The sequence below is a fragment of the Methanolobus sp. genome (assembly GCF_030682845.1).
Classification (GTDB): domain Archaea; phylum Halobacteriota; class Methanosarcinia; order Methanosarcinales; family Methanosarcinaceae; genus Methanolobus.
On the sequence record NZ_JAUXNK010000066.1, the window covers coordinates 1 to 51912 of the forward strand.

Annotated in this window: 83 protein-coding genes; 64 read left to right on the forward strand and 19 right to left on the reverse strand. The window is 42.9% G+C overall.

Translation table 11 applies throughout. From position 1 onward, the window contains the following. The 21 genes from Q8J68_RS07695 to Q8J68_RS07795 all read left to right on the forward strand — a co-directional run. Positions 1-451: hypothetical protein (locus Q8J68_RS07695; protein WP_305310939.1), on the forward strand; the 451-nt coding region annotated here is incomplete at its 5' end. A 379-nt stretch (positions 452-830) separates the two neighbouring features. After that, positions 831-1001, forward strand: a complete 171-nt coding sequence (locus tag Q8J68_RS07700; protein WP_305310940.1) for a hypothetical protein — start codon at positions 831-833, stop codon at positions 999-1001. Positions 1002-1028: 27 nt separating this feature from the next. After that, positions 1029-1442, forward strand: a complete 414-nt coding sequence (locus tag Q8J68_RS07705) for a hypothetical protein (protein ID WP_305310941.1) — start codon at positions 1029-1031, stop codon at positions 1440-1442. 200 nt (positions 1443-1642) lie between these two features. Then, entirely contained in the window at positions 1643-2065 is a 423-nt protein-coding gene (locus Q8J68_RS07710; protein ID WP_305310942.1) for a DUF1249 domain-containing protein, read from the forward strand. Then, the gene (locus tag Q8J68_RS07715; RefSeq protein WP_305310943.1) at positions 2062-2376 is read left to right on the forward strand and encodes a hypothetical protein; all 315 of its coding nucleotides are present in this window, start codon (positions 2062-2064) and stop codon (positions 2374-2376) included. Before Q8J68_RS07710 ends, Q8J68_RS07715 begins: the two co-directional genes overlap by 4 nt. A gap of 1 nt (position 2377) precedes the next feature. Next, the gene (locus Q8J68_RS07720; RefSeq protein WP_305310944.1) at positions 2378-2587 is read left to right on the forward strand and encodes a hypothetical protein; all 210 of its coding nucleotides are present in this window, start codon (positions 2378-2380) and stop codon (positions 2585-2587) included. Next, positions 2584-3270 carry an AAA family ATPase gene (locus tag Q8J68_RS07725; RefSeq protein WP_305310945.1) on the forward strand — a complete coding sequence of 229 codons (687 nt, stop codon included), beginning with the start codon at positions 2584-2586 and terminating at the stop codon, positions 3268-3270. Before Q8J68_RS07720 ends, Q8J68_RS07725 begins: the two co-directional genes overlap by 4 nt. Further along, positions 3267-3398, forward strand: a complete 132-nt coding sequence (locus tag Q8J68_RS07730) for a hypothetical protein (protein WP_305310946.1) — start codon at positions 3267-3269, stop codon at positions 3396-3398. The genes Q8J68_RS07725 and Q8J68_RS07730 overlap by 4 nt, the downstream gene beginning before the upstream one ends. 1 nt (position 3399) lies before the next feature. Next, positions 3400-3537 (forward strand): hypothetical protein, encoded by a 138-nt coding sequence (locus Q8J68_RS07735; RefSeq protein WP_305310947.1) that lies wholly within the window; start codon positions 3400-3402, stop codon positions 3535-3537. Positions 3538-3542: 5 nt separating this feature from the next. After that, positions 3543-3989 carry a hypothetical protein gene (locus Q8J68_RS07740; RefSeq protein ID WP_305310948.1) on the forward strand — a complete coding sequence of 149 codons (447 nt, stop codon included), beginning with the start codon at positions 3543-3545 and terminating at the stop codon, positions 3987-3989. A 3-nt stretch (positions 3990-3992) separates the two neighbouring features. Continuing rightward, complete coding sequence (locus Q8J68_RS07745) at positions 3993-4166, forward strand: hypothetical protein (RefSeq protein ID WP_305310949.1); 174 nt, start codon at positions 3993-3995, stop codon at positions 4164-4166. Continuing rightward, the gene (locus tag Q8J68_RS07750) at positions 4163-4324 is read left to right on the forward strand and encodes a hypothetical protein (RefSeq protein WP_305310950.1); all 162 of its coding nucleotides are present in this window, start codon (positions 4163-4165) and stop codon (positions 4322-4324) included. Before Q8J68_RS07745 ends, Q8J68_RS07750 begins: the two co-directional genes overlap by 4 nt. Further along, a complete protein-coding gene (locus tag Q8J68_RS07755; RefSeq protein ID WP_305310951.1) occupies positions 4325-4474 on the forward strand; it encodes a hypothetical protein in 150 nt (49 codons plus the stop codon). 7 nt (positions 4475-4481) lie between these two features. Continuing rightward, positions 4482-4766 carry a hypothetical protein gene (locus Q8J68_RS07760; RefSeq protein ID WP_305310952.1) on the forward strand — a complete coding sequence of 95 codons (285 nt, stop codon included), beginning with the start codon at positions 4482-4484 and terminating at the stop codon, positions 4764-4766. 29 nt (positions 4767-4795) lie between these two features. After that, entirely contained in the window at positions 4796-4948 is a 153-nt protein-coding gene (locus tag Q8J68_RS07765) for a hypothetical protein (RefSeq protein WP_305310953.1), read from the forward strand. Next, complete coding sequence (locus Q8J68_RS07770; RefSeq protein ID WP_305310954.1) at positions 4945-5112, forward strand: hypothetical protein; 168 nt, start codon at positions 4945-4947, stop codon at positions 5110-5112. The genes Q8J68_RS07765 and Q8J68_RS07770 overlap by 4 nt, the downstream gene beginning before the upstream one ends. A 1-nt stretch (position 5113) precedes the next feature. Beyond that, complete coding sequence (locus Q8J68_RS07775; RefSeq protein ID WP_305310955.1) at positions 5114-5293, forward strand: hypothetical protein; 180 nt, start codon at positions 5114-5116, stop codon at positions 5291-5293. A 2-nt stretch (positions 5294-5295) separates the two neighbouring features. After that, on the forward strand, positions 5296-5529 hold the full coding sequence (locus Q8J68_RS07780; protein WP_305310956.1) for a hypothetical protein: 234 nt from the start codon (positions 5296-5298) through the stop codon (positions 5527-5529). A 4-nt stretch (positions 5530-5533) separates the two neighbouring features. Next, a complete protein-coding gene (locus tag Q8J68_RS07785) occupies positions 5534-5710 on the forward strand; it encodes a hypothetical protein (RefSeq protein ID WP_305310957.1) in 177 nt (58 codons plus the stop codon). Next, complete coding sequence (locus Q8J68_RS07790; RefSeq protein ID WP_305310958.1) at positions 5680-6927, forward strand: AAA family ATPase; 1248 nt, start codon at positions 5680-5682, stop codon at positions 6925-6927. Before Q8J68_RS07785 ends, Q8J68_RS07790 begins: the two co-directional genes overlap by 31 nt. A gap of 5 nt (positions 6928-6932) precedes the next feature. Then, on the forward strand, positions 6933-7445 hold the full coding sequence (locus Q8J68_RS07795) for a hypothetical protein (protein WP_305310959.1): 513 nt from the start codon (positions 6933-6935) through the stop codon (positions 7443-7445). A gap of 90 nt (positions 7446-7535) precedes the next feature. On the opposite strand, the gene Q8J68_RS07800 is transcribed toward Q8J68_RS07795, so the two are convergent. From Q8J68_RS07800 to Q8J68_RS07825, 7 genes are all read right to left on the reverse strand, one after another. Beyond that, a complete protein-coding gene (locus tag Q8J68_RS07800) occupies positions 7536-7826 on the reverse strand; it encodes a hypothetical protein (protein ID WP_305310960.1) in 291 nt (96 codons plus the stop codon). 253 nt (positions 7827-8079) lie between these two features. Further along, a complete protein-coding gene (locus Q8J68_RS07805; RefSeq protein WP_305310961.1) occupies positions 8080-8568 on the reverse strand; it encodes a hypothetical protein in 489 nt (162 codons plus the stop codon). 20 nt (positions 8569-8588) lie between these two features. Continuing rightward, the gene (locus tag Q8J68_RS07810) at positions 8589-8837 is read right to left on the reverse strand and encodes a hypothetical protein (RefSeq protein ID WP_305310962.1); all 249 of its coding nucleotides are present in this window, start codon (positions 8835-8837) and stop codon (positions 8589-8591) included. Further along, positions 8834-8971, reverse strand: coding sequence for a DUF5371 family protein (locus Q8J68_RS14975; RefSeq protein ID WP_370867618.1), 138 nt, complete (start codon positions 8969-8971; stop codon positions 8834-8836). The genes Q8J68_RS07810 and Q8J68_RS14975 overlap by 4 nt, the downstream gene beginning before the upstream one ends. 153 nt (positions 8972-9124) lie before the next feature. After that, complete coding sequence (locus Q8J68_RS07815) at positions 9125-10342, reverse strand: hypothetical protein (protein WP_305310963.1); 1218 nt, start codon at positions 10340-10342, stop codon at positions 9125-9127. 80 nt (positions 10343-10422) lie between these two features. Next, a complete protein-coding gene (locus Q8J68_RS07820) occupies positions 10423-11886 on the reverse strand; it encodes a hypothetical protein (protein ID WP_305310964.1) in 1464 nt (487 codons plus the stop codon). A 197-nt stretch (positions 11887-12083) separates the two neighbouring features. After that, positions 12084-12275, reverse strand: coding sequence for a hypothetical protein (locus tag Q8J68_RS07825; RefSeq protein ID WP_305310965.1), 192 nt, complete (start codon positions 12273-12275; stop codon positions 12084-12086). An 84-nt stretch (positions 12276-12359) separates the two neighbouring features. On the opposite strand from Q8J68_RS07825, the gene Q8J68_RS07830 reads away from it, so the two are divergent. After that, complete coding sequence (locus Q8J68_RS07830; RefSeq protein WP_305310966.1) at positions 12360-12731, forward strand: hypothetical protein; 372 nt, start codon at positions 12360-12362, stop codon at positions 12729-12731. 40 nt (positions 12732-12771) lie between these two features. Here the strand turns inward: Q8J68_RS07830 and Q8J68_RS07835 are convergent, their stop codons facing one another. The 9 genes from Q8J68_RS07835 to Q8J68_RS07870 are packed head-to-tail and all read right to left on the reverse strand — an operon-like array spanning position 12772 to position 20570. Then, positions 12772-13737, reverse strand: a complete 966-nt coding sequence (locus tag Q8J68_RS07835; RefSeq protein ID WP_305310967.1) for a JAB domain-containing protein — start codon at positions 13735-13737, stop codon at positions 12772-12774. 8 nt (positions 13738-13745) lie between these two features. Further along, complete coding sequence (locus Q8J68_RS07840) at positions 13746-14018, reverse strand: hypothetical protein (RefSeq protein WP_305310968.1); 273 nt, start codon at positions 14016-14018, stop codon at positions 13746-13748. A 2-nt stretch (positions 14019-14020) separates the two neighbouring features. Then, the gene (locus Q8J68_RS07845) at positions 14021-14380 is read right to left on the reverse strand and encodes a hypothetical protein (protein ID WP_305310969.1); all 360 of its coding nucleotides are present in this window, start codon (positions 14378-14380) and stop codon (positions 14021-14023) included. 49 nt (positions 14381-14429) lie between these two features. Further along, positions 14430-15383, reverse strand: a complete 954-nt coding sequence (locus tag Q8J68_RS07850; RefSeq protein ID WP_305310970.1) for a UbiA family prenyltransferase — start codon at positions 15381-15383, stop codon at positions 14430-14432. After that, positions 15374-16291: a UbiA family prenyltransferase gene (locus Q8J68_RS07855; RefSeq protein ID WP_305310971.1), complete on the reverse strand. Its 918-nt coding sequence runs from the start codon at positions 16289-16291 to the stop codon at positions 15374-15376. The genes Q8J68_RS07850 and Q8J68_RS07855 overlap by 10 nt, the downstream gene beginning before the upstream one ends. A gap of 1 nt (position 16292) precedes the next feature. Beyond that, positions 16293-16478 carry a hypothetical protein gene (locus Q8J68_RS07860; protein WP_305310972.1) on the reverse strand — a complete coding sequence of 62 codons (186 nt, stop codon included), beginning with the start codon at positions 16476-16478 and terminating at the stop codon, positions 16293-16295. Position 16479: 1 nt separating this feature from the next. Next, positions 16480-19029: a S8 family serine peptidase gene (locus tag Q8J68_RS07865; protein WP_305310973.1), complete on the reverse strand. Its 2550-nt coding sequence runs from the start codon at positions 19027-19029 to the stop codon at positions 16480-16482. Positions 19030-19083: 54 nt separating this feature from the next. Beyond that, positions 19084-19383, reverse strand: coding sequence for a DUF2061 domain-containing protein (locus Q8J68_RS14980; protein ID WP_370867619.1), 300 nt, complete (start codon positions 19381-19383; stop codon positions 19084-19086). Between the two features lie 8 nt (positions 19384-19391). After that, positions 19392-20570, reverse strand: a complete 1179-nt coding sequence (locus Q8J68_RS07870; protein ID WP_305310974.1) for a Cdc6/Cdc18 family protein — start codon at positions 20568-20570, stop codon at positions 19392-19394. Positions 20571-21183: 613 nt separating this feature from the next. Between Q8J68_RS07870 and Q8J68_RS07875 the strand changes: the two genes are divergently transcribed. The 32 genes from Q8J68_RS07875 to Q8J68_RS08030 all read left to right on the forward strand — a co-directional run bounded on the left by Q8J68_RS07875 (position 21184) and on the right by Q8J68_RS08030 (position 45772). After that, on the forward strand, positions 21184-22425 hold the full coding sequence (locus Q8J68_RS07875) for a hypothetical protein (RefSeq protein ID WP_305310975.1): 1242 nt from the start codon (positions 21184-21186) through the stop codon (positions 22423-22425). A 10-nt stretch (positions 22426-22435) separates the two neighbouring features. Further along, a complete protein-coding gene (locus Q8J68_RS07880) occupies positions 22436-22699 on the forward strand; it encodes a hypothetical protein (RefSeq protein WP_305310976.1) in 264 nt (87 codons plus the stop codon). 271 nt (positions 22700-22970) lie between these two features. Beyond that, complete coding sequence (locus Q8J68_RS07885) at positions 22971-23705, forward strand: P-loop NTPase (protein ID WP_305310977.1); 735 nt, start codon at positions 22971-22973, stop codon at positions 23703-23705. Further along, positions 23705-24145: a hypothetical protein gene (locus tag Q8J68_RS07890; protein ID WP_305310978.1), complete on the forward strand. Its 441-nt coding sequence runs from the start codon at positions 23705-23707 to the stop codon at positions 24143-24145. Before Q8J68_RS07885 ends, Q8J68_RS07890 begins: the two co-directional genes overlap by 1 nt. A 267-nt stretch (positions 24146-24412) precedes the next feature. Then, a complete protein-coding gene (locus tag Q8J68_RS07895; protein WP_305310979.1) occupies positions 24413-24700 on the forward strand; it encodes a hypothetical protein in 288 nt (95 codons plus the stop codon). A 3-nt stretch (positions 24701-24703) separates the two neighbouring features. After that, positions 24704-24940 carry a hypothetical protein gene (locus tag Q8J68_RS07900; protein WP_305310980.1) on the forward strand — a complete coding sequence of 79 codons (237 nt, stop codon included), beginning with the start codon at positions 24704-24706 and terminating at the stop codon, positions 24938-24940. Positions 24941-24950: 10 nt separating this feature from the next. After that, the gene (locus tag Q8J68_RS07905) at positions 24951-25616 is read left to right on the forward strand and encodes a hypothetical protein (RefSeq protein WP_305310981.1); all 666 of its coding nucleotides are present in this window, start codon (positions 24951-24953) and stop codon (positions 25614-25616) included. Between the two features lie 57 nt (positions 25617-25673). Further along, a complete protein-coding gene (locus Q8J68_RS07910; protein ID WP_305310982.1) occupies positions 25674-26357 on the forward strand; it encodes a hypothetical protein in 684 nt (227 codons plus the stop codon). Between the two features lie 11 nt (positions 26358-26368). Beyond that, positions 26369-26773 carry a hypothetical protein gene (locus tag Q8J68_RS07915; RefSeq protein WP_305310983.1) on the forward strand — a complete coding sequence of 135 codons (405 nt, stop codon included), beginning with the start codon at positions 26369-26371 and terminating at the stop codon, positions 26771-26773. 9 nt (positions 26774-26782) lie between these two features. Then, positions 26783-27190 (forward strand): hypothetical protein, encoded by a 408-nt coding sequence (locus Q8J68_RS07920; RefSeq protein WP_305310984.1) that lies wholly within the window; start codon positions 26783-26785, stop codon positions 27188-27190. A 9-nt stretch (positions 27191-27199) separates the two neighbouring features. Continuing rightward, positions 27200-27613: a hypothetical protein gene (locus Q8J68_RS07925; protein ID WP_305310985.1), complete on the forward strand. Its 414-nt coding sequence runs from the start codon at positions 27200-27202 to the stop codon at positions 27611-27613. 5 nt (positions 27614-27618) lie between these two features. Continuing rightward, positions 27619-27999 (forward strand): hypothetical protein, encoded by a 381-nt coding sequence (locus Q8J68_RS07930; RefSeq protein WP_305310986.1) that lies wholly within the window; start codon positions 27619-27621, stop codon positions 27997-27999. Positions 28000-28155: 156 nt separating this feature from the next. Further along, positions 28156-28509 carry a hypothetical protein gene (locus Q8J68_RS07935; protein ID WP_305310987.1) on the forward strand — a complete coding sequence of 118 codons (354 nt, stop codon included), beginning with the start codon at positions 28156-28158 and terminating at the stop codon, positions 28507-28509. Positions 28510-28520: 11 nt separating this feature from the next. Then, positions 28521-29159 carry a hypothetical protein gene (locus Q8J68_RS07940; RefSeq protein ID WP_305310988.1) on the forward strand — a complete coding sequence of 213 codons (639 nt, stop codon included), beginning with the start codon at positions 28521-28523 and terminating at the stop codon, positions 29157-29159. Between the two features lie 38 nt (positions 29160-29197). Continuing rightward, positions 29198-30055: a 6-hydroxymethylpterin diphosphokinase MptE-like protein gene (locus tag Q8J68_RS07945; RefSeq protein WP_305310989.1), complete on the forward strand. Its 858-nt coding sequence runs from the start codon at positions 29198-29200 to the stop codon at positions 30053-30055. 27 nt (positions 30056-30082) lie between these two features. Next, complete coding sequence (locus tag Q8J68_RS07950) at positions 30083-31210, forward strand: 6-hydroxymethylpterin diphosphokinase MptE-like protein (RefSeq protein ID WP_305310990.1); 1128 nt, start codon at positions 30083-30085, stop codon at positions 31208-31210. Further along, a complete protein-coding gene (locus Q8J68_RS07955) occupies positions 31191-32318 on the forward strand; it encodes a DegT/DnrJ/EryC1/StrS aminotransferase family protein (protein ID WP_305310991.1) in 1128 nt (375 codons plus the stop codon). Before Q8J68_RS07950 ends, Q8J68_RS07955 begins: the two co-directional genes overlap by 20 nt. Further along, the gene (locus Q8J68_RS07960) at positions 32318-33031 is read left to right on the forward strand and encodes an N-acetylneuraminate synthase family protein (protein WP_305310992.1); all 714 of its coding nucleotides are present in this window, start codon (positions 32318-32320) and stop codon (positions 33029-33031) included. The genes Q8J68_RS07955 and Q8J68_RS07960 overlap by 1 nt, the downstream gene beginning before the upstream one ends. Before the next feature lie 4 nt (positions 33032-33035). Then, on the forward strand, positions 33036-33299 hold the full coding sequence (locus Q8J68_RS07965; protein ID WP_305310993.1) for a hypothetical protein: 264 nt from the start codon (positions 33036-33038) through the stop codon (positions 33297-33299). Between the two features lie 4 nt (positions 33300-33303). Next, positions 33304-34113, forward strand: a complete 810-nt coding sequence (locus Q8J68_RS07970) for an SDR family NAD(P)-dependent oxidoreductase (protein ID WP_305310994.1) — start codon at positions 33304-33306, stop codon at positions 34111-34113. A gap of 42 nt (positions 34114-34155) precedes the next feature. Beyond that, a complete protein-coding gene (locus Q8J68_RS07975; RefSeq protein ID WP_305310995.1) occupies positions 34156-35043 on the forward strand; it encodes an NUMOD3 domain-containing DNA-binding protein in 888 nt (295 codons plus the stop codon). Then, the gene (locus tag Q8J68_RS07980) at positions 35043-35660 is read left to right on the forward strand and encodes a cytidylyltransferase domain-containing protein (RefSeq protein WP_305310996.1); all 618 of its coding nucleotides are present in this window, start codon (positions 35043-35045) and stop codon (positions 35658-35660) included. The genes Q8J68_RS07975 and Q8J68_RS07980 overlap by 1 nt, the downstream gene beginning before the upstream one ends. Then, positions 35650-37023: a B12-binding domain-containing radical SAM protein gene (locus Q8J68_RS07985; protein ID WP_305310997.1), complete on the forward strand. Its 1374-nt coding sequence runs from the start codon at positions 35650-35652 to the stop codon at positions 37021-37023. The genes Q8J68_RS07980 and Q8J68_RS07985 overlap by 11 nt, the downstream gene beginning before the upstream one ends. Then, on the forward strand, positions 37020-37940 hold the full coding sequence (locus Q8J68_RS07990; RefSeq protein ID WP_305310998.1) for a UDP-N-acetylglucosamine 2-epimerase: 921 nt from the start codon (positions 37020-37022) through the stop codon (positions 37938-37940). Before Q8J68_RS07985 ends, Q8J68_RS07990 begins: the two co-directional genes overlap by 4 nt. Next, entirely contained in the window at positions 37892-38296 is a 405-nt protein-coding gene (locus Q8J68_RS07995) for an acyltransferase (protein ID WP_305310999.1), read from the forward strand. The genes Q8J68_RS07990 and Q8J68_RS07995 overlap by 49 nt, the downstream gene beginning before the upstream one ends. A 26-nt stretch (positions 38297-38322) precedes the next feature. Beyond that, positions 38323-39966: a hypothetical protein gene (locus Q8J68_RS08000; protein WP_305311000.1), complete on the forward strand. Its 1644-nt coding sequence runs from the start codon at positions 38323-38325 to the stop codon at positions 39964-39966. Next, a complete protein-coding gene (locus Q8J68_RS08005; RefSeq protein ID WP_305311001.1) occupies positions 39967-41619 on the forward strand; it encodes a PEGA domain-containing protein in 1653 nt (550 codons plus the stop codon). Between the two features lie 25 nt (positions 41620-41644). Next, positions 41645-42472: a hypothetical protein gene (locus tag Q8J68_RS08010; RefSeq protein WP_305311002.1), complete on the forward strand. Its 828-nt coding sequence runs from the start codon at positions 41645-41647 to the stop codon at positions 42470-42472. Then, the gene (locus Q8J68_RS08015; protein ID WP_305311003.1) at positions 42469-42777 is read left to right on the forward strand and encodes a hypothetical protein; all 309 of its coding nucleotides are present in this window, start codon (positions 42469-42471) and stop codon (positions 42775-42777) included. Before Q8J68_RS08010 ends, Q8J68_RS08015 begins: the two co-directional genes overlap by 4 nt. A 68-nt stretch (positions 42778-42845) precedes the next feature. Next, positions 42846-43235, forward strand: coding sequence for a hypothetical protein (locus tag Q8J68_RS08020; protein ID WP_305311004.1), 390 nt, complete (start codon positions 42846-42848; stop codon positions 43233-43235). After that, positions 43236-45443, forward strand: a complete 2208-nt coding sequence (locus tag Q8J68_RS08025; protein ID WP_305311005.1) for a PQQ-binding-like beta-propeller repeat protein — start codon at positions 43236-43238, stop codon at positions 45441-45443. It begins immediately after the preceding gene. Continuing rightward, positions 45443-45772, forward strand: a complete 330-nt coding sequence (locus tag Q8J68_RS08030; RefSeq protein WP_305311006.1) for a hypothetical protein — start codon at positions 45443-45445, stop codon at positions 45770-45772. Before Q8J68_RS08025 ends, Q8J68_RS08030 begins: the two co-directional genes overlap by 1 nt. Before the next feature lie 7 nt (positions 45773-45779). Here the strand turns inward: Q8J68_RS08030 and Q8J68_RS08035 are convergent, their stop codons facing one another. From Q8J68_RS08035 to xerA, 3 genes are read right to left on the reverse strand one after another with little or no spacing between them, the layout of a single operon-like run. Further along, positions 45780-46172, reverse strand: a complete 393-nt coding sequence (locus tag Q8J68_RS08035) for a hypothetical protein (protein ID WP_305311007.1) — start codon at positions 46170-46172, stop codon at positions 45780-45782. Then, positions 46169-46324 carry a hypothetical protein gene (locus tag Q8J68_RS08040; RefSeq protein ID WP_305311008.1) on the reverse strand — a complete coding sequence of 52 codons (156 nt, stop codon included), beginning with the start codon at positions 46322-46324 and terminating at the stop codon, positions 46169-46171. The genes Q8J68_RS08035 and Q8J68_RS08040 overlap by 4 nt, the downstream gene beginning before the upstream one ends. 8 nt (positions 46325-46332) lie before the next feature. Further along, on the reverse strand, positions 46333-47154 hold the full coding sequence (gene xerA / locus Q8J68_RS08045; RefSeq protein WP_305311009.1) for a site-specific tyrosine recombinase/integron integrase: 822 nt from the start codon (positions 47152-47154) through the stop codon (positions 46333-46335). A 151-nt stretch (positions 47155-47305) separates the two neighbouring features. Here xerA and Q8J68_RS08050 point away from each other — a divergent pair, with 151 nt between their 5' ends. The 10 genes from Q8J68_RS08050 to Q8J68_RS08095 all read left to right on the forward strand — a co-directional run. Continuing rightward, a complete protein-coding gene (locus Q8J68_RS08050) occupies positions 47306-47428 on the forward strand; it encodes a hypothetical protein (RefSeq protein WP_305311010.1) in 123 nt (40 codons plus the stop codon). After that, a complete protein-coding gene (locus Q8J68_RS08055) occupies positions 47415-47795 on the forward strand; it encodes a hypothetical protein (protein ID WP_305311011.1) in 381 nt (126 codons plus the stop codon). The genes Q8J68_RS08050 and Q8J68_RS08055 overlap by 14 nt, the downstream gene beginning before the upstream one ends. Next, entirely contained in the window at positions 47796-48188 is a 393-nt protein-coding gene (locus Q8J68_RS08060; protein WP_305311012.1) for a hypothetical protein, read from the forward strand. It begins immediately after the preceding gene. After that, positions 48185-48334, forward strand: coding sequence for a hypothetical protein (locus tag Q8J68_RS08065; RefSeq protein WP_305311013.1), 150 nt, complete (start codon positions 48185-48187; stop codon positions 48332-48334). The genes Q8J68_RS08060 and Q8J68_RS08065 overlap by 4 nt, the downstream gene beginning before the upstream one ends. Then, on the forward strand, positions 48331-49116 hold the full coding sequence (locus Q8J68_RS08070) for a hypothetical protein (RefSeq protein ID WP_305311014.1): 786 nt from the start codon (positions 48331-48333) through the stop codon (positions 49114-49116). The genes Q8J68_RS08065 and Q8J68_RS08070 overlap by 4 nt, the downstream gene beginning before the upstream one ends. A 50-nt stretch (positions 49117-49166) precedes the next feature. Next, entirely contained in the window at positions 49167-49319 is a 153-nt protein-coding gene (locus tag Q8J68_RS08075) for a hypothetical protein (RefSeq protein WP_305311015.1), read from the forward strand. Between the two features lie 261 nt (positions 49320-49580). Continuing rightward, entirely contained in the window at positions 49581-50303 is a 723-nt protein-coding gene (locus Q8J68_RS08080) for a DNA cytosine methyltransferase (RefSeq protein WP_305311016.1), read from the forward strand. A gap of 1 nt (position 50304) precedes the next feature. Beyond that, entirely contained in the window at positions 50305-50574 is a 270-nt protein-coding gene (locus Q8J68_RS08085) for a hypothetical protein (RefSeq protein ID WP_305311017.1), read from the forward strand. Next, positions 50571-50831, forward strand: coding sequence for a hypothetical protein (locus Q8J68_RS08090; RefSeq protein WP_305311018.1), 261 nt, complete (start codon positions 50571-50573; stop codon positions 50829-50831). Before Q8J68_RS08085 ends, Q8J68_RS08090 begins: the two co-directional genes overlap by 4 nt. A 256-nt stretch (positions 50832-51087) precedes the next feature. After that, a partial coding sequence (locus tag Q8J68_RS08095; protein ID WP_305311019.1) for a hypothetical protein occupies positions 51088-51912 on the forward strand: 825 nt, incomplete at its 3' end.

Below are 51912 nucleotides of genomic sequence, written 5' to 3' on the forward strand. Positions count from 1 at the left end.
AGATCCAGCGACACTTCCGACAGGCGTCGGGCGTGGAGCAGCATGGACGCCGAAAGGTGAATTTCTGGCAATCGTTCACTCATCTTCTCCCTATGTAACGATATATCAACGGGTAGGGACTACATTCACGAAACTCGCAGATCCAGCGACACTTCCGACAGGCATCGGGTTTGGAGCAGCATGGTCTCCGAATGGTGAATTTCTGGCAATCGTTTGCATAACATCTCCCTATGTAACGATATATCAACGGGCAAGGACTACATTCACGAAACTCGCAGATCCAGCGACACTTCCGACAGGCGATGGGCGTGAAGCAGCATGGTCTCCGAATGGTGAATTTCTGGCAATCGCTCACACAACATCTCCCTATGTAACGATATATCAGACATCAGGAAATATGCAATCAAACGGATTCTTGAAATTAATAGGGGTTCTAAGAGAGGGAACGTGAGGGAGCGGTGCGCAGGCGAACGATGTTGCTCCTGGTATGAATTAGTAAGTCCCCGACCTATAGGGTTACGATTAGAAGGAGCGGATTGCCGTGACGCTAAAAGTTCAAGGATGTGATATGACGCATGTTCCCTGGGGTGGAGATAAGACTGATGGTATTGTTTGGTTTTATGGAGACTTCCTAAATCATTTTGGTTTTATGGAGATTTTTTTTAAAAAAATTTTTTTGTTAAATACATCAAAAACGATCTTTTCATGATGATAAACAAAACAAAAATGATGTGTTTAACATGGTTTTAGTGACCGCAAGCTTTAATATGATATAGGATAAAGAAAGGGTAAGGATAGACTAAAACTATCCTATCTGGAGGAAAACAACTATGTCAAGCAACTTTGAGATTAAAGGTAAACTGCTCATAATCGAGCTAAACCTTGAGAGTAAAGAACTAAGCAAAAGCGGAAAGTCCTATCTGTTAGCCTCATCAAATGGCTTTAAGCATGACGATAACACAGGGATAGACGTATCGTTTAACGTGATAAGGAAAAAGTGAGCCTTATCTTTTTAAGGGGTGATTGTAATGACAGAAAAAGATTTTAGTGATGAGTTAAACCAGATACCAAAGCCTGAAGTACCGCACATAAGGGTTAAGGAGATAAGAGAAATCAGCATACCACACCCTTATTGTATCACGCCTAAACACATATCACATGCAAGCGACCATTACCACGGGATACTTGGAGAGGCTGCAATAATTGACGCTGAGAAACACGGCGCAAAGTGTGATATATGCAGAAAGATAAACAAGAAGCACGGTAAACCGATATTACCCTTCAGTGAACACATAGCACAGAAAACCCTATTTATCGAAGTACCGCAGAACAAAGACCTTAACGCAGTGGAAGGATTACACGCATACCTTTTAAAGATAAAACCAATAGCTGAAAGCCTTAAGATAGATGGCTTTGCCTTCCCTACTTTTTCTAAGGGGTGAATTATAAATCATGTGCGCCATAAATTGTGAGGATTGTGAGGATAACGATACATGCGAGCTAAGACCGACAGCGTTTATAGTACACTCAAAGGACTTATTCAATATAGAAAAAAACCCAAACCTATCCCTAAGTCCCAAAGATATTTGGGCTAATCCAAAGATACCAAAGAAGAAAACTGGTATACCACAGGGGCGATAACATGACCGAACCACCACTATTAATAAACGTATATGAGCGTAATTTTACCAGATTGGTTAAGCTGGGTATCATAAACGATAAGGGCGAACTTCAATTTAAGGAATCCTTAAAGCTAAAATCAGGCGCATACATGGACTTGAATTTAGACTATCTGGGAAAAGATGAGCAGGGCTACATTATAGCAATGGCGCACAACTACGAGCAGAACGGCGACATTATGGCAGACCCAGACATGCAGATAAGGATAATCCCTAAAATGCGTTCTATTGAAGCTTTGACATTCCAACAGGATAACATGGGGATTTATCGAGAAGTCTATCCAGACGCCAACCATATCAATCCTAAAGCCAAAAAAGAGCTTAACGCATTCCTTGAGATGTGGTTAAGGAATCTCATAAAGCAGGGGTTTAAGGTGATACCATGACTGTAATACGATACGGGAGTTTTAACAGACCGTTAGACTTCATAAATAAAGAGGACTTCCTACAGGAAATAGGAATATCTCATAATGCATTACCTATAAAGAAGGGGCTGCCATTCAGCATAATAGTTGTTAAAAAGCTATTACCAGAAGACATAGTTTACCGTTATGAGCTTCGGCTGATGGATTATGAGAATATCCATGCTAAATGTACTGAATGTAACGGTAATGTGTATCTTCAGTTAGTGGTAAAAAAGAAGCTTGTATGTGAGTATGATGGAGAGTTTCTTAGTTCAAGATGTTGGGAGGGATAGTATGCAGGCAAAGATAACCATAACAGATAATCCTTCAAAACAAGAACGGGATAAGAGGATTAAAGAAATAAGTTTCTTTAATTCAGACGGCGAATATTTTGGCTTACTCATGTTCCTTAGATTTTGTGAGGGCAAACCAGTTATTAATTTATACCGAATCGATGAGGGAATAACCGTTTATGTTAGTGAAAAGAGGGAAAAGAGGTCATGAACTGGAACGAAAAATACCGACCCAAGACCTTTACTGAAATCTCAGGACATAGGGAAGCCCTAACACAAATTGAGGGATTTATCTTAAGCGGAGATATTCCCCATCTTTTATTTTACGGTGAACCAGGAACATGCAAGACCACGATAGCAGGGATAATAGCTAATAAGCTGTTAGGGGATAACCATAACGGCAATTTCATAGAGCTTAACGCAAGTGATGAGCGCAAGATTGAGGATATGCGGAAGATTGTTATCAGAGCCATCAAGCACATGCCATTATTCGCAAAAATGAAGGTTATCTTATTCGATGAGGCAGACGGATTAACACCAGACGCCCAGAATATCCTTAAGAGACCAATGGAAAAGACCAGGAGCACGTTATTTATCTTCACATGCAATAACCCAGAGGCGATAATAACCCCTATAAAATCAAGATGCGCCGTATTCGAGTTTAAACCATTACCTGAATCGGATATTATCGAGGGATTGAAGCGGATAGCAGTAAAGGAAAAACTGGTCATTGACGATAACACATTACAGGGGATAGCAAGGAAGGTCAAGGGGGATATGAGGAGCGCAGTTAATGAACTGCAAAAAGCCAGCGCATGTAATAACCGCAGCATAGAGATTGACAGGATAGTACAGCAGTACATGAAGCAGCCAGCAGGGGCGATAATGGCATGATACAGCAGAACCTTGAGGGGAATAAGAAGGGGCAGGCTACGTTTGGGAATCCAGAAAAGAGAAAGAAGCCTAAGCCCTTTCCAGAGGAACGCAAGACAGGTTTATACAATTTTATGGAGGTGAGATAAAATGCCTAACGGTTGGTGGAAACTCGTTATAACGAACACTGAAAGCAATGATGAAATAGAGCTTAATGATAGCGATAAACAACACATCGCAGAAATGATAAAAGAAGGATACACGGAAGGAGAAATAATACAGGAGTGATAAGAATGGGAACATACCTTACTTTGAGGTTAAAGAATGAGAGTGAGCGGCACATAAAAACCGTAAATCGAATATGGAACGATGAAAATAAGGGTTATGAAGATACCTTACATTTCAGAACCAATGACGATACAAAGTTGGACATAGTAGCGATACATAATGATCCAAACCAAATACATCTGAGGTATATAAAAACTATTGAGGACTGGAATAGATGCCTTCCTGTCTTTGCTGTAGGTACTTTTCAAGTAAAAATAACACTTGGAGATTACCTTTGCTCGGAGATGGCAAGGAGGTACATCGGGTTTATAGAGCGTAGTAAAGACTTGTTTGAGGAGTTACCTGATGATTACGTAATGTCTATCCTGAAAGAAAAGGCATCAGTCAATGAGATAGCTACTGAATGTTTAGTAAAATGTCCTTTCTGTAACCCAATTCATAAGGAGGTTTGAGAAATGTACACTATAATATTCTGGGAAGATGACAGCACGGTAAAACCGCTACTGAATGAAGATGGGACGCTGCATCTAATTGAAGGCATACAGAACGCAGATAAAGAGGCGGATAAGCTTGAACGCAGAAAGAAGGTAGAGGCAAGGGTAATCTCAATCGAAGGGGTGAGCGAATGAGCTATAAGAAGCGGATTTACAAACTTGTGGGCTTCGTAAGGGTTGAGCCTGAAAATCAGAAGCTAATGACCCTTGACGAAGCTAAGAAGGAAAAGGAACACTGCGAGACCATGCAGCCTGAAAATATCTACGTCATAGAGGGGGCGGAGTTGAGTTAGATGTGTAAACATGAATGGAAATGGAACTATGACTGCTTTGAGGATGCCAGGGAAATTGATGATGACTTTCTTGGGATACCTGTAAAATGCCAATTATGCGGAGTGCAGGGCGTTGAGTGGTATCAATTTTCCCATGTTGAGGTGAGGTGAAAATAATATGAGCGAGATACAAATGGGAAAATCTAAGCATGTAGGCGATAGCGCAATGGTTACAGACCTGGGAGATGGTATGCTGGCTATCGGCAAGCCTGACGTTGTAAAAAACCCCATGTCTGGAAAACTGGAGAGGATAAGGACTGTCGTTACAACAGATAGGGAGTCCTTCTGCCCTCAGTGCAAGCAGAAAAACGCACCTGGGATAGAGATAACGGCAACCGAGACAGGATTAATCATATATGCATGTAAGCAGTGCAATCAGTTCGTATGGTGCAAGGAGAGGTAAATATGGCAATAGAAAAGAGATGAATTGAAATGAGAAACGAGACAATAGAGCAGAAGATTGAAAGATGGAAGCAGGCAATCGTACTCGATAGCGAAGTCGCAGAAGTGGTTTCTGCGATCTTACTATCTTCGTATAATGTATCGAAAAAAGAAGTAGCTGAAGGGATAAGGGGAATAAAATGAAAGTGTGTACAAAAGATTCCATACTGGATCAGTTAAAGCAGGCAAGGGATGATCTCGGTGAGATACTTGAGGTTAAAGAGTACCTGAACCCGGAGCATGTTGAGAATATCAAGAGGGCGAGGGCAGCTATTAAAAACGCAACAGATTTTGTCAGGGTGGTTTAACATGAAACGCTGGCGCTGTAAAGCCTGTGGTCAGGTGATTGAGGATATGATGGGCAGGGGCGAGCCTCCAAAAGAGCATGGTGTTATCATAGTAATCCTTGGAGGTAAAAATCGGCATGAAGTGTGCAAGGGCACGCTTGAGGTAATCCCTGATGATTGGGAAAGAACCATGGAGGCTTAAGAATGCAGGTTAAACACTGGCTGCATAAAATCCTTGCAACGATAATGGTTCGCTTGAGTATGTATGTCGCAGGCAGGATAGATTACGACATTCTCTGTGAGGTTACTGAGAAAGAGGCAGAGAGGGTGCGGGTTTACCAGACCTGCGAGCATACATGCGGCACATGCGGCGGGATGACTTATGAACAGCTTAAGAAAATTGAAGATGAATGGTACGAGAGAGGGATAATCAGGTGAGATGATGGAAACTAAGAAAAAGATAAGCTATCCTGAAAGACTGCATGACATATTTATGCAGTTTGGATATTGCGGGAAATATGAGACTAAACCGATTGAAACGTTTATAGCGCTGCTGATAGATGAGATAATACAAGAGGTTAGAGAAGAATGCCAGAAGCGGAACTTGCAGAAAAAGTGAGGGGATTGTGCGCAAGAGATTCAAAGTACAAAGCTCTCCTGCTTGAGATTATTGAAGTGGATAAAGTCTATGAGAATGATAATTTTGGCTGGCAGTTCAAAGATGTCAAGTGGTCAGGAGCACATGTGAACGTGCTCATGCAGGAAGGCATTATAAAGTATGGATATAAGAGCAACAACGCCACGCATTTCAGGCTTGCAGTGGAAAGGGAGGGGTTGAGACAGGTGTTGGATGAGATTCCAGACGAGGCTGAAAAGCAAGAATGGTTTAAAGAAAAAGAGGTTAAGCAGACTTTCCTTAATCCTGAGCTGGCAGCCGAGTTTGAACAACTGATCCAGACCGAGAAAGACCTGCTTGGTTATTGGGCGCAGAGACTGAACCCGAGGATAGTTGGTATGGAGAGGGAACGGGCTGCCTGCTTGATATCCATGGCATCTCCTCCCGATAAAGGTGGCATAATGCGACGCTGCCATACATTGATATGGGGTCCTCCAGGTACAGCTAAATCGGTGCTTATAAACTATATCAAGCACTACTTTGGCGCTGTTGGGATATCCCCTAAGGCTACCACTGAGGTTGGGCTTACAATGGATGCCCGAGGATCTGGAACAGATGGTGCCCTCGTTATGGCTCATGGTGGTATTTTGACTATTGAAGAAATAGAAAAGTTCCCGAAGACGGTGTTGGATACACTTTTTGAAGCTATGTCAACTGGTGAGTTTGATGTGAACAAAGGAGATATTCATGAGAGAAAAAAGGCTGAAATAAGGGCTATCGCAGTAGGAAATGATATTAAAAAGTTGCCTGATGCACTAATTGACCGTTTTGATATGATTTACTTTTATGAGATTCCAGATAAGGATACAGAAAAGAAGATCACGGACGACCTTTACCAACAGTGGCTAACAGGTAGAGATGATTATAGGGGCGAGAGGTTGCAGGCATATCTTGAATGGATCAAGCCTTATGAGCCTGAGATAACTGTGGAGATACTTGACAAAATACAGAAGTTAAAAAATGCGCACATTGATTTGTCTGAAAAGAAGCCTGATATTAGGGAAAAGGAGGCGTTTTTGAAGGTTAGTTATGTAATCGCCAAAATAAACCATCGCCCTTTGCAGATTCAGGACTTCCTGCGGGCTATATTGCTTGTGGATTCACAATTCAATGGTTCAAAATACCTTGCACTTGAGACAATTGCTAAAGGATTAAATTAAGATTTATGGATAACACAAAGGAAATCATCCGAAGGCTTGACAGATCGTTCACAAGACGGCTTAAAAGGGCTGATTACAGCGACCATGAAGCCTGTACTGCGTTCCAGCACAGGCATGGTATGAAGGGGTGGGAGATATTCTTCATGCCAGAGGAGATGAATTATGATGACTGCCTGTCGAAGCTCTCGCCTGATGATGTGGTTTTTGATGTTGGCGCCGGAGATCTGAGGTTTGATTTGATGATGGCTGAAAAGGTAAAGAAAGTGTATGCGGTTGAGATTAACCCCAATATCATAGCTCCAGCTCTTCATATAATCGGCTACGATCTTCCAGTGAATCTGATACCGATATGTGCTGACGCATTTAAGATGGAGTTGCCCAGAGATGTGACAGTTGTAACGTGCCTGATGATTCACAGAGAACAAGATTTTACTGAATCTTGGAAGAAATGCAGGACAATATATGCACGCAAAGATGGGGTGGTTGAGGTAAAAGCAATAAACCATGCTTACCACTAAAAATTTCTATTAATTCCCCACCATCTTTACAATATCGGCATTCCCACTCGCTATCAAGATGGACTGAATCGCAAACAACACAAAGTCTCATCACTTCACCTTCTCAAAAAACAACTTCAATCCCTGCACCATGGTACCAAGCTCCTTTATGCTTGCTTCAATTCCTGTTATCTTATTATTATACTCGATCAGGTAATCCGCAAATATCTCCGCAGCGTTAGTCCCTGTGAGCTTCCCAGGAGCTATGATCGCGGCTGCCCTCTCGATACGCTGATAGTCCTTAACGATGTCCAGCAGCACTTCGCCTGGTGGTCTGCCATCATTGTGTTTTTCCAGGTACTCTATGAGTTCGATGGGTATTTTGATGCTCTTGGTTTTCACCGTATCACCTTCGGGATGCATATACCGTAACCGCATGTACATTCATAACATATAAAAACGCCTTTTTCCTTTCTGACCATTTCTTTTCCACACTTTTCACATTTCATCTTTTACCTCCAGCTTTTGTGCCTGGGCGGGGAAGGTACAGGCTTATGACAGCCCTGCTGGGCGCTCGTTCCAGCAAAGCCCGCCCGGTTTGCACAGCTTTCTCCTATAATAAAATTAAATACTATCTGAATGATTTCAAAATTCGTCATTCTTTCGCCTCCATGAGCGCCTTTACCTTCGTTGGATCAAACTCTATCTGACCGCGCAGGATGTTATCCTTCTGCATTTCAACGACCTCACCTAAAGTTGTTATACCCTGTGGTGATTGCAGTGCGACCATCCTGAGCATCGCCTGCATGAAGCTTAATGCACCTATCTCAACGTCTATCAGCAGGGCTTTAACCTGGTTGAGAATTATCCTTGCTGATATATCCATACGCAGTCTCGTAGGTTGGTTTTTGCGCTCCTCATAAATCTCCGGGAATTCCATTATATACGGCACCCCCTCCTTCTTGAAGGCTATTGTTATCTTATCCCCGGCTTCATGCGATAGTATCTCATCACATTTGAACTTCCTAAGCAGCGCTTTGATGTCCTCTACGCTCTGTTCAAATGGCACGTCCGTGCCCTGGTATGGAAAACCTGATTTTGGTTTGATATATATCTTTTTCACTGTGGTTTCACCTTCGCTCAACAGCATCCATTAATGCATCTTTAGGGCAGGTCATTACTCGCTCCTATTGCTCCACCAGCTATCGCACCAAGAATCGAGATCGTGCCTGTTATCTTTAATAAGGTTGTTGTAATTAATAATACAGTGGGGGTTAATCCCTCGAATGACATTAAAACAACTATTAAGATAAGATATACAATTGCTGTTAAAAACAACCCCAGTAACGCAGTTATAAAAAACCCTAATATTAATCCAGTGAATATTCTTATTATTCTATCTTTAGTTTTCATTTCCCCTTCTCCTTAATAAAAAACTCAACAGCATCTATCAATGCGTCCTTGATAGATTCTTTACCGCTAAGTTTCTTAAGCCTCTCTACCTGCTCATTAAACAAAACCGTCTGGCAATATATTATCTTAGACAAATCATCACCATCATCTACATATAAACTATTATGTATTTAAGGATTTCCCACAACCAAAAAACATATATCCTATGTAGGCTTAACCTATACATTGTGTTGTGGGACCACTAACTTTTTAACACCATAATTCCCACCCCCCTTCCCACAACACCCCTATCCTTTCAATGCCTTCTTAACAGCTTCTCTCTCTTCTTCTGCTTTCTTCAGGCGGTTTACTTCCTGTGTGAGATCGTTTACGAGCGCGAATAGCTTGTCAATTTCTTCCTGACCTAACCCTGTGGGTGGTACTGTCGGTCTCGCCTCGCCCCTCTCGATCATGCCCTGCAGGTGCTCGACTTCAAGCTTCCTGTCTGGAGGAATATATATCTCCCATTTCTTTGCGATCTCCAAGGCATCTTCCGAGGGCATTGACTGCCTGTACACGGTCAGAGGTATGCCCTGTCCCCGCCAGCCGCCGTAGTCTATCAGATCCCCTACGTTCTTGGTTATCGCGAACATGACAGATGCCCATGTATGCCTGAGCCCGTACAGCATGTACTGGTCGGGTTTATGCTTTAACCTCGCTCTGATTGTCGGGCTTTTCCTGCGCCGTTCGATGAACGTGCCTGCTGCATCTAAGACAAAGAAATCCTTGAATACATACCCATCGCTGCCCAGCTTGTTGTCCTGGCACCATTTCATTATCTCATTTTTCAGGGATTCGGATATGTACACGAACTCCGGAGGGAATTTCTTTGCAATCTCTTCCCTGACTTTCCTTTTTTCTCTTCCTATATGCTCTTTTATAGGTATCGAATAAAATACCCTGCCGAGAGCATCCTTTTTCTGGGGCTTATCAACTTCGATAGACCCGCAGGTAAGATAATACGCGTGTTTCGGTCTTAACCCGGTCTGGAGCAGCGTCTTGAAAAACAGTAAGTAATAGATCGGAGCCCCGAACAGTATGCTGTTATAGAACTCATCCAGCGCATCTTTGCTGTACACTATCGCTCGTACCGCAACTGGCATGTCTGTGGTCATGCCACCAAGCGGCTGTGTGGTTATGTACCGCCTTGCTGGGCTGACCAGGAAACTGAAGAATTTTATGAGATTCGCCCTGACGTGAGCTTGCACGAACATGCTTGAGCTATAATCCTCTACGAACAGGGCTGCATCCTCTGGCATTAAGTTTGGCGTTTCAAGATCGCTTAATGCGACCTGCCGTTTCCTCCTCTCTGAAAGCCACTGGATGAAGGTTGCTGGTATTATTGAAGCCCATTTATATGACTGCTCGCTTTTGTATTCGTTGAAGGCATATGGTTTTAAGTAGAGTAGAAGGATCTCCTTTAGTTTGGGGTCGGCATTGACGAATAGTTTAACCCCTTCCGACATGATTTTATAATAATCGTCTTTTATAACCGGGACTATTTCAGTTCTTACTCTCGCCTGGGTAAACAGTTCTTTCCATGGCATTACTTATCCTCTCTGGCTGCCCACTCGGTATAGAAGCGTTTTGCTTCATCGATACGCGCTTTAATCATATTTCTCAGGGTTTCTTTATCACCCTCTGATATGACTTCCGATGCACCCACCTGTTCAAATAATTCCTCAAGATCCTCTACACTCTCAAGCCCGGGCAGCAACCCCTCAAAATCTCCGAAAGTCCACTGGCTGTAGTCTCTCGGTTCGGTTAGAATATCTGCGTCCTCTCTGACCCATATTTTTTTAGCTAACTCAATGCGTTTCTCCTTTGGCAGGCTGGCAATGTTATCGAGAGTGATCGCTGTTTCTCCCTCTTCTTCGTGTTTGGGATAAGTAGCTGCTATCTGCTTCGCCAGTTTTATGCGCTCTTTTTTGGGGAGGTCTTCCCTGAGTTCGTGCCGGCTCCGCTCAATCACACTCTTTTTTTTCCTGACTGCTTCCCCTTTCTTTTTGTGCTCATCGTAAATCTTGTTTGCAGTAGCCTCATCTGGACCCTTGTATAATTCGTCACCAGTATCGAAACTGTAAACCTCCCATATCACTACATAATCTTCGCCATTCTCTTCCCCAGCCTTTAGCTCTCCGCGCGCCTTCTCTGCCTTCATCCTTGCTATACTCTCCTCGATCTCCTGCTTCATGAGGTCGAGTTCATGGGGTTTCCTGCCGGGTTCGGGAACGGGTATGACGGGTTTTGCAGGTGCTCTGATGGGTTCGGGTTTTGGTGCTTCTTTTTCTTTTTGGGGTATTGGGAGAGTTTCTTTTTCTTTCTTTGCTTCTGGCGGTGCAGGTATCTCTTCTTTTTTCTCAGGCACTTCTGCGCCTGCACAGATTTCTCCTTTCTGCACTGCTGCCCAGAACTCCTCCCCTGAACTGTATTTACCCTCTATAATCTTATACACGTTTGCGGTGTTGGGCTGCGGTACTGACTGTAAACGCCCCATGATCATTGCCATTGAAAAAGCATCTGCTGTGGGATATTTCTTTGATTCTGCTGCAAGTTCGCAGATTAACTGCTTACGCGTCTTTCCCTTAATGGTTTCCTCTTCTTTTCCTATTCTTATTACTCTATCGAACTCTTCCTGAGTGATCCTTCCAACCTCAACAAGCAATTTACCCGATTCAACATCGTCATCAACCTGCCATAACCCCATAAGTCCCTTCTTAACCGTGATGTTCTTTGAATAGGGATCGCCGTTAATCATCAGGTCAAGGAATTCACATGCAAGCTTATCACCTTCATCACATCTCTTTTTAAAGATGCGCAGTCTGAATTCAGTAGTAATAAGAATAGTACTCGTAAGCCATGCTACCTGTTTCGTGGAGAGGTCGGTCACATAATCTTTTATATGATTGTATACAATCGTCTCCGGGTAGAGACTTATATTCTCCTGTACTTCTTTCAGGAATTCCTCTAACTCTACTGGGAGTTTTGCTTTTTTTCCTTTTTCTGCCATAATTCCTCCGCTGTCAAGCATCCATTATACGCAGCATCAACATAACTAACTACCGTCTTAAATAATAAATCGTCCTTCCGCATCAAATCCACAAGCCTTGCTATTATAATGTCTTTGTGCATGAATACCATTAATACCTACGGTTAAAAAAAGGTTTGCTAAAAAAGGAAAAAAGGAAAAATTGAGAAGTTGATGGTTTAAGCCTTGGCTTTGTACTTGGCTACCATGTTCTCAGCGGTGAGTGCACGCTTTTTTGCATCGTGCAGACACTGAGCCACTGCAAGGAACCCTGAGCCTGACTTGTCGCCGCATGTCCTGTAGTTATCTACACCGAATGTGGTTATGCCTATTCTATAGGCTTCACCAGCCTGTTCTTTAGATGCTACCATTAGTATTACCTCCTTCTGTTGCATTCTTATATAGGCTAACCTATAAATACTTTTGTGGGATTTATAGGATATTGTGATTAACCTATGAAGGATAAAAATACCGTAAGGGCGTACATTATGCGAGATGCTGATAATAAAGTTGTTAGGTTTGCTTTTAAAAACCAAGTCACAAAACAGGAAGCATACAATACCATGATATTGAATTACCTTGACACTGGGGGTAATTTGAAGAATAGGATAATCCTGACAAAAGAGCAGCTTTTAGGAGTTGATGAGATTTCTAAAAGCCTGGGTCAGTCTCCTATCAAGACTGTACAGGATCTGGTGGACTGTGCGCTTCTTTTATTCGGTACTGATTTGACCCTTCGTGATGCGCTCGTTTTCAGCGTGCCGCTTCTAAAGGAACGCCTCAAGGATATTAATCCTGAGCTTGCTAAGGAGATATTGAAGAAATGAGAATCAGCCTCTGACCATCCCTTCAGCCAGCTTGGCGCAGTCAACCCCCCAATTCAGTAATAATTTCAGGATAGGGTTGTTTCTTTAGTGCTTTTTCAACAGCATATTTTAAAAGCTCTGCCTCTTCATCAGAAATCAACCCATTTTCTTTCCCAATGTCAATTTGCTTTATAGTATGTTCCGCTCTTTTCTCTGTTTTCGGGCTTGACTGAACAGCAAGTGCATGCACTGCTTTTACCTCTTGTTTTAAGTGTTTCCACAATGCTCTGTCGTCTGCCCCAATTTTTTCACCGCAGTATTTACCCATCGTCTCCATCGCAGCCTTCATAGCGAGTGTGCATGCGTCATTTTCCATGATTCTTTCAATACCTCCTAATAATTGTTTATCTAATCTTCCCTGCGCTGTATAAGAATAATAACCTTCCTTCGCAATAATAAGAGCATCAACGACCTTAATACCAACTAAATCAAACACTTCTTTTAGCTTGCCCACAACAGCATCGTCTTCACGACTTGGTTCTGGCACCCCCGATGGATGGTTGTGAATAAGCACGACCCCAGCCGCATTCGCAAGAATTGCGCCCTTTGCGGATTCCCTTGGATGGATCACCGCCTGATTGATCGAACCCTGTGATATATTCTCAACACCTATTACCCTGTTCTTTGTGTCGAGCCACACAACCTTAAAATACTCGCGGTCGTAATCTTCCATTTCTCTTACGAATTTTACTGCGTCTGCTGGATATGTTATCTTCACTTTCGGCACGGGGCGCAGTTCTTTGAGTTCAACCCGATGTGTATCTATCTCAGCTACTTTTTTAATTAACATCTCTCCACCGCCCGCTTCAGGGTATGTTATTGTGGGTTGTTTGCTATCTTTAATAATCATCTCTCCACCCCCGGCTTCAGGATATTTAATCTCTCTCTTCTTAAGCTCTGTGGTTACTTTCTCCAGCTCCTCCATATCCTTTTCCATTATTTCCGGCGGCGGTCTTTTCTTAGGCATATTCCCTCCTACGTCAGCTTCAGCTTTTCCTCGATCCTTCTGAGTGTTTCATCCCTGTCCCGCCTGCATTCTTTCATATCTGCAACTATTGGTTCTTTTTGCTTCATGTGCTGCATCAGAGCCTCGTGCATCACCCGCAGTGCAGACGTGTTCTCTTTTATCGTGTTCTCTGCAAAGCTGAAAAACCTGTCCTGCATTTTCCTAAGAAGCAGATAGACAAGGACGAATGCTGCCCCTCCGATGCCCAGCCGCTCAACCATTAACAATTCTTCTGATACCATCTTCAACCTCCGTATTTCGCCTCGACCCCTTTTCTTATCCTATCTATCTCTTCATCCGTGAAGTCTTTCCTATCTTTACCCTCACGCTGCATAACGTCAAAAATCTCAAGACCGACTAATGACGCAATTGTCAGGCTTTTACAACCAGCGCAGGGTGAAAAACGCAGTGCTTCTTCGAGATGATACCTATACTGCTCGGTTTTGTCTTTCAGGTAGTCCGGTGCGGTATCCGCAACCGTCATCTTCTTACCCTCGACCTTCTTAGTATCTGGGAGCAACCCGCCTTTCGGAAGAACGGAATCCAAAAACCGACCTCTCCCTAACTTTAGTCGCTCGGGTAAAAGCTGGTCTATCAGCCTCACGCCCTGTTCTCCTTCTTTTTTCTGTCCTCTATGTCTTAATAGCGGCATGTTACACCTGTGGGCGCAAAAGAGTGCGCCACATAAATTTGTTCATGGAGATATAGTAAACTATCCCAAATGTCATAAGTGTTACGGCTTCTCTCCACGGCATCACTGCGATCACCAGCATATAAATTGTGATGATCTCCATCACCGCAACCCTTGTTAGCTCTTTTCCGTGATTCCAGACACGCTGAACTGTTAGCAAATACACCAGGTAAAACATTACCATTGCTCCTGCAAACACATAGAATTTCATGTTGATCAGTAACAGCACAGCAATCCCGGCAAGCTTGAATGAACTTAAGAGTGCAGCTTTGCCTGGGTACAAGAAACCTTTCTCAACCTTCGCACCAAGATACCGCAGTAAATTCGCCTCATCTGCCTCTAAATCCTTAAGCTCTCCCTCATAAGCGATTTGGTAGAGTATCGTCAGTCCCATGTAAACCATCACCAGCCCACCAAGATAAGTGAAGGTGCTTGCAGACATGAAATAAACCCACAGCCACAGACCGAGGTAGCACAGCGTCAGTGGAATGGATTTTAGTATTGAGGTTTTGCCCAGCCCGTCGTTATACGCATGCCCTGCGGAGTAGAACAGCAGCAGTCCTGATATTGATAATACCGGGTTGGCTGCATAGTAGTATGAGATCGCGGCTCCAAAGATCGAGAATATGAGTAAACCCCAATGAATTACCCTGTCTGCCTGCGCGATTGTTATTCTTCCCGAGACGAGGGGAAAGTGTTGTTTATTCTTGTCTTTTGAATCGTAGCCTGTTTTAAAATCAATCAGACTGTTGTGCCCATAAGATAGCCAGTGAATTAAAAGCGCGTAAACTCCTATGAGTAGCCCGAAGCAGGAGAATACGCGCCCTCCACCAACATGATACGCTACGAGCATGGTGATGATTGTGGCAGGAGCTGTGTGCGCTCTTGCCAACTGTAAATAATCTTTCAGAGCCATGCCATCGACTCCTTAACGAACATAATTATATAAATAAGCCCAAGCCCCGCGTAAAATACTAACCACGACCTGTTATTTTCAAATCTCGTGTTTTCTTTTTCCAGACCCTCAAAGAATAGAATAGTAAGCGGCACCAGAAGTAGCATAACTGGCGCGTAGGCAAATGCATATATATACATTAACATAGAAACGGCTGCAGCGTATTTGGTGAATCCCTTTACCCCATAGGTATTTGGTATTGTCTTTATGTTAAAGTTGCGGTCTGCATCTATGTCCGGGATGTCCTTGCTTCCCTGGTATGCCAGGCAGTAGAGGAATGCAAAGATTGCATATACCCACGCGTGGTTAATATCACCATAAATGCTGAATACTGCAATGACGGGTAAGAACCCTCTTGAGACTGATACCCACGCGATATTTAAAAATGGGTTTACTCTCCTGGGACTGAATGGTGAGAGGGAGTAAAAGACTGAGAAGAAGATCAGTATAAGTACGATTAACCCGAACCCCATCCCTGTAATGAATGCTCTCCCGATAGCAAATATCGCAAGGAGCCATGCTATCCCCATGGCTTCGTCTTTGCTCACCGCGCCCCTTGGGATTGCGCGATATGGCTTGGCTAATTTATCAAGCTCGCTGTCTGCGCTTTGGTTGATAACCTGTCCGGTGGCTTGAGCTGCAGCAAGGGTTATTCCTGCGTATATGGCGGTCTTGATATGCTCGGCTGTTATCGCATCAAAACTAACGGCAGCCAGCACGCCAAATAATCCCGCAAGTAAAGGAGCAAGCAATGTCGCCGGTCTTACAAGCAGCACCCATGATGTAAATTTATCCCCGAATATTTTTTGCAGTACAGGGTACTTTTTCTTGATTCCGCCGTATTCTATTTCAGGCGTAAGTCTATCCACCCTATTCCCCGCCCCTCGCCTGCTTAACCCTCTTTAGAATAGCGTTTGATACAGCTCTCTTCACTACCTCCCCGCCGTCGGCTATACTTTCGTTTACTGTTTTCCTGAGATCCTTTCTCAAGTCTTCTTTGATTTTATCAGGATCGATGATCCCAAAACCAAATATGCTTTTTTCTTCTTTTGGCATGTTACGCTGCCTTCCCGCCTGCGTGCTGCAGGTGCGACTTGAGAATATCCCAGGTAATCATACCGTACCCATCGCTGTTGTTCTTGGTCTTGCTGGTATGGAGTTTCATAGCTTCCTTCACCATATCCACCGAAAGTGTTATTCCCTGCTGGGCATACATCTGCCTGGCGCATGATAAGATGCCCGATACATGGGGTGTTGCCATGCTTGTGCCTGAAATGCTGGCGTACTTAAACTGCCCCGGTGACTGTGCGTCTATCAAACCTACCGTGCCGCTATTATGCACAATAATACCGTTTGCTACAAGCGTGTGGTTTTTAATTCCTTCTACATCATATAAACTATTAATTTCTACTTCTTGTATTTCAGTAATGATGGGGTCTACTGGAATAACACTTTTGATCTCAGATACGATTTCTGTTTTCTTTTGATGTATTTCTTCTTCCCAATACCTCAATACTTTCCACCCCAATTCCCTTAATCTTTTATTAATATATGCATCTCTACCCCTTACTTTGGGTTTATTGTGCCAGTAATCCCCATCAGCGTATATGGCAATTTTTAAATCCGGTATGGCAAAATCTGCAACCGTGGCATAGTCCCCTAAATCAATTAGATACTGCGAGGTATATTTTATATTAAGCTCTTTAAGAATTGCTTCGAGTAGTGTTTCAATAATTGTTCTTTTTTCACGACTCTGTAGTGTTTTCAATCCTTTCGCACTAATTATTTTATGCCAATCACTTCCATATTCCTTCTCTAATTTTTCCCATCCTTTTTTATATAGAGTTATAAAAAACCCAGATCGCCTCTTATCATCATAAGAACATTTTCTGGAACAATAAACACGTTTTAATCTTTTAGGTACAGTGAATATATCTAAACATACTGGACATACCCTTTCCTCCATAACCATGCCTTTGGCTGCTTTTATTTTAGCTATTGCGTCTTTGGTGTGGTGTTTACCATAAAAAGGGTTTTTTTCTCCTAATACATCTTCTGATTTGAACTGGGTGCATGGTGAAAAGGGTTTTCCCATCTGTGCTTTATACCGACACCGTCTCGAACAGTATTTTGCAGTCTTGAAATGGGCTGGCGTGACGTATCTTTTATTACCACATACCTCACAAATAATTTCCTTGCCTCCTCTATAATTAGGGTTGTTTTCTCCTACCAGCCGCTCGCTGCCCATCATGCCCTGGCTTATAGTAACATTGACTGGCACTTTACAGGCATCGTCTGTTTTATCATAAGAAAGCAAATGATCCCCTATATGTAGATCCTTGACCCTTACCCAGATGTTTTTTTGTTCTTTTTCTACTAGAAATTTATGATCTTCCGATGCATCTATAATATGTCCTTCATTAGTTTTAATCCGATATACTTTCTCGTCTTCTCTGCGCGGTCTTTTTGCTACTAACCCAACCATGTCTACCTCAAATTGCTGTTTTTCAACATTATAATTAATAATCTGATCCCCTTTTTTTATAAACTTAATCTGTTTGTATCCAGCCATAGTAAGTATCCGTGTATAATAACTTAAACAATCTATCCTGTATCCGGGCGCTATTACATCTGGTTTTGTGAGACCGTCTCCTTTCGTAGGTCCTCTCGATGAAAAATCTGCAAGCTTGTTGTTGATAGTATCCCATGCGCCTACTGTCAGGGCTTTTTCTACGCTTCCCGGCGAACCTACAGACTGCGCGCCTGGACCTGAGTTGCCCGCGGCTACAACAGGAATAATGTTGTGCTCAACAAGTTTATTTATAGCCTCAGCCTCCGGGTTCTCAGCGTCAGGCGGCGCTTCGTTTGACCCAAGTGACATCGAGACTATGTCCGCACCTATCTCTATCGCCATAGACATTGCTTTGAGTATATCTGAGGTTGAGCCCATGCCGACAACGTAGCCGAGCGACTGAATACTTATCAGCGTGGTATCCGGAGCCATACCTTCTACTTGCGCGTTATAGGCATGATCTAATTGATAACTTCCCGCTATAGTCGTGCTCACATGGGTGCCATGTCCGTTATTATCATAACCCAGCATCCCTTTTTCTGGCGCTGCTGTACGGGTGATGAAACGCCTTGCCTGTGGATGACTTGCGCGAATTCCGGTGTCGATAACGACAACCTTGACCCCTTTGCCTGTGAACCCTTCCTGGTTGGCTTTATCCGCGCCTATCACGCGCTTGGTATAATATGTTGTGGTAAACTGCTTCCCGCGCCTGTCTGTAAATACCCCGTCCTGGAATGCATACTTGATGAGGTCCGGGTACATCTTCTCAACTTTTACGCTTTCAGATAAGTCTTCAACGAGATCTGCGATCAGGGGTATAGATACCATGTTAAACATTCGTATCTTCTTTAATCCAAATAGAGATGTCATGCCTTGAAAATCGAGGAGGTGTGGTAGATTAAAGGACTTGCGGATTTCCTGCAGTTCAGTTATGAGTGAGTCAAAGAGGTTTTCTTTGGATTTTATAATTACAGGGGTTATAATACCACGCCTATATTTAGTCATTAATCCTTGTGTTAGTGCGCGCCTGAGCATAGTCCACCTGTAATTATACATACTCCAATTATGTTTAAAAGGTTTTTGTACTTTTCAACCTCGCAATCCGATCAATATAGTTGCAATGAATGTAATGATGAGGATTATAAAAGATGTACATAACCACAACCGACTATTATTATTGCCTCTGCCCCATGATATGTACTCCCATACACGTTCGTGAAAATAATACAAAACTATTCTTATTATATGAAAACTCAATGTAACTGCTGCCGCGCTTTCCCACTTGTTTGTGAAACTATATGTGAGCGGCAGCAGGATGATAACTCCCAGAATGCGCCAGGTAAAAGATTTTGTCCAGCTTCGTATTTTTAAATCTATTATGTTCGGCATTTCTTACCTCATAGTTTTGACTGTATTATTATGGGTTTAAACTCCTCGAACCTAACGTCTTCGGTTACCGCTTTTTCAATTATTTCAACCGGATAATTTAAATCTACTGTCTTCCATCTACCCATCCTCCCCTTGAATATAAGGGCTGTGGATACCAACCCCATTTCCTCAAACTCTATGAGTATGTCTGTGACTCTTCTTTGTGTTAGTTTGTCAATACCAATAATTGTTACAATGTTATTATATTGTATATATATAGTCCCTGTTGTTGGCAACTCTGTGTCTCCTTTTTTCTTTCTTGCTTTTATATCTCTAGCTATCGCAAGAACAACAGCTTTCCCCTGCCCCGGTAAAGTTCTTATTATATTTGCTGCCCCCTCAAATTCAATCGTCTCTCTGGCTTTTTTGATATGCTCTTCTGTTATTTTCTGTGCTGATTCTTTTTCTGCTATCGCGGCTGCTATACCCAGCATCTGTATTGCTCGCCTAGCATCGCCGTGTTCCTGTGCAGCATACGCAGCGCATAACGGGATTACGGTACTTTCATACGTATTTTCATATAGTCCTGCAGCAGTGCGTTCGTTTAAAATATCTCTTAACTGGTTCGCGTTATAAGGAGGAAATATCAACTTATCAATACACGCAAACGAACTCTGCATCCCAGCGTCTAAATTTTGTGGGTATGTTATTTTATTCGATATGAATACAACTGAAATCTTTTTTTCCCCGAGATTACAATTTTCTTCTGGGCGCAAGAAAAAATCTAAAAAAGAGTTGCAGTCTTGTTTTATATTTTGTACTTCATCTAATATAAATAGAAAATGTTTTTGACTCATTTTCAATATATATTCGTAAATGCTGGAATAAATTTTTGTGTCTGTATGCCCTTTTTGATCACCCAACCCCAGAGCTTTACCGACTGTATTTATAGCGCTGTATTCGGTACGTGCTTCTCTTAATTTTATATACCATACTTGCACATTCTTACTGGTTTTCAGTTGATCAGCTACATATCTAACTGTTAAGGTCTTCCCCGTACCAGCGACACCATAAATAATACTATTTCTCATAAGTTTTTGTGTAAGCGGCCCGAGTATTTGGTATTCAAGATCTTTAATTTGTTTTTCTCTATGTCGAATCGTTGTAGGAAAATATGAGTTTGTAAATACCGAAGCGTCTTTGATCAAAGGAATCCCTCATTCCTTAAGAAGTGTATCTATTCTATTATACTTTTTGGTTTATGTATCCCGTAACGGTTTTCCTTAGGAAGCTTCGGAAGTGTGGAGGGGAGAGAGGGACCACATTTCCGAAGGAACTTTGGTTTTTCTCTCCCTTAGATACCCACTCATATAATATTTGAAGAATAATACACTATCCACTCAACCGACTACTTTGTCGTTTCATCTATATAAACGTTTTGTAGAACTGCTGAAATAATTTATATAAGTATATCCTATCTATAATTCTATTCTATCCTATGTTATTACTGTTAGTAATACTTCCTTCGGAAATCATATTTTGGTTGGAGCTAAAGTATAGAGTTCCTTCGGAAATGGGGAGTCTCCGTCCCCAACAATCGTCGATATTAATTTCGTTAATTGTCGATTATTTCGTTGATTGTCGATTAACCCTTCGACAATTATACACCCCCCGTCATTTCCTATGGAACTTTAAAAGATGTCTGGGCGAATACTCCTCAGAAGCGAATAGTTCCATAGGAAATGGGGTGTGTCTTACAAACACTCTTACAAGACCTCTTATAAAAACTCTTAAATACATTGTAAGACTCTCTATAAGAGCATGACACTCGAGCACAACGAACCAGAAGGTACATGGATTCCTTTATGTGATTTATGTAACTGGAAGGGCGAGACGCACCCAGAGCAGGGCAAAGCACAGGCGGAATATCAGCGCCATTGTAAAACACCCGAACACAAAAAGAATAAACAAAACGCTGCAGATGAGGCGTTAGGCGGAGCAGGTAGAGGGGAGACCCCATTAGGAGAAGAGAAGCAGCCCCCAAAACTCATAGAAAAAGAGAGTATGTTCGGGGCGCCCGCGATAGAAACACTCTCTGAGGAAGAAACCGTCCTGTTTTATGGGGAAGAAGGGATCCAGAAGCTAAAGCGAGTGAAGCTTGATAAGCTACTCACCATAATGCCAAAAATGTCCTCCAATATTAAAACATGGGTTATGACCCAGTATGATCAGGACAATGCCGCGCAGACAGACTATAATGCTCTGTACATGCTTCTCATAAGCTCACAAATTGACCCCAGGTTTGCGCAGCGGGTGGTACAGAACGTCATAACCCTGGAGCAGAAACTGCGCGCCCTGCTCCAGCAAAGACTGCAGCAAAACACACCATTCTTTTCACCATTGCAGCCGCAGGGAGGGCAGCCGAATGCTCAGCCGTTTTTTGTAGTCACACCAGAGGGCAGGATACAGCAGATGCCACAATTCTTTAACCCAACAAACACAGGCGCGCCGAACCCCAGTCCAGGGGGGCTGGTATTTATGCAGCCGCAACCCAAAGAAGATCTGAGGATGGAGAGGGTTGAAAAAGCTATCGAGGGTCTGGCAGCAAAGATAGAAACTTTACAGAAACCCGAACCGAAAGAAGAGAAAGATGTTGAGGAAATGATAGAGGAAGCTGTATTCAAGGCAACGGAAAAACCACAGATATCAAAAGAGGACGTTTCAGAGATCGTCACAAAAGCAATACAAAACCAAATAACAGAAAAAGAACGTGAAAGCTCTATGAACCGGCTAACCTCAGCGATGGAGACTTTAAGCGGGGAGGTTAGAGAACTCAAGCACCGACCCCCCTCAGCACCGATGCCCAAGAACATAAGCGAGGAAGGCTCGTTGGAAGGTAAAAAGCTAGACATAATCGGCAGCAAACTCGGCGACATTCACGATACTACAAAAATAGCACTGGGATATTTAATGGGACCGGAAGGCAAACCCCCAGCAAAAAGAACCGGGAAGGATCTAACGGAACTGGATGAAAATTTGGAAAAGATAGCACAGACAGTATAGGAGGAAATATATGGTAGAGAAAGGAATATTTGGCGCACTAATACCCGATGTGGAAGAGCGTGTGAACAAGCGCATGAACGAACTCTCGGATAAGCTGACAAAAGCCACAGGCGAGATGTCAAAAGAGATCAAGGACGCAATCGCGCCGCTCATCAAAGCTCTTGATACGAACACAATGAGAGTGGAGTTGTATACAGAGGAGTCGAAAAAGCTCCGGGAATCGATTGATAAGCTGACCGAAGTGATTAGGAGCACCAAAAAAAAGGGACAGTAAACAATGTACAGCTTCTGGAAGGTCGTAATATTCTATAGTTTTATATTTATAGTTCTTATCTCATCCGGCATCCAGAATAGTTTGACAAAAGCGATCATCGGGGCATATATTATAGCGCACCTGATTTTCGGACCGCTTGACTGGTATTTTTTAATTGCAAAATGCGATCGAACATTAACCAAACTCTGTATTCTACCCATATGCAAAATGAAGATTAAATGCCCGTATGTAAATGATGGTAAACTTATTGGCTTAAAAAAGTAGGTGAAAAATGGCTAAATCAATAATGTGTCTAAGTAGCAAAGGCGGCGTTGGAAAGACCCTCGTGGGAGTAAACCTCGCTCTGGCACTCGCCAAAACCCATCGCGTTGCACTCATCGATTTGGATATAGACTCAAGCAACGTTGGCGGTCTCCTCGGGCTTGAAGGAGATATAGATATAGACCTTGAGAAACGGAAGATGATACCGCGAGACTATATGGTAGGCGAAAACGCGATGAAAGTATTTGCCATGAGCCTCTACCTGCAAAAAGCAGATCAGGGAATAACTATGCCTGATAGCCAGAGGAGGCAATTTATCAGGGAAGCGATACTCAACACCGAATATGGTGAACTTGAATTTAAGATATTTGATATGCCCGGGGGAACGTCTGTTGAATTCTTAAGCCTTGCCACTTATATACCCGACTGTAGCGCAATAATAGTCACCCAACCCAACCAGAGCGAGGATGTTAATAGGACAGTTGATGTATGCAACCATTACAAAATAAAGATTTTAGGGATAGTCGAGAACATGAGCGGCTCATGGATGCATGGCGCACCCGTTATGTGCCAGCATTGTAATGAGGAATTCGCACCATTCGGTAAAAACACAGTACCTGAGAAGTACCCGAACATTCCATTTTTTGGACGAATTCCACTCTGCGAAGAGATATTCGAGACCCACCCACCAACAATCCCAAACGAGTTCGGTGTATTAGAAAACATTTTGAAGGCGGTGCAATAATGGACACCGACATCCTCAAAAAAAGAATAAGTTTTGCAGGAAAGCTGACAAAATTTTTCTACAACTACTTCAATTCAAAACTGGACTTGAAAAAACTCCAGGAAACCTACAAAGCCGATAAGGGCAGGATAACACGTCTTGACCTCACAGATATTAATGTATCCATCCACTTCAGGTTGAAGAACGGCAAATTTGAGATTCTTAAGAATGTTAATAAACCGGACAACATCATCTTAGCACCAAGCGATATGTATTTCAGTCTGTTTGAAAAAGAACATGACGCCATAATCCAGGAAATGATGACACGGTGGAGATTCGGGGAAATAAGTTTTTTCGGAGAAACAGCCATGGCAGACTTTAAACTATTCATAAAAGCCATTAAAGACCTAAAGGACTCGCTGCCGAAAATCAAACAAGAAGCGGTGCTACAGTCAGCCTAAAAACGTTTTTTATCCACCGGGTGTTCACGTTCTGTTTTGCTACTACGCCACTCTAAAAGAACCTCGCGCCATGTCATTTCACCCTTAGCTTCGATTATTTTCTTATAAACATTATCATCGAGGGGTACATGAACTGTAGTTACCATTTCTTTCTCTTACTTATTAAGTTACTAAGTAAGATTATTTATTTATAAATGCTTCGCTAATCTATAACAACACAAGTTAAAATGTTACATCTATTGCAAATAAGTTAAAGGAGGATTTTAAATGCCAATGGAAGCCGGCAAGAATATACAACAGAATATGAAAGACCGCTTTACAGCCTTTCGCGACACCATAAAAGCTGAAAAAGAGCTTGTAATGGGCATCGTGGGAGACGTGAAAAAGAGGGTTATAGATGGAGAAGAGCTGACATACATCCAGACAAGGGGAATACCAGGAACCCGAGGTGGGCTATCTGATGTGCCCCTTGCACTTGTCATCGGAAGTACGGACGTGGTAACAGAAGGCGGCACGAAGCAGGCGAAGATCACCCGAAGATGGATGAAGAGGTAAAACATGGCACTAATGGATAAAGTTGAAGAATTCCGTGAAAAAGCACGGGCAAAAGCATCTGAAGTCAGGGTAAAGGCAGGCTTAGAACCTGAACCGGTGTTTTTCAGCAAGGAACCAATCACAGAGCGCATCAAAAGCTTCCGCGAGAAGCGAATGGCTGGAGCAGCAGCAACAACACCGCCGTCCCCAGAGCCTACAGGGAATAGACATAGAGTCGCGGCACCTAAAATGATCGTGTGAGGAGGATAAAATGCCAAAAATAGTAGAATATAGAAAAGAAGAGCTCTTGGCGGCGGAAGATGAAATATTTGAAGGTGAGTGGGACAGGTTCGTAACCCGGCACTTCAAGCAGAGAGAAGTGATAGACATTTTCCAGGACAACAAGGAACAGATTAAAGAAGCATGCAGGATCGCAAAATACCAGCTCGAATCCCCATTCGGCGGCGCGAATGCAGGCACCAACGAATTCGGCTGGATGCCTATAATGCCGAACTTCATCCTTGCGACCGCTGCACCCACATACGCAACAGGAACATGGGTACAGTACCTGACAACCGCAAACGTATCAAGCAGGTGGATCAACTGGCTTGGGTCCAGCAGCTCAAAGATCAAACTGAGCAAGTATGCAACCATGATAATGATAGCCATTCACGAACCGGAAGAGGTATCAAAGGTTGCTGGGCTGGTCGCAAACATCAAAGGCAGAGATTACCCCATTTGGTACTTTGATGACGTGATGATGGAACAGGATTACAAGATATTTGAGTTACCTGACCCTATCGTAGTGGAGAAAGAACAGGAGTTCTACATCCGCCAGCTTGTCATGCGTGCAGGAAGATCACAGTTGCGACCCATTGGCGTGTACTTCGCCAAAGGCGACCACATGAGGGACGAGAGCGCATACGCGAAGATTTAAAACCACACAATATACCGCAGCGTAACCATCGATACACAACAGAAGGATGGTAAAACTATGGATACAAACAGAATCGAAAGTAAATTCCTCAAGGAAAACCAGCTTGTCGGATTGGGGTTTCCAATTCAGGGCTTTGTTTTCCTTCGCTGCACTGGCGTTGAAACGTTAATCTACCACGATTATGTTGAATCTCCCGCCAGCATTGCAGCAGATGCATTTGAAGATCAGGCGAGACTGCCGATAGCGGCGTACAACATAGACAACTTATTGAAGGTCGAAGATTGCGACCACGTTTACCAGGTGTTCATGGGATGGTCACCGGGCGCGGTCAGGCAGTACCTGTACTATCCCATGGAAACATCCCGGCGCAACCTCGATGTCAAGTCCATCTACCAGAAATCACCCTTCGGGTATGTGGAAGGGTTTGATTCAACGAAAGACCAGCCGGGACCTGACACTGAGCTATTCATCCCGAATGACGTGGATGTGGCATTTGCATGGTGGAATCCACTGAGCACCGCGGAAACGGTTAGCATGAATATCCTGATCCGCAGGATGCAGGTTGATGTACTCAGGGATGCAGACCTGATAGATCGGATACTGAAAGGACAGCAGCCGTGCAGGCTGGTATCACTCGGCGGGATTGAAAGCTCCTTTAACTACGATGCAATGGGAGTATTTGATGTTGATTTCGTGAAACTCGGTGCAGCACGAGAGGAAATAGATAAAGCTGTGGCATAAAGGAGGAAGAAATGAAAGACATACGGAATATTGAACTTAAACTGGTAAATAAGATAGTTTCCAGCGGCGTGGCGAATGTAAATATCGGAGGGCAGGTACCATCGGGCATGAAACGCTGGGTAACTTTCATACAATTAGATACCCTTGCAATCACCGGAGCCTCAAATGTTGGCATATACCTTGCAAGCGTTGGAATAAGCAATCCCAGCATAGCAAGCACGGTGTTGTTAACCAACAGGAAAATGCTGTTGATGCTAAGAGCGACACAGGCATCAGGATTCAGGAAGACGCCGTTACAGGTACCGAGAAAACCCAACATTAACTGTCCACTGTTCAGCATAGCGAGCGGCAAGTGGCTGGGCGCTGTTGCAACGACAACTACAGGAATGGTCACGATGCAATACTTTGACGAGTGAGGTGAGATCATGAACATCGAACTTAAAACAATAGATAAAATCGTAACAAGCAAAGTCTCAGCAATCAATATCGGAGGGCAGGTACCATCTGGTATGAAGCGCTGGGTAACTTTCCTGATGCTTGACAGCATACAACAGGCGGGCGCAAAATCCGTCAGGCTGCATCTTGCAAGTGTTGGAGTAAGCAACCCCACCAAGACAAGTATTGTAGCTACAACCCACAGGAAGATGCTGCTGGATTTGAGGGCATCAGGTTTGAAAGCATCAGAGAACATTACCCCCCACGGACCACCGCTCATGATACCTGACCAACCGGACTCGGACAAACCGCTGTTCAGTATAGCGTCAGGCAAATGGCTGGGCGCATACTGCAGCAACACGACAGCCCTTGTGTTTATGCAATACTATGATGAGTGAGGTGAGACAATGAATATTAGAAATAGAGAACTGAAAACGATAGCTAAAGTAATTTCCAGCGGCGTGGCAAATTTAACTATCGGAGGACAGGTACCATCAAGCATAAAGCGCTGGGTAACTTTCCTGTTGATGGATTCGATCACTGTAAGCAGAGCGAGTGATATTGGGTTTTATTTCGCCAGCGTGGGGGTGAGCAACCCCACCATAGGAAGCACAGTACTGGCAGCCAACAGGAAGCTGTACATTCCAATCGAAGCGACTCAGTTGAACAATAAAAAGACCAATAAAAAACATCCGGTGATGATACCTGAGTCAGGACCAGACCCCGATAACCCGCTGTTCAGCATAGCGTCAGGCAAATGGCTGAGCGTAGTTGCCACAAAGACCACAGGGCATGTATTCATGCAGTACTTTGACGAGTGATGGCAATGGGAGTAAAGAACTACGACCTGAAAACAGTCACCAAGGTAATCAGCACCGTGAATACAGGTCTCAGCCTAGGTGCCGTACCCACTGGCATGAAACGCTGGGTAACATTCGTGAGAGTAGACAACGTGTATGGAGGCGAGAATAAGTTGTTTTTGATAAGCAATACAACAGAGACAGCAGCTTCAACAATCACCCTTGCAAGTGCACGCGCGAAAGACAGGATCACACTGCAGGCGAAGGAGCACTTTGCAAACCCACCACAGGGTCCTGCCAGCCCGGACTTCCCATTGTTCTTTATCGCGGCGGCAAAATACCTGACAGCAAAGACGAACAGGGGAAGCGTAAACCTATTCTTACAGTACTTCGATGGAGGCGATTAATATGAATTGTCCTGATTGTGGAGAAGAACTCACAGCAGTAGGAGGAGTGCCAACAATATGGCAGTGCAATCGCTGCACGAAAGAAAACTCACTTAAACACGTAAAAAGCCCGGAAAAAAGGTTTACCGGGGATACGCTGGCGGCGTTCAGGAGGTTATGATGGTAGACAAAGACATTAAAACACTGAATAAGGTAATAACGTCAGTCCCAGCCAACCTCGGGCTCGGTGCGGTAGCCGCGGGCATGAAACGCTGGGTGACCTTCGTTAAAGTTACTGACGAGTTTGCGGGTGCAAATGCAATATTTCTATGCAGCGGTACGACAGCCACCAATGCCGCCAGCGGGGTAGCCAAGGATAAACAGTACCTTGGAAACCAGTATGATGCTTTCGCTTACCCCGACTCGCCAAGACCAGAGGCACCACTGTTCAGCATAGCAGCCAGCAAGTTCCTGACGGCATTTACGACAGCAGGCAACATGCATCTGTTCTTGCAGTACTTTGACGAGTGAAGGGGTACACCATGCTTAAACCAGGCGGACCCATAGCGATAAAAGAGATAGAAGACGGGGCAGTAATAACCCAGAAGATAGCAGCATCAGCCGTAACTACCGCCAAGATTGACAGTGTTGCGGTAACAACAGCCAAGATAGCAGCATCAGCCGTAACTACTGCAAAGATCAATGCTACCGCAGTCACGGCAGCCAAGATTGGGACCAGTGCCGTAACAGCCACAAAGATAGCAGCATTAGCGGTAACAACAGCCAAGATAGCAGCCTCAGCAGTAACCACTGCTAAGATTGACAGTGTTGCGGTAACAGCAGCCAAGATTGGGACCAGTGCCGTAACAGCAACTAAAATAGCAGCATCAGCAGTAACAGCCGTCAAGCTCAAAGCCAGTGCATTAGATTATATTAAATATAAAGGACAAACCAGCAAAGTTCTTACTGCATCAGGTCATGCAAGCCTTGCTGCTGCGGGATTCATCCCAGAGGGAGTTATCGTAACTCCATGGACAGCCAGCCTTATATTCAGGCGCTGCAAAGCAAAACCAACAACAAGTATAGTAACTCTGGCGTTTGGACTTCTTAACACAAGCGGAAGAATACTTGCTACAAGCACTCGCACAGTAAGTTTCTACTTTGAGTATATGAGACCTTGAGCAAAAGCCTCATATATTCATAAACTTTTTTAACAAGCATGCCATCAAAAGCCGAAATTCTCGGTCAGAACACAATGCAAGCCAAGCTGGGGCTGTGGGCTGCAAACCTAAGAGATAACCTGAACCTCATAAACCTGTGTGAAGACATAACATCTCTCCCTAAAATTAAGGGTCCTGCGCTCTGCCTGGCTGCCGGGTCGAGCTTGGAGCTGCACTATGACGAGATACCAATGTTTAAGGGTACGGTCTTATCCTGTGAGCGTAACCTGATTCCGCTACTGGAGAAGGGTATAATTCCAGATTATGTTATCAGCATAGACGGCAGTGAGGTCATGACCGGGTTCATAGACAGCCCACTCGTGGATGAGCATATTGACGAGATGATAGGTATATTCTCAACTACAGTAAGCCCGAAAATTTTAGAGAGGTGGCGGGGTGATAAAATTTTCTTCAATGCCTGGCTGGACGACATAAACGAGATAAAAAGCGTGAGCCTGGTCTTTCAGGAAATAACCAGAAAAGCAACCTGTCACACAGGAGGGCATTGTGGAAGTACATTATGGTATCTGTCTTATTATCTTAAAGCAAACCCGATAATTCTCATGGGTATAGATATGGCATACCCTGCAAGCATACCTGATCTCAGCCACACCAGTATATGGGAGGGTATAAAGCACCTACACCGGGAAGAGATACTCGAATACTACCAGAGGGAAAAGAATCCCTTCGGCAACGAGGTCATAACAGACTATGTCTGGGATGGCTTCAAGGACGCGTGGATGAGCTGGATCAGGGAGATGCAGGAGAGTGAAACCATACAATGCTCGGACTACACGATACTGCATGACCCGCCGCTTAAGGTGATGCCTTTTAAAGAATATTTGCAAAAACTATAAGTATAAGTACGGATAATTCCGTATAATATGGATAAAGAGGAATCCAAAAATAAACGTAAAAGGTATTTACCTTGGATAGAGCAGGAATATTGGGAAGCTTTTAACGCCGTCAGGAAAAAACATAATCTTGGTTGGAACGATGTTTTTAAACGATTCTCGCTTTACCAGAACGGTATCGAGTATATCTTTTCCGCCCCAGGAGAGATGAGCAAGCAGTTAAGGTTAGACCTTAACACAATCATGGGTCTAATGAGTAAGTGGCTCACGAATATCAAAGACAACTGGTATCTTATTGATAAAAACTCGGATATAAGTGAAATCCATGACGCCTATAAAGGAAAGAAAGCACTTGTTATCGGTGCAGGACCGAGCCTGAAGGAAAGAAAACATCTTCAGGTACTGCGCGGGTTGAACCATCGAGCAGATGTTGAAGACATGGTTATCTTCAGCACACTGCACAGCCTGAAAGAGTGCCTTGAGGAGGGAATAGTCCCGCAGTTCACAGGGGTCGTGGATGCAAGCGAACTGATGGTAAATTTCATCGACAGCCCACTCGTGGATGAACACGCGGATGAAATGACACTGGTATGCTGTGCAAGCACGCACCCGGAAGTCTTTAAAAAGTGGAAGGGTAAAAAAATATTCTTTTTCAGGTCGGGAATCCCGCAGAACATATTACCCAACACAGATACTTTCCTGAGCATTCTACTGCCAAAACTCACAGAAATAGAAACTGGAGGGAATAGCAGCTCAAGCATGTATAGTATTGCCAGCTTTCTGGGCTGCAATCCTATAGGTATGATCGGGACGGATTTCGGTTATCTTAAAGGGTTTCCTTATGACCAGACGATGTATTATCATGCCTATGCACAGAGTATAGGGGTAGGCGGCAAGGATGGGTACAAAGACGTGCAGGATATGATCAGCAAATGTTACGAGGATTTCCACCACCCGGATTTCAAGACCGATGCGTATTTCGATTTTGTCTATTCTGTGTTCAGAAATTCATTATTTGAAATGGTTAAATCCAATAAAAAGCAGAACCCAGAGCACAGACTGATAAATGCAACCGAAGGCGGGACGATATACACAGAGGATGGCAGTATTGAGTGCATGACGCTGCAGGAGTTCCTGGATGGATTCCGCTATACTTAAAATTCCCTTCCTCATGCCTCCGTTAGGTGATGAGGAGATAGAAGCCGCATCTAGGGTTATGAGGACGAAATACCTCACAGGCGGCGGCGAGGCAGACCTGTTCGAGAAGGAATTTGCTGAGTATATCGGCACGGAAAGCGCAATCTCTACAAATTCAGGAACGTCAGCACTTGAACTGGTTTTGCACGCATATAAGTGCATGGGTGCCCTGAGACCAGGGGATAAGGTCTTGATACCATCATTTACTTTTGTTGCGGTGGCAAACGCTGTTGTGAACGCAGGCATGGAGCCGGTATTTGCAGATATAACCCCACAAACGATGAACATAAAACTCCCGAATAATATCGAGGATATAAAAGCAGCGATTATAGTTCACACATTCGGCACGCCATGCGACACGTCTATAATTCGCTACCTGCAATCAAAAGGGGTTATAGTCATAGAGGACTGCGCTGAAGCCATGGGTGCGCGATGGTGGGGAAGCCAGAAGAAGGTTGGCAGCCGCGGGGACTGCGGCATATTCAGTTTTGCAGCCACAAAAATAATGACAACCGGTGACGGTGGGATGATAACCACAAACGCCACGAGTTTAACTGAGTATATTAAACTTCTAAGAGTACATGGTTTATCTTCAAAAATAAATAGCGATGAGCGAAGCGCAATACTTCCGGGACATAACTACAGGATGTGCAACATACTGGCTGCGATAGGCAGGGTGCAATTATCCAAAGCAGATGAGTTCTGTAAAGCGCGCAGGAAACATGCACAGAAATTGAATGAATTGATCACCATGGAGCAAATACCAGTACTCACACCATGGGATTTTCATTATAGCGTTTATCAGATTTATACAATACAATTAAAAGAAGGAGACAGTACCACAAGGGCAGCGGTATTAAAAGCTCTCAGAGAGCGCGGGATTGAAGCTAAAGTGTATTTTTATCCTCCGATACACCAACAGGCTTATTACAGCTCTAAATACGGCGATATTGGGTTAAAATGTACTGACCGGATATCCGAGAGGGTTATATCGCTGCCTATGTACCCTTCGCTGGAAGAGGAGGAAATTGAGTATATGGTGCAGTGTCTCAAGGAGGTGCTCTGCTGATGGTATTCATAGCGGCTGAGATTGGGGTTAATTTCCGTAACCTAACTGAAGCGCGGCGCATGATAGGTCTGGCTAAGAATGCAGGCGCAGATACAGTAAAATTTCAAATATATTCTCAGGAGCATGTGAAAGGGCATCCAAGACAACGGGAGCTTGAGGAGATTATCTTAACTCCTGAGAAGATAAAATACCTGAAACAGGCAGCCGATGACTGCGGCATTGAGTTTTTTGCCACACCATATTTTCCAGAGGCTGTGGATTGGCTTGAGCAAGTTGGCGTTAAGCGATACAAAATACGCTATGTAGATAGATATAATAGTAATTTAATAAACACAATACTTAAAACAAACAAACAAGTCTTATTATCATGTGATTGTGATTATTTAGATGACATAATACATAATCATAAAATATTCAATCCAGGTACGATAGATTATATCTATTGCGTACCAGAATACCCCCCACCACTTGAAAAAATCTTATTCCCATATGATTTTGGAGATAGTTTATACACAGGTTATAGCAACCACTACCCATCAATAGTCCCTCCATTAGTGGCTGCTGCGCGAGGTTGTGAGTATTTGGAAACTCACGTTAAACAAGATAAATATCATAATGGCTACAAGCCGATAGACGATGCGGTATCAATCACATTCTCACAGCTTACTGAATTATACAGGCTGGTAAGGGAGATTGAAAAGATAGAATGGTGATTTTATGATAAAATATATACCGATAGAAACCGAATTAAAGTTGCCACACTATCTGGAGCAAGATAAGTGGATAGGTAAAAAAGTCAGAATAAAGAAACACTTTATAAAAGATACTATTTTAAGAAGAAGCACAACCGCAATAATAAGAAAAATTATTTTTAATAGGGATGGAACGTGGTTTGCTATTAAAGTACAATACGCAGACGGCACAGAATGGAACGAATCGCCTGAAGAGTTTAAATTAAAGGTGGTCTCTTTAATACAGTGATTTTATGGCAACGATATTAATAACAGGCGCAGGTGGATCTCTCGGCTCTGTGCTGACCAGAAGGTTTGTGGTAGAAGGATATAAGGTCAGGGCACTGGACATTCACGAACCGTCCCTATCAAAGCTTAAAAATGAAAATGTAAGGCTGCTGCTTGGCGATATAAAAGACGAATCGCGTATGAACTTTGCACTGGAGGGGTGTGATTCCTGTATAGCCTGTGCGTCGTATAAAAATTTAGACCTTACCGAGTATTCTTTAGAGGATACGTATAAAACCAATGTACTCGGCACGCTTAAAACAGCAAAAGCCTGTCATAACCAGAAAGTTAAGAATGCCGTGTTGATAAGCTCGGATAAAGCAGTAGAGCCAACATCAATATACGGTGTAACCAAACTTGCCCAGGAACATATCTGGCTCTGGATGGCAAGGGTACAGATGGTTACTGAATTTATAATTATACGAATGGGTAATATAGAATGGTCGTCTGGTTCTGTGCTGCCTATCTGGAAAGAACAGGTAGAACGCGGCGAAAAGATAACAGTTACACATCCCCAATGTGAAAGGTATTTTATTTCAGATGGGAGCGCCTCGGATTTTGTGCTGAATGTGACTCAAACAGGCATCAACGGTAAGATATACATTCCGAAGATGACTAGAAAAAGAATACGCGACATGGCGCTTGAGTTCGTGAGTAATGACGCTGACAAGATCGTCATCACCGGGTTGAGGCATGGGGAGAAAATAATGGAGAGGCTATATTCACAGGAAGAGGCTCCGAAAGTTAAGGATAGGGGAAATTATTATGAGATATGAGTTCGATGATGTACTTGCGATAATCCCGGCGCGGATGGTGGAATGAATAAAATAAATACTTGGGTACAAAACGAACAGCAAAAACAACACAATTGTTTTTGTGGATGTGGAGGGGAGATTAAAATTCAACGTAGATATTATTGGATAGGAATACCACGATTTATTAGTGGACACAATACAAAGGTCGCAAATCCTATGGATAATTCTGAGGTTAGAGAGAAAGTCAGTGAGGCTAATAAAGGTGAAAAAAATCCAATGTATGGACGAAAAAGTCCAATGTATGGTGTTCATAGATATGGTAAAAAGGCACCTTTTTATCAAAAACACCATACACAAGCATCAAAAAAAAGGATGAGTGAAGCTCATAAAGGCTTACAATCAAAAGAAAGGCATCCTATGTGGGGGAAAAGAGGTAAGGACAATCCACTATTCGGTAAGCCTTTAACAGACGAGCACAGGAAAAAAATTTCTGATGCATTAAAAGGCAGACCATTAACAGAAGAACATAGAAGGAAGGTAAGTATAGCTATGAGTGGGGAAAAACATCCTATGTATGGTAAACACCTTACAGAAGAGACAAGGAAAAAACTAAGTGAATGTAAAAAGGGAGAAAAACATCCTTTATTTGGTAAGTGTGGTGAGATAGCACCAAATTGGCATGGGGGAAAATCATTTGAACCATATTGTCCAAAATTTAACCACGAATTAAAAGAAAAAATCCGCGAGAGGGATAATAGAACCTGTCAGTTATGCTGTGTAAAAGAAAATGGGAGGAAATTAGATGTTCATCACATTCACTACGACAAACCTAACTGTAACCCAGATTTGATAGCATTGTGTTTTAAATGTAATACAAAAGTGAATTTTAACAGAGATTATTATGAAAATCTGTTTATGGAGAAATTAACACAAAGGGGTTTGATTATTTAATGGATACTGACATCATAGTAATAGTTCCGGCTCGAAGGGATTCGAAGAGGTTACCACATAAAAATAAAATGTTATTACACGGTGTGCCGCTATGGGAAAACTCAGTTAATATAGCAAAAAAGGCTGGGATAAAAAATATAATCGTATCTACTAACGATGAGGAGATATTATCCACAAAAGTTGAAGGGGTGATGATGCTGGAGCGTTCAAAACAGAACGCTACTGATGAAGCAACAACAACAGATGTTATTTATGAGGTAATTCAATTTATAGAAGCTACTGGGATAAAGTATAAAACAATCGCCCTGCTGCAGCCCACATCACCATTATTAGAGCCGCATACATTGAGACATGCACTACACCAGTTCCAGGATAAATCAATGCGGTGCCTGATAGCGTATAACCAACAGTATAAGCCGTGCGGCGCATTTTACATTTTCAGGTATTCAGAGTTTGCATTCTACGGCAATTCTATCTATGGAATAGATAACTCACATATCTATATCCTGCCGCCGGAGCAGGCGATAGATGTGGATGAACTGTGGGATTGGAGGGCGGCGCAGGATGTTAAGGCAGGACGCGTGATCAACCCTGAGAGTTTTACTCGTGGTTTATGACTCGGAAATGTACATCCACTGGTTTCCACAGGGTCTGGCGTACATAGCCGCCGCGCTTCTAAAAGAAGGGCACGATGTTGAAATATACAACCAGGATGCAAACCATTACCCTGACGAGCACCTGACAGCATATCTTGACCAGAATAAATTCGATATTATAGGTGTTGGAATCATAGCGGGGTATTACCAGTACAGGAAACTAATAAAAATCTCTGACGCGATCAATAAATCCAGGAACAGACCTTTTTATATCCTTGGTGGGCACGGTCCTTCTCCTGAACCTGGGTTTTTCCTCAAGAAAATGCGGGCTGATGCTGTAGTTATCGGGGAAGGCGAGATAACAATAGTTGAGCTACTATCAGCAATATACAACCTCAGACCGCTTGACAGCGTTAAGGGCATAGCATTCCGTTCAGGGGATAATGTAAAGATTAACGAGAGGAGACCTTTAATAAAAGATGTGGATTCCATCCCAGTTCCTGCATACCATCTGTTCCCGATTGATTATTACAGGCTGCTCAGGATGCCCCACTGCTCAAACTCAGATTTTGTGATGCCGGTGTTATCAGGTAGGGGTTGCCCGTTTAAATGTATATTTTGTTACCGGATGGATAAAGGTTTTAGACCGAGAAGTAATGAAAAAATCATTAATGAAATTCAACTTTTGAAACACATGTACGGCATTACGTATATTGCATTCTCGGATGAACTCTTGATGTCATCAGCAGAAAGAACTATCAGCTTATGTGAAGACTTTATCAAGGCTAAATTAAATATAAAATGGTGCTGCAACGGCAGGTTAAACTTTGCCGAGCCTGAAGTCCTGAGCCTGATGAAGCAGGCTGGCTGCGTATTCATTAACTACGGCATTGAAGCCATGGATGATGCTGTTTTGAAGAACATGAATAAAGTATTGACCACGGAGCAAATCCTGCGCGGCATTGAAGCCACACTGGATGCAGGGATCAGTCCGGGCTTTAACATCATATTCGGGAACATCGGCGATAATAGAGAGACCTTAAGAAAAGGTGTGGAATTCTTATTAAAATATGATGACGGCGCCCAGATGCGTACCATCCGTCCGGTGACGCCGTATCCAGGGTCGCCTCTTTATTATTATGCAATAGAGAAGGGGCTGCTTAAAGACTGTGAGGACTTTTACGAGAACAAACACATAAATTCAGACCTGCTTGCTGTAAATTTCACGGATTTAAGCGATGATGAATTCCATAAATGTTTGATGGAAGCTAACATAGAGCTGCTTTCTAATTATTCTCAGAAAAAGTTATCTGTCCTACTCAGGCAAACCAAAAAACTATATTTAGAAAAAGATACAAGTTTCAGGGGGTTTCGGCAATCATGAAAATTTTAATTCCTGTTGGCTGCCGGAGTGATGAAGGCTTATCCGTGCCTGTGAGGAAGCGACTTGGTAATAGCGGGTATGCTTTAAAGTTACAATACCATGATTTTTATAACGCGTATTGTGAAGTTGAAAAATTCATTTTGGAATTTAAACCCGATCTCGCGCTGCTTTTTGGCGACAGGATAGAGATGTGCGGCGCGGCGGCAGCGTGTTTCCATAACAATATCCCAATAGCCCACGTATATGCAGGTACGGGGAATAACACGGCAACGCTCGATGACATTTCCAGGCATGTTATAACTCTGTGGTCAGATATACAATTCTGCGAGAGCGACAGCGCGGCTAAAAGAGTAGAAAATCTTCTAACAGCAATAGGTAAAAAGCCTAACTGGTATGTTGTCGGCATCACGCATTTAGACGATGTTGCGATCTCTGAGAAGTACGTCCCGAAAGAGCCATACGACCTCGTGTTGTATAACCCCATAACTGCATATAGCAAATTGAAAAATATAAATATAATGGCAGGAGAGCTCAACGAGATAAAAGAGCTAATCAAGAACTCCGAACTGGTTTATTTTATCGGTTCTAACCCCGACCCTGGAGCTTATTTCATCAACAATTATTCTGAGGAACTAAAATTAAAAATCATTGCTGACAGCGCATATCTCCCAAACCTTGAGAGACCTGAATTTTTAGGTCTGCTCAAGAACTGCAGCAGGTTTATCGGGAACAGTTCCTCATTGATATATGAGGCTCCTTTTTTTCTCTCATCTCAACAAATTATCAGTATTGGGATGAGGAATAGAGATAGGGATAAGGGACCGTTTATGACTGATGCAAGTGACAGGATCGTGGAGGTAATTAAACAATGGTACACAGCGAAGAATGGAAGCAAAACTGGAAAAAGCCCGAAATAAAGCACAATATACCCACAAAATGGAATTGGATAGTAGCACACCCCGATCATCTAAACTTGGGTAAGTATGTAGATATTGGTGCGTTCACCTATATTAATGCGAAATACATAGTCACTATAGATGATGACGTACAGATAGGTTCACACGTAGCGATATACACCGAGAACACGATAGACGACACCTGGGGTCATGTGTATCTTGAAAAGGGATGCTGCATAGGTTCGCACAGCATCATTTTACCCGGAGTTATAGTGGGGTATAAAGCGAAAGTTGGTGCGTTCAGCCTCGTTAAGAAGGACATACCCGCAAACAGCACCGCCTACGGTATCCCTATGAAGGTCGTCAAAAAGTTTTAGTACATAGAGAAGCATTACTATTACGTATGGTGGAAATTCCCAAATTACCTATTAAAAAATGTGGTTTAGGGCGAGTACCTTATGCGGTCTTCGCATACCACACTGTTCTGGGATTCCCGGTACCGATACCCAATGTAGATGTACGGTTTATCTCAGCATTTGGGTCCACCTCTCTAAAAACAGGCTTAGGTGGACTGGCAGAAGACTGTTTTATTCCGCCGCCGCATATTAAAGCTTATGTTAGAAAAGAGGGGTTGGATTTTGGGACCCCGCAGCGCGTACTGTATATCCCCGGAGAGCCCAGTAAGACGACGTGGACAGAGGTAGGTTCGTCGTGGGAAACGGGGAAAGCAAAACTATTCAGAGCCAAAGCAAAAATCGGGTGCGATGAAGTGAGCGCCCCCGCGCTACCCATAGCGGCTACGAATTTTAAATTTGACGCAACCCCAAATATTACAGTTCTACCGGTTACTGTATCTACACCTGCTGGAAGTTTTACCATCAAACCAGGGATACTGGAAGATGGAAAGCAATATCTTCCAAAATTCGCATTTTTCTTAGGTGGTGTGAAAATAGCTGAGGGCAGTGTTCCTGAGAGCGGCAAAATAGACCATAATCTAAAATCATTAAAAGACATTCCTGGAATTAAAGACCTGCTCGGCAAAGACGTTGAATTGAAGGTTGAGATTACTACAGGTGATTGTAAATTCACAGGCACCAGGACAATATCCCTACCTTCACCTCCTACACTACCCAAGCCGTGCTCAGGGTCGCTCAGTATTACTACACCAACAGGTTTGAGCATTAAAGATCATATAGCGGATTTCCTATCAAAAATTCCACTAGGTACGAATCCAAATGCGTTCCCAGCTTTATTCATCAAGATAGAATCTATTGTTGATGGAGTGAAAAAAGACATCGCAATAGAACTATTACTTGACGGTGAAAAAGTAACGCTGACCGAGCCAAAAAGTAACAGGAGCCAAGATTTAATAAGAATAGTCAAAACACTTGGTACAAAGGCGTTTGATACAGAACACGAAATAAAAATAATACCATTACTTGACTGTGCTATAGATGCAGTATCTTTTTCCATCCCACCATTAATCCCTGCACTACCTAAGATTCCAACCCCAGAAGTACCCAAACCGCCAACGTGCGAACTCTGGGAGACTGCTGCGAATATAAGCATACCGTCCATTCTCAAGCCGCCATTTACACTAAAAGTCAGTAATGCAAACTGGATATGCAAAGATACAGGCAAGAAAACCCTAGTAGATGCCATAGCCGAGGTATCTATAGGCGAGAGGGAATTCAGCCTGCCAATTAAAAGCGGCTCAGGCATCCTAACATTAACTGAATCAGATTTAAAACCCGGGGTTGGTATACCTGGTATACCAAAGCCTCCGGAGCTACCCACACCACCCAAACTGCCATCAGTATGTGAAAAAACAGGTAAACTTGGCGAGCCGGGTAAATATTTTGTGACAATATCGGAGGTACAATCATATCTGGATATATGCTATCCAGGACAGAAGCACGAAGCAGAGTATGCGCCAGCAGGATCGTGGTATGGAGCGTTTAAGATTATCAGAGGAAAGGCAACAAGATATCCAGCAGGAAGCTACTTCTGGGCTACAACATGGGAAGGCATAAGGAGCACGATTTAAATGGTTACAGTTACAGTAAGGATCCCCGCAGTTGGAGATAAGCCTGAGTATGAATTCAGTAAAGAGGTAACCTTACCGACAGTTCCTGGGGCTCCTGAAATTCCTGAAATTTGCGAGATAGGTGATGAGAAAACCATTACCTGCCCAGACGGCACGGAGATCGTTACAGCAATATGTGAGAAGAACCCTGCTACAGGGAAGAACTGGTGGAAGCTTACAGGGAATAAGTGCCCCATAAAAGAAATTTGCGAGATAGGTGATGAGAAAACCATTACCTGCCCAGACGGCACTGAGATCGTTACACATATATGTGAAAAAAACCCGCGCACAGGGAAGAACTATTGGAAACTTACAGGTAACAAATGTCCACCGCCGGAGCTTGGCAAAACAGTTAAAATACTGGTATACCCTGAAACTGCCAAGCTTGAAGCATTCGATGGGCAGGAAATAACCATAACCGCTGCCGTCATGTGTGGAGTTACACCAAGCCGCGGTGAGGATACTACCCTATTAGTGGATGGTAAAGAAACGGCGTTCGGGAAAACATCAAATGGTTTTGTCTCGTTTAAATGGAAAGCAACAGTTGAGCCCGCAAGAACACATAAAATATGTGTGAATGTTCCGAAAAGCACAGCATGTGAAAAATTCGGGTCAGCCACAGACTGTAAAATCATAACAGTATCACGCGTTATACCAGAAATCAGCGAGCAGCTTATGAAAGAAAGAGAAGCCTATCTAGCAGAGCTCGAGGCTAAGAGGAAAGAGAGAGAAAGGATAAGGGAGCTTTACCTGCTCACTAGACCTCCTACTGTTCCACCTATCATCCAGCCGGTGCTTAAAGGTATTATTCACATCCCATCAATACCCAAACCTATCAAGTTGCCGTATCCCGTAAATATCTCCATAGACGGTATATTTATAAGCGAGCCCCCGGTCAAGGAGGAAGTAGACCCAGGAGCACATACGATACTCGCGGAACTGAAAGGCATGGCACCAATATCGAAAAAAGTCTATGTAAAAGCGGGGGAAACATTGGTTGTGACAGATATTGCGTTCGTTGAGGCGGCACCCCCATCCATTCCAACTCCAGAAGTACCCAAAATCCCCGAAGTACCCAGGATACCTGAAGTTCCAAAAGTTCCAGAAGTTCCAACTCCAGAAGTACCCAGGATACCTGAAGTACCTGAAGTTCCGAGAGTACCTAAAATCCCCAGAATTCCCATTCCGAGAGTACCCAAAATCCCCGAAGTACCCAGGATACCTGAAGTTCCAAAAGTTCCAGAAGTTCCAACTCCAGAAGTACCCAGGATACCTGAAGTTCCAAAAGTTCCGAGAGTACCTAAAATCCCCACGCATGAGCAAGGGATTATTATAATACCCTCCATACCCAAACCCATGAAGCTACCATACCCTATAAATGTATCAATAGATGGTGAGTTTGTAGGTGAGCCACCCATTTCAAAAGAGGTAGATCCAGGAGCACATACGATACTCGCGGAACTGAAAGGCATGGCACCAATATCGAAAAAAGTCTATGTAAAAGCGGGGGAAACATTGGTTGTGACAGATATTACGTTCACTGAAGAGATACCATTTGAACCCCCTGTGCCGGGGATAATTAAAATTCAAAAACAGGAGAGACGCGGAATATGATTATAAAAATTTGGAGAGTACAAACATGTTAAACGCTTTATTTGGCTGGTACGTGCAAGAAAATCTAAATGGCAGGTATATCTCACTGGTATTTAAGGCATCCCTGGATGCGGATGAAAAAGACACACTGACATTGGATGATGTAGGTGCGGATGCGGAAGATGCCGCGAAAATCAAAAAATGGCTCGTAGGCGATAATTTTATTTTAACAGATATATGGACATACGCCGTTCCGGGTAATGTTGCACTTACAATACTGCCTGACAGCGATACCACAAAGCAGTTCTATGTAGAGGCTGTAAATGAACCGTTAAGAATACCCATTTCGCCGCCGAAGCTTGTTGAGACGAATTTATCTATCGATTTCACCAATGAGAACCAGCCGAACGACCTTTTTATCATAATCGGTGCTATAAGGATATCGGAAAGCAACACAGCTAAATTCACGCTGCTGAGTGAACTGATACCCACATCTATCGAGAATATCGATTTGCAAACACTCAGCATACTGAAATCTCTTTTGAATATTGAATACCAGAACAACGCTATCATACAACAGGGCAATATTACGATCCTGCAGTCTAATGAATTGATAAAAGCAAGCGGAGGCACTCCACTGGAGCTGCCTGATGGTATTGTCATGCCGCCAGTAATACACTTCCCGCCTGATGTGGTAAATCCGCCGGAAACGATAGATTATTACGAGCGACCAGTTATACCACCTGAGAGAGTAGCTGGCGTATTTGAGAGAGTAACTGGGGTATCTGAGAGAGTGGCTGGTGTATGTAAGAGGAGACCAACAACCGCAGGTACTGCCAAGAGCTTGAGGGAAAGACTGAGGGGAAAACTATGAGCTTTGGTACGAAAATCAGACCTTATGCTGTGCTCTCATTGTCTCTCGCTGGTGCAAGAGCCGACAGCGCACAGGGAGTCATCACGCTTGTAGGTGTGAGTAAAGCTACCTGGAAAATAAACACGCTTACCGTGATTACGCTCGGCGGCGGTACGCTAAGTGTGAAGCTGAACAGCTCATCAGGCGATTCAATTACTCTGAGTGATGGGTTCAAGATCGAAGGGATATTGATTGATGAGCTGTACTGGACAAATTCAGCACAGGTAGGCAAGACTGCGGAGATATTCGCGGCATGGGCGGATTAGATGGGAATAAAAAGTCAATAAAATGGTATCGAGAGCACAGGTGTATATAATAAAAGGAGATGAATAAAATGGTAATCAATCCAGGAGAAATAACTTTAGAACTTTTGCTTGGCGAAAACCCGCTGTACTACATGCTCTTTGTGTATGTAGGTGCTCTGGTATTGGCTGGAATCGCAAGTTGGTGGGCTGACAGGCAAGCCGACAATAGTCTAAAAGCAGATGCAAGAGAGATTGACCCGCTGGCGGATACCACACAGGTCTACGAGTTCGAGAATGTTCGTGACCCGATACTTGCAGGCGTGCTGGTATGCGTGGCTGTGGTTTTCCCGATGTGCCAGAGCATAGATATCGTTAGCGGCTGGCAGGGTGTGTATGCGAGTGCAGTGCTGGCGGGAATTACGGCAAGGATGATTTTGAAGTCACTGGCGGCGAAATTTGCGGCAAAGGTCACGAAGTAAATGAGCAAAATCGAGCGAGCAGGATGTGATATGACGAGAGTTCTTGGGCGAGGGATACTCAGAGGTATCATAGTCTTGCTTGTGGTATTGCTGATGGTGGGGGCAGCGGATGCAATTACAGTCGTTGAAGATTTTGAGTCTGGTACATTATCACAAGTAGATGGAAATTGGATAATATCAAACACTCGGTATGAAGGAAACTATGGTGCAGAAAATAAAAATATAGGAGATTCGGAATCATCTTCGATGTTTTTAAGTTTAAACGTGACTACTGATACAACAATATCTTTCTATCAGAAAGTAAGCTCCGAAAGTGGTTATGATTTTTTACGGGTTTATTTGGATGTCATCTTAAAATCCAGTATATCAGGTGAGATTGATTGGCAAGTTCAAACATATACTATTACAACAGGAATACATGTATTAAAGTTTGAATATTCAAAAGACGGTTCAGTATCTTCGGGTACAGACACGGGATATATTGATTATATAACTATTGCATGTGATAATTGTATTTCATCTATTATGCCGCCTTCAATATCTTCAACATATACAGTTTATCCAAAGAATCATCGTACCTATGATGGTTCTAATCAATTTCCTATATCTATATCTAATATGTCAAATACCAGCGAAGTGAACTATTCTATCAATCCAGAAATAATATCAACAGGTATCGTTGAAGGTAATAATACTATTTATCTTGGCACAGATAGTGGAAAGTTGTTTGCATTTGACTATAATAATATAACTAATACTAAATGGACATTTCAAGCAAACGGTAAAATTTTAGTTACCCCTGCTGTGGGTCAAGACGGAAGCATATATTTCATTACATCCACGGATTTATATGCAGTTAGACCAGATGGTACTTTGAAATGGAATGTAACTACTGATGCCGTTTACGAGTGTTCACTTTCCTTAGGAAGAGACGATACCATTTATATTGGCAATAATACTATAAGACAAATGTATGCTTATAATCCTGTTAATGGAGCCAAAAAATGGACTTTTCAGATGTCATCAGTACCTCAATGGAAAACTATTGTTTCGTCTGTTGTGACAGATTCTAATGATAATTTATATTTTGTTATGGGGGGAAAAATAAGTAATAATGCTCATGATATATTGTATTCTATTACTCAAGGCGGAGTTGAAAGATGGAAAATAACACGAACGGAAAGCAATACTGGTTATGTTGCACCAATATCTGCCCCAGTAATAGATGATTCTAATAATTTAGTTTATGTTTATCTTCATAGTAAATTAATAAGCTTGACAACAAATGGTTATATATTATGGGAAACTGATGTTGGATATTACCCTGCATACGCTAATGTACGCCGATTTGGAGATTTGTCATTAAGTAATCAAAATATTTTATATGTACTCACACACGGTAGTTGTACTATTAACGCATATAGTAAAAATACTGGTTGGTTCTTAAATTCAATTCAGATTTGTTCCGCTTCTTATTCAGCAACAGATGAGTTATCGCCAATTATAGCCTCTGATGGAAGCCTTTACATTTTTTCAACTGGATTTAATAAATTATACCATACTGATAAGTTTTTATATGTGAAATGGAATAAAACTATACCAAATGCACCACTTAAATATAGTGATACTGGAGCATTTTTTTTAGGAAAAAATATTAATAATTTTGATACGCTGTATTTTACAGACCGTCAGGATACGATATATACATTTTATTATACAGAAGCACCACCACCGCCAAGCGAAGTCACCGTCTCCTGCCCAATCGGCTGGTGTTACGTTGGCTTGAACTACACCAGCAAAACTTTACTCGAACTGGATAACCTCTTCTCAACAGACACAATTCAAGGGCGTTATAATGCAACCTCACAGAAATATGAATCCCACAGGACAGGGTATGCGTTCAACCAGCACGTAACCGTTCAGCAAAAGGAAGGTTATTATTACTACTTCACATCGGCTCAGGACATAACTATGTTGCCAGGCAGCACGCCATCAATCACACTCAAAGCAGGTTGGTCGCTTGTGGCAAATTATGGGACTTCGGTACGCACACTTTCTGCTTTGAAAACATCAATCGGTGCGACAGCAACTTCTGTGAAATATTACGACCGCACCAGCAAAACGTGGGTATCCACAGACAGCCAGAGCGTGCCTGCGATGGAAAATTTCTTTGTATATGTTACGAGCCAGACTGAGTGGAGTGGATGATGACTCAGAACCCCTATCCCATAGTAGGAATCCTCCAGGGCGCAGGCACAGGGGTGACCGTAACAGGAGTTAATCTTACTGCAGGCGGGACAGAGGAGGTTAGTACGGAATCTGACGGGTCGTACATTATCGACCCTGCTAATATGGGCACGTATTCTGACGGTGATGTCATCAAGATAAGCTCGGGGACGTGGTATATAGATATTAAAATAGATATAGAGAACTACCCAGACGGTATTATAGCGAACTTAAACAGACCTGCAATCATTACTCCAAAAAGGATAAGCAGGGGCGCATCAGTGGAGAGGGGAATTGCGTGTGGGGCTTGAGTCATTTTTACCCCTTCTTAAAATCAAACAGCGTGGTCTTTACTGCGCCACGCGCTGAAATCTCACAACGCTTGCATCTTGGGTGTGTCTCGGCTATTAATGCCTCTCCAACAAACTCTATCTTGCCGCAGACCGACCTGTAGCCGCCGGTTATATCCATAGGGATCCAGAAATGGGATTTCGGGTATTTATCGCAGGAGTACCATCCTGGCTTTATACCCGATATTTTTCGCGGGGTGTCGGATAGTTCCTTACGTGGGAGTGTGATCCTGCCGTGAGCGCCGGCGATCTCGATGATTGCATACTCCTTTGCCTCATGGTCGAACCATCCCATGAACACAGCTTTGCCGAACTGCTTATGGTAAACGGTGATGCCTTTTTTAGTGTCTTTCCTAATCATTCCCTCACCCCTGCCTTTATCTTTTCAAGCCCGGCAACGGTTTTATCGAATTCCTTCTCGGTCAAGCAGTATTTCTTCATCAATTCTTCTTTAGTTGCACCGGCTTTAAGCCGTGTGGCGAAACTTAACTCTTTATTGCTTTTGATTTTCATAATTCCTCCTAATCAATTACAATTAAATCAAGGGGGCTTTTTATTTTCTTAATTTCTTTGGATGAAACCTGTGTGTATATCTGGGTGCTATTCAGGTTTGAATGACCCAGTAACACTTGTATCTTCCTTATATCAACACCATTTTCGAGGAGATGAGTAGCGAAAGAATGTCTGAGTGTATGAACATGAACCTTTTTCTTAATACCTGCACGAAACGTAGCCTTTTTCACTATATCCTGTATACCTCTTGTAGACATTTTCTCACCTCTTCCTGAAAAAACATAACCATCAGGTTCAATCATTCTTTTTCCAATATACTTCTTTAGAGATTTATTGAAGCGATCTGAAATTATAAACTGCCTATCTTTGCCGCCTTTTCCATTACGCACCCAGCCTATATTTTCATTTAAATCTATATCTGAGTATTTCAAATTAATACATTCTGAGAGTCGCAACCCTGTGGAATAAAGCAATTCTATGATTAGCCTGTGTTTTGGGTTTTTAGTATTATCGATTAATCTTTTGACCTCACCCATAGTCAATACAACAGGTAATTTTTTATTGGGTTTGGGTGCTCTAATAACTATATTATTTCCAAGAACATCGCGATAGAAAAACACAAGGGCATTCATTATAAGAGATAATGAACCGCTGGATAATTTAGTAGACCTGAGCATAAGATAATTTTTTATATCCGCTTCGCTTACTTTTTCTGATGGTTTCTTTATATATTCAAGAAATGTTTTGTTATAGAAGAGATACATTTTTAATGTCTGCTCTGAATAACATCTTATCTTCAATTCCTTTTCAAGTTTGTCTAAATTATCCATATACTTCGTCTATCGTACATTATATGCAGTTTTACTCTCGCTATGCGCTGTCATAATTACCTTGTTTTACTTAGTTCTGATATATATTACAGATACTTTTAAATACTTATAATACCTTAAAGTATTTATGCTTTGTCCAAGTTTGAAACGCATGGGTTCAAAGAATGAATGTATGGCAAAACCCGAGAACTGTCCAAAAGAGAGGGATCTGGGAATTGTCTCGATATACTGTTATAGAATGAAAAGCAAGGAGGAAAATTATGGAAACAAATAAAATTGAAGAAATAATTAGAAAGAACTTGCAGACTGAAAAAGAGAGATGTATAGGTGATATAGTTCGGAGAAATCAATCTGAACTGACCCAAGCAATTGACCATATTAACGGTGTTTATAACTCTGCAATAAACACATTAAAGAAACTTGAAATACTTAAGCTGCCAGATGCTACGGTGTTCGACTTTTTCCAGCAGACAGATGGGAACATAAGAGTTTTTGAGATCAAAGGTGTTGATTCTGAGTGGCAACTAAATATATTATATGGAGGCAGGATACTCGAGGAGTATTCTAAAGCACCGATACGTCTCAAGGAAAAGACAGCGTATAAGATAATAGTAATGGCAATGGAGCTGAAGGAGAAATAAATGATAATCTTAAACAAACACCAGGCTGACCTGCTCCGGTCATTTCTGGTCGGACACGGTAAGGAGATAGAGAATACAGAACATGCTGATACGATGTGCGAAATACTTAGAGTACTCAGCAGCCAGGCGAGACCGGATGAAGGTCAGGTTTGTGACGTGATACTCCAGAACATAGACCTGCTGAGGTGCTTCAACTGCGACGCGCAGCTTGCAGACTTTAAATTTTTGTTTAAAGACGACTTTATAGGCGAGCTCTGCATTGATCCAGGCGAGAGCAATTACCCGCATGAACCTGACGTGCCTGCGGGGGTATATTTCATCTGCGCCGAATGCTCGCATAGAGACATGACCCGCATAACCAGCACTGTAAAGAGGCAGGCGGAGGTTTTATGAAGTTCAGAATGGCTTTTGGAATTTTCGATGCAGAAGTAGAGATTCCTGGTGTTGAATATGATGGAGACACCGATGAGTTCAAAAATACAGTAGTAGAACGGTTAGAAAAGGGTGGTATAAAAGTCATTGAAGTGGAGGCAACATGATCCGCATAACCGGTACCGTAAAAACCCTGAGAGATATGATGACGCCTGTAGAAGCCATCGCGGACGAATGCAGGCTGAACATCTCTCCGGAAGGATTGGGTGTAAAAGTGGTAGATCCAGCTAACATAGCGATTACTGACCTGAATCTTCCCAAAGAAGTGTTTCATGAAGGTGAATATACAGTGGATGAATCCCTGCAGGTAGGATTAGATGTTATCAACTACCTGTCACTGTTCAAGGACGCTGGAGATAACGAGCGCGCCGAGATCAACATAGAGCAGTACGAAGAAAAAGGCGTGCAGAAACACAGGCTTATTCTCAAGATTGCAGATATTTTTAAACAGACATTAACTCTGATGAACCCTGATGAGATTAGAAAGGAGATTAAGATCCCCCTGCTTACCTTGAGAGCTGAGATAGAAGTTTCAAAAGAATTCCTGAAGAGGTGCTTTGATATGGCTGTAAGAGCAGGCGATTATATCAGGATGCAGGCAATTGATAAACCGAATATTCGTCCGTTATTTATAATAGAAGCTGGCGATGATGTAAGGAAATTCAAAGCAGAGTTAACAACTGGGGTGGAGATTACTGCCGAGTCACCGGAGGTCAGGTTAAAATCCTTATTCAGCCTTGATTACCTCTGTGGTATTGTCGAGGCAATAGGTGATGGCGAGATCATTACGATGCATCTGGATAATGACATGCCTCTAAAACTCGACTTTAAGGTGCTTGATCACGGTCGGGCATCGGTAATGATTGCGCCGCGGATTGAGAGTGAATAATATGAATAACAATCACGAACACGATAGATTTTTAATAGGTGATGGTTTGAGTGGCTGGTGATCTCCCGCGCGGTTTCTGTAATCTCGCATGGTCGTGTTCAAAGAAAGATTGCAGGCATCATAGCGAGCACGTTATAACCTCTCTCTGCGGCGTCATGTACTGCTCCCATCTCGGTAAGAACTGCAAGTGCCAGGCGGTGTAAAATGAATCCAATAATTCTTGAAAACCATCCCAGATGGGGAACGAGGATACTTGAGCGGCACGGCAGGTATGATGGAAAATGCATCAGCGAAACAAAACAATGTAAAGGATGTCGATTTTTAAATAACATAATATCGACAAAAAAAACGGGACACAGGTTATCAGAGGATGCCCTAAAGCAAACTCTTGGTGTATGTACCTGGGGTATTCGGAAGATCGTATATATCTCAAGCCACCCGCGTAAATGTATGAAGGTGTAGGTATGCCTGAGAAAAGACTTACTGCGGTAGATTTGTTCTGCGGCTGCGGCGGGTTTTCGCTTGGGCTTATACAGGCTGGCTGGGAAGTTGTTGCTGCCATAGATAACGACCCGGGGGCGCTTGCCACGTATTACACCAACCTGTGTGATGATTCTACGAAGATTATCGGCGAGATTCCATCGAAAAAGCAAAAATACTTTCATAAACACAGGACATCATGTGCGTCATGCAAGGAGCCTGATGAAGGGTGTAAAACTAAACTGGAGCATTCCCACTGTCCTTATGCAGGATGGCTGTACCACGAGAACCGACACCGCAAAAAGAAAATCCCTCCTGTCAGTGTGTTATTCTGCACGGACGTTACCGAGCTGCACGGCTGGAACATTCTTGAGGCTGCCGGGCTGGATCACGTAAACCTGGTTGTTGGAGGACCGCCGTGCCAGAGCTTCAGCGCAGCAAATACCAAAAAGAAAAAAGGAGACTTCCGGGACTTCATGGTTTTTGAGTTTGGCAGGCTGGTGCTGGAGATGAATCCGGATACCTTTTGCATGGTGAACGTGCCGACTCTGATGAACCACAAGCTTCCTGGTGGGAGAAAGCTGCTCGATGAGTTCTACAAGTTTGTCAATAACAAGGATTGGGATTTATATTACTCCCTGCTTGAGGAATATCTGGAATGGAAATATATAGCGGAGGGCAGCGGCAAGAAGATGAGGGATGTTTAGAATGATGCAAAATGATGTAAAATGGGGTAAAATGAGTGAAAAAACACTAAATGCACAGGCAGTAGTTCACCCGGATTCGTCCATGGGTTATAACCATATTAAAGGTAACAAAGAGTGTACTGAAGGTTGGTGTGGTTGTTTTGGCGGTAGTGGTGGTTATCCAAAAGTATGTAGTTGTGGTGGGTTAATCCATGCTGATTTTGGGGATGAGAATAGTGATGGAGATTATTGGCTTTATACTAAATGTGATACATGTGGTGAACCAGAATGAGTGCAATAGACACTTCCGAGATGCTCTGCACCTGCGGCAAGAAGCTTAACTATGCCGGGACAGACAACGGCTGCCACGTCCTTGTCTGCCCGGTTCATTCTAAGAAGTCATACAGGATACCTGTTGATCAGGGAACACTGCCCTTTCCATTGGAGACGCTGATGGTTAAGAAATATAACTGCAAGGATTGCGGCGCTGATATAGAAAAGGGGCAGGCATTAAGGACGTTCGAGGAAGAGGGAGGGCGCTGTGCATAGTTTGTGAGGGCAGAGATTATGGGATCGAGATTATGGGGTTTGAAAAGGTGGTGGTTTCCCATCATACAAGATTCTGAGTGTCAGGGTACGACACAAGACAAGATGCCGCCGTAAAAAGTTATATATATATGAAGATAATATCTTGTAATAGTGGATGAAATGATTCATGAAAAAGAACCTGAAGCAGCCAGAGACGCAAAAAATCCTGCATACACGATGATGACGTTCATGCCGCGCGGCATGGGTGGATTAAGTAATGACAGAAAGTTTAAAGATTGCAATCGATGGCTCACTTTTCCTTTCTGCAAATTGTGAGTTAGTTGGAACAGATTGGCGAAGAATTGACACAACAAAGACAGCAGAGATGTTAATGATAGACATCAACGGAACTCTGAAACGTTTTCGTGCTTCTGCTGGTAATAATCCTATTACAAGCTGGGACTTATTAAATGGTGTTGTTGTCAGTGATATTAGCGGCTGCTTACCTAATATAACCCAGATTACAACTCGCGACCACAACGACCTGCAGAACAAAGATGCATTATTGTGTCATCCTCCAGAAGCTGCTGGTGTTCTCAGTCAGAAATCAGATTCTGTTTTAAAACCCACCAAACAAACAACAAGTGCGTTTGATAAAAAATACTCGCAATTACAGGTAGTCGGTTCTACTATCTATTATATATGGTCTGAAGATGATGGAACTTATTACCAAATCTGGACAGCTACTTCAAATCTTGACGGCAGTGGGTTTACAGCAGCTAAACGAACAACAAGCGCATTTGGTAAATATATACCACAGTTACAGGTAGTCGGTTCTACTATCTATTATGTATGGATTGAACATGATGGAGCTAAATACCAAATCTGGACAGCTACTTCAAATCTTGACGGCAGTGGGTTTACAGCAGCTAAACGAACAACAAGCGCATTTGATAAATATATACCACAATTACAGGCAGCTGGCTCTACTATTTATTATGTATGGCAGGAATATGATGGAGCTAAATACCAAATCTGGACAGCTACTTCAAATCTTGACGGCAGTGGGTTTACAGCAGCTAAACGAACAACAAGCGCATTT

Bases quoted from the DNA above. Each gene is read 5' to 3' on its own strand.
- Q8J68_RS07905 (WP_305310981.1), top strand. From the start codon at position 24,951: ATGCCAAAAATAGTAGAATATAGAAAAGAAGAGCTCTTGGCGGCGGAA.
- Q8J68_RS08085 (WP_305311017.1), top strand. From the start codon at position 50,305: ATGATGCAAAATGATGTAAAATGGGGTAAAATGAGTGAAAAAACACTA.
- Q8J68_RS07980 (WP_305310996.1), top strand. From the start codon at position 35,043: ATGGATACTGACATCATAGTAATAGTTCCGGCTCGAAGGGATTCGAAG.
- Q8J68_RS07735 (WP_305310947.1), top strand. From the start codon at position 3,400: ATGCCTAACGGTTGGTGGAAACTCGTTATAACGAACACTGAAAGCAAT.
- Q8J68_RS07930 (WP_305310986.1), top strand. From the start codon at position 27,619: ATGGGAGTAAAGAACTACGACCTGAAAACAGTCACCAAGGTAATCAGC.
- Q8J68_RS07975 (WP_305310995.1), top strand. From the start codon at position 34,156: ATGAATAAAATAAATACTTGGGTACAAAACGAACAGCAAAAACAACAC.
- Q8J68_RS08000 (WP_305311000.1), top strand. From the start codon at position 38,323: ATGGTGGAAATTCCCAAATTACCTATTAAAAAATGTGGTTTAGGGCGA.
- Q8J68_RS07850 (WP_305310970.1), bottom strand. From the start codon at position 15,383: ATGGCTCTGAAAGATTATTTACAGTTGGCAAGAGCGCACACAGCTCCT.
- Q8J68_RS08015 (WP_305311003.1), top strand. From the start codon at position 42,469: ATGAGCTTTGGTACGAAAATCAGACCTTATGCTGTGCTCTCATTGTCT.
- Q8J68_RS07815 (WP_305310963.1), bottom strand. From the start codon at position 10,342: ATGTCGGAAGGGGTTAAACTATTCGTCAATGCCGACCCCAAACTAAAG.
- Q8J68_RS08055 (WP_305311011.1), top strand. From the start codon at position 47,415: ATGGAAACAAATAAAATTGAAGAAATAATTAGAAAGAACTTGCAGACT.
- Q8J68_RS07840 (WP_305310968.1), bottom strand. From the start codon at position 14,018: ATGGTATCAGAAGAATTGTTAATGGTTGAGCGGCTGGGCATCGGAGGG.
- Q8J68_RS08005 (WP_305311001.1), top strand. From the start codon at position 39,967: ATGGTTACAGTTACAGTAAGGATCCCCGCAGTTGGAGATAAGCCTGAG.
- Q8J68_RS07785 (WP_305310957.1), top strand. From the start codon at position 5,534: ATGGAAACTAAGAAAAAGATAAGCTATCCTGAAAGACTGCATGACATA.
- Q8J68_RS14980 (WP_370867619.1), bottom strand. From the start codon at position 19,383: ATGCCGAACATAATAGATTTAAAAATACGAAGCTGGACAAAATCTTTT.
- Q8J68_RS07730 (WP_305310946.1), top strand. From the start codon at position 3,267: ATGATACAGCAGAACCTTGAGGGGAATAAGAAGGGGCAGGCTACGTTT.
- Q8J68_RS07780 (WP_305310956.1), top strand. From the start codon at position 5,296: ATGCAGGTTAAACACTGGCTGCATAAAATCCTTGCAACGATAATGGTT.
- Q8J68_RS08035 (WP_305311007.1), bottom strand. From the start codon at position 46,172: ATGATTAGGAAAGACACTAAAAAAGGCATCACCGTTTACCATAAGCAG.
- Q8J68_RS07950 (WP_305310990.1), top strand. From the start codon at position 30,083: ATGGATAAAGAGGAATCCAAAAATAAACGTAAAAGGTATTTACCTTGG.
- Q8J68_RS08070 (WP_305311014.1), top strand. From the start codon at position 48,331: ATGATCCGCATAACCGGTACCGTAAAAACCCTGAGAGATATGATGACG.
- Q8J68_RS07770 (WP_305310954.1), top strand. From the start codon at position 4,945: ATGAAAGTGTGTACAAAAGATTCCATACTGGATCAGTTAAAGCAGGCA.
- Q8J68_RS07725 (WP_305310945.1), top strand. From the start codon at position 2,584: ATGAACTGGAACGAAAAATACCGACCCAAGACCTTTACTGAAATCTCA.
- Q8J68_RS07885 (WP_305310977.1), top strand. From the start codon at position 22,971: ATGGCTAAATCAATAATGTGTCTAAGTAGCAAAGGCGGCGTTGGAAAG.
- Q8J68_RS08090 (WP_305311018.1), top strand. From the start codon at position 50,571: ATGAGTGCAATAGACACTTCCGAGATGCTCTGCACCTGCGGCAAGAAG.
- Q8J68_RS07715 (WP_305310943.1), top strand. From the start codon at position 2,062: ATGACTGTAATACGATACGGGAGTTTTAACAGACCGTTAGACTTCATA.
- Q8J68_RS07740 (WP_305310948.1), top strand. From the start codon at position 3,543: ATGGGAACATACCTTACTTTGAGGTTAAAGAATGAGAGTGAGCGGCAC.
- Q8J68_RS07900 (WP_305310980.1), top strand. From the start codon at position 24,704: ATGGCACTAATGGATAAAGTTGAAGAATTCCGTGAAAAAGCACGGGCA.
- Q8J68_RS07755 (WP_305310951.1), top strand. From the start codon at position 4,325: ATGTGTAAACATGAATGGAAATGGAACTATGACTGCTTTGAGGATGCC.
- Q8J68_RS07895 (WP_305310979.1), top strand. From the start codon at position 24,413: ATGCCAATGGAAGCCGGCAAGAATATACAACAGAATATGAAAGACCGC.
- Q8J68_RS08030 (WP_305311006.1), top strand. From the start codon at position 45,443: ATGACTCAGAACCCCTATCCCATAGTAGGAATCCTCCAGGGCGCAGGC.
- Q8J68_RS07825 (WP_305310965.1), bottom strand. From the start codon at position 12,275: ATGGTAGCATCTAAAGAACAGGCTGGTGAAGCCTATAGAATAGGCATA.
- Q8J68_RS07890 (WP_305310978.1), top strand. From the start codon at position 23,705: ATGGACACCGACATCCTCAAAAAAAGAATAAGTTTTGCAGGAAAGCTG.
- Q8J68_RS07810 (WP_305310962.1), bottom strand. From the start codon at position 8,837: ATGAAAACTAAAGATAGAATAATAAGAATATTCACTGGATTAATATTA.
- Q8J68_RS08050 (WP_305311010.1), top strand. From the start codon at position 47,306: ATGGGTTCAAAGAATGAATGTATGGCAAAACCCGAGAACTGTCCAAAA.
- Q8J68_RS07775 (WP_305310955.1), top strand. From the start codon at position 5,114: ATGAAACGCTGGCGCTGTAAAGCCTGTGGTCAGGTGATTGAGGATATG.
- xerA (WP_305311009.1), bottom strand. From the start codon at position 47,154: ATGGATAATTTAGACAAACTTGAAAAGGAATTGAAGATAAGATGTTAT.
- Q8J68_RS07910 (WP_305310982.1), top strand. From the start codon at position 25,674: ATGGATACAAACAGAATCGAAAGTAAATTCCTCAAGGAAAACCAGCTT.
- Q8J68_RS07940 (WP_305310988.1), top strand. From the start codon at position 28,521: ATGCTTAAACCAGGCGGACCCATAGCGATAAAAGAGATAGAAGACGGG.
- Q8J68_RS07995 (WP_305310999.1), top strand. From the start codon at position 37,892: ATGGTACACAGCGAAGAATGGAAGCAAAACTGGAAAAAGCCCGAAATA.
- Q8J68_RS07710 (WP_305310942.1), top strand. From the start codon at position 1,643: ATGACCGAACCACCACTATTAATAAACGTATATGAGCGTAATTTTACC.
- Q8J68_RS07880 (WP_305310976.1), top strand. From the start codon at position 22,436: ATGGTAGAGAAAGGAATATTTGGCGCACTAATACCCGATGTGGAAGAG.
- Q8J68_RS07745 (WP_305310949.1), top strand. From the start codon at position 3,993: ATGTACACTATAATATTCTGGGAAGATGACAGCACGGTAAAACCGCTA.
- Q8J68_RS07960 (WP_305310992.1), top strand. From the start codon at position 32,318: ATGGTATTCATAGCGGCTGAGATTGGGGTTAATTTCCGTAACCTAACT.
- Q8J68_RS07700 (WP_305310940.1), top strand. From the start codon at position 831: ATGTCAAGCAACTTTGAGATTAAAGGTAAACTGCTCATAATCGAGCTA.
- Q8J68_RS07720 (WP_305310944.1), top strand. From the start codon at position 2,378: ATGCAGGCAAAGATAACCATAACAGATAATCCTTCAAAACAAGAACGG.
- Q8J68_RS07790 (WP_305310958.1), top strand. From the start codon at position 5,680: ATGCCAGAAGCGGAACTTGCAGAAAAAGTGAGGGGATTGTGCGCAAGA.
- Q8J68_RS07990 (WP_305310998.1), top strand. From the start codon at position 37,020: ATGAAAATTTTAATTCCTGTTGGCTGCCGGAGTGATGAAGGCTTATCC.
- Q8J68_RS07915 (WP_305310983.1), top strand. From the start codon at position 26,369: ATGAAAGACATACGGAATATTGAACTTAAACTGGTAAATAAGATAGTT.
- Q8J68_RS08025 (WP_305311005.1), top strand. From the start codon at position 43,236: ATGAGCAAAATCGAGCGAGCAGGATGTGATATGACGAGAGTTCTTGGG.
- Q8J68_RS07835 (WP_305310967.1), bottom strand. From the start codon at position 13,737: ATGCCTAAGAAAAGACCGCCGCCGGAAATAATGGAAAAGGATATGGAG.
- Q8J68_RS07875 (WP_305310975.1), top strand. From the start codon at position 21,184: ATGACACTCGAGCACAACGAACCAGAAGGTACATGGATTCCTTTATGT.
- Q8J68_RS07760 (WP_305310952.1), top strand. From the start codon at position 4,482: ATGAGCGAGATACAAATGGGAAAATCTAAGCATGTAGGCGATAGCGCA.
- Q8J68_RS07750 (WP_305310950.1), top strand. From the start codon at position 4,163: ATGAGCTATAAGAAGCGGATTTACAAACTTGTGGGCTTCGTAAGGGTT.
- Q8J68_RS07945 (WP_305310989.1), top strand. From the start codon at position 29,198: ATGCCATCAAAAGCCGAAATTCTCGGTCAGAACACAATGCAAGCCAAG.
- Q8J68_RS07830 (WP_305310966.1), top strand. From the start codon at position 12,360: ATGAAGGATAAAAATACCGTAAGGGCGTACATTATGCGAGATGCTGAT.
- Q8J68_RS07705 (WP_305310941.1), top strand. From the start codon at position 1,029: ATGACAGAAAAAGATTTTAGTGATGAGTTAAACCAGATACCAAAGCCT.
- Q8J68_RS07795 (WP_305310959.1), top strand. From the start codon at position 6,933: ATGGATAACACAAAGGAAATCATCCGAAGGCTTGACAGATCGTTCACA.
- Q8J68_RS07965 (WP_305310993.1), top strand. From the start codon at position 33,036: ATGATAAAATATATACCGATAGAAACCGAATTAAAGTTGCCACACTAT.
- Q8J68_RS07765 (WP_305310953.1), top strand. From the start codon at position 4,796: ATGAGAAACGAGACAATAGAGCAGAAGATTGAAAGATGGAAGCAGGCA.
- Q8J68_RS08060 (WP_305311012.1), top strand. From the start codon at position 47,796: ATGATAATCTTAAACAAACACCAGGCTGACCTGCTCCGGTCATTTCTG.
- Q8J68_RS07970 (WP_305310994.1), top strand. From the start codon at position 33,304: ATGGCAACGATATTAATAACAGGCGCAGGTGGATCTCTCGGCTCTGTG.
- Q8J68_RS08065 (WP_305311013.1), top strand. From the start codon at position 48,185: ATGAAGTTCAGAATGGCTTTTGGAATTTTCGATGCAGAAGTAGAGATT.
- Q8J68_RS07955 (WP_305310991.1), top strand. From the start codon at position 31,191: ATGGATTCCGCTATACTTAAAATTCCCTTCCTCATGCCTCCGTTAGGT.
- Q8J68_RS07925 (WP_305310985.1), top strand. From the start codon at position 27,200: ATGAATATTAGAAATAGAGAACTGAAAACGATAGCTAAAGTAATTTCC.
- Q8J68_RS08040 (WP_305311008.1), bottom strand. From the start codon at position 46,324: ATGAAAATCAAAAGCAATAAAGAGTTAAGTTTCGCCACACGGCTTAAA.
- Q8J68_RS07865 (WP_305310973.1), bottom strand. From the start codon at position 19,029: ATGCTCAGGCGCGCACTAACACAAGGATTAATGACTAAATATAGGCGT.
- Q8J68_RS08080 (WP_305311016.1), top strand. From the start codon at position 49,581: ATGCCTGAGAAAAGACTTACTGCGGTAGATTTGTTCTGCGGCTGCGGC.
- Q8J68_RS07935 (WP_305310987.1), top strand. From the start codon at position 28,156: ATGATGGTAGACAAAGACATTAAAACACTGAATAAGGTAATAACGTCA.
- Q8J68_RS07820 (WP_305310964.1), bottom strand. From the start codon at position 11,886: ATGGCAGAAAAAGGAAAAAAAGCAAAACTCCCAGTAGAGTTAGAGGAA.
- Q8J68_RS08010 (WP_305311002.1), top strand. From the start codon at position 41,645: ATGTTAAACGCTTTATTTGGCTGGTACGTGCAAGAAAATCTAAATGGC.
- Q8J68_RS08020 (WP_305311004.1), top strand. From the start codon at position 42,846: ATGGTAATCAATCCAGGAGAAATAACTTTAGAACTTTTGCTTGGCGAA.
- Q8J68_RS07860 (WP_305310972.1), bottom strand. From the start codon at position 16,478: ATGCCAAAAGAAGAAAAAAGCATATTTGGTTTTGGGATCATCGATCCT.
- Q8J68_RS07920 (WP_305310984.1), top strand. From the start codon at position 26,783: ATGAACATCGAACTTAAAACAATAGATAAAATCGTAACAAGCAAAGTC.